This is a genomic window from Albidovulum sp. (assembly GCF_008933605.1).
GTDB lineage: Bacteria > Pseudomonadota > Alphaproteobacteria > Rhodobacterales > Rhodobacteraceae > Albidovulum.
Genome location: NZ_WBUS01000007.1, coordinates 1 through 50,740, shown reverse-complemented (window position 1 = coordinate 50,740; position 50,740 = coordinate 1). Strand labels below are relative to the sequence as shown.

Sequence of the window (50,740 nt, the reverse complement as noted above, 5' to 3'; positions counted from 1 at the left end):
GGCGTCACTTGAGAAAATGGCCCGAGAGATAGTCTTCAGCGATCCGGCAGGCGCCCGTCGCATAGGCTGCGCCGAGCTGCCGCGCCTCGACGGCATGTTCGTAATGGAAGCCGACCCAGCCGACGAGCAGCATGCGCCTGAGCATGATCAGCGTCGGAAGTATGTCGCGGTCGGTGCGCGACAGTGGCCGGTTACCGGTGTAGCCGCCTAGCCAGGCCTCCATCCAGTCGGCGACGCGGGCGTCGTCCTCCATGAAGCTGACGGCCGTGGCGAAATCGTTCAGGTACCAGGAGTATCCGCAGTCGTCGAAGTCGATGACCGAAAGCCGATCGCCGTCGATCAGAAGGTTCGCAAGACGCAGGTCGTTGTGACACAGACCGAACCTGTTGGGCGCGCGCCCGTAGTCCGCCAGCCGTCGGCGGATTTCTGCGGTGGCACGGGAAAGGATGTCCTGCTCCTCGGCGCCGGCGCCGGGCGCATCCTGCCAGCGCCCCCAGAGTGCCTTTTCCAGCACGGCGGTGTCGTCATAGGTGAAGCGTCGGAAGACGGCCGGCCGCCGCCAGCCCATGCCGAAAAGATGCATTCTCGCCGCAAGATCGCCAAGCCGACCGAAACCTCGGATCAGGTCGGCGTCGGCCGACGGGGCGGCGCCGGGCAGCCAGTCAAACAGAGTGACATGGCGGGCGGGGCCGTTTTCGACCGCCACGGTGCGCACCCGGCCGCCGTCGCGCGCCTCGATGGGGGTGGGCGCGTCAACGACGCGCGCGCGGCGCAGCGCATCGATCCACATGAGTTCGGACTCGATCTCCTCGCGCGAATGGTAGTTGGGGCGGTGAACCCGCAGCGCCGCGGATCGTCCCGTGGCCGGGTCGTCGACACGGTAGGTCCAGTTTTCCGAGACGTTGACAAGGCTGAAGACCAGATCAGGGGAAAAGTCATAATCTGCCAAAACGGATTTCACGGCCCTGTCGAGCGATTCGGCGATGGCGTCTCCTCCTATCATCCGGTCCCCCTTCGCCGGCCATGCTCCGCCGGACGCGCCATCGGCGAACGACCAAGTCCCATCTGGCCCAATGGTCCAACTAATAGACATTAGTTCCAGCGAAACGTCCCGTTGTCAATATCCCGGAGCGGTTTTTTCGAGCGGACGCAACCATACTCTTGCCTTGCGCCCGGAAGCTCATATGGTAGATTGGTCTGCGAATTAGACATTTGGGGCCGGACCCATGTCTGCCAGCAACGGGGAGCGAAGCGATGTCTGCGGAACCGCGGTCAACCGGAGAGGACCGGGACTACAGGGCCCCCGAGGGCTTTCTGGCCAAGGCGCCGATCAGCAATGCCGTCCGCGTCGGCGATGTCATCTATATTTCCGGCCAGATCGGCATCGACGAGACCGGCGCCGTGGTGCCCGGCGGGATCGGCGGCCAAACCCGCAAATGTCTCGAGAACATCCGCGAGATCCTCGCCAGCTATGGCGCGACCCTGGCCGACGTCGCCCAGACGCGGATATTCCTGACCGATTTCGCCGGCTATGCCGACTACAACCGCGTCTATCAGGAATTCTTCTCGGCACCATTCCCGACCCGCTCGACCGTCGGCACCCCCGCCCTCGCGCTCGGCGCCCAGATCGAGATCGAGGCGGTCGCGTTCCTGCGCAGACAGGGGCGCTGAACCGGCGCTGAACGCCACACGGTCAGGCCACAAGGACGCGGCCGCGACGCAACAGGAGAATCCGATGAACCACACGCTTCCCAACTGGCACGGCAGCGACCTGAGCGAGGCCGAAATCCTTGACCAGCTTCCGCCCCTCGAATGGGACTACGACACTGCGGTGGAGAACCGCGAAAGATACCTTTCTCCGGTCCTCAAGACGTTCCAGGCCACGACAAGGCCGATCCTGCTGCGCAGCGGCCTTGGGCAGTATCTTTGGGATGCCGCGGGCAACCGGTTCATCGACACCGTGGCGATGAACCAGGCGATCAGCGCCGGCTACCGCAGCCCCTACGTCATGACGGCGGTGAAGCAGCAGCTGGACAGCATGCAGCATTGTTCTACGATGTGGATGCACCCCGGGCCCGCGTCGCTCGCCAAGTCGCTGGTCGACAAGATGCCTGCGGGCGACTGGGTGGTCCATTTCCTGTCGAGCGGCACCGAGGCCGTCGACCTCGCGGTGACAATGGCGCGCAACTACACCGGGCGGCATACGGTTGTCGGCCTGCGCTCTGCCTACCACGGTGGCGTCGGAGCCGTAGCCAATGCCCTGACCTCGATCAGCCGCTTCCACCACAAGGTCACGGGGGCGTCGGGCATCCTGCACGCGACCAACCCCGACCAGTATCGCGGCATCCACGGCGCCGGGGTGGAGCCATACGTCGCAGAGTTCCGCGCTCTCATGGGGGCATCGACCAACGGCGAGCTGGCCGCCTATATCTTCGAGCCGATCCAGGGCTACGGCGGCGTGATCCCGCTGCCGACCGAATACATCAAGCAGACGATGGAGATCGCCCGGTCGATGGGCGGCGTGGTGATCTGCGACGAGATCCAGACCGCGATCGGCCGCACCGGCAAGCATTTCTACGGCTTCATGGAACACGGCATCGTCCCCGACATGGTGGTGATGGCGAAGGGGCTCGGCAACGGCTTCCCGATCTCGGCCGTCGTGGTGCGCCGCGACATCGCCGAGGCGATGACCTCGCGATCTTTCATGAGCACCTACGGCTCCAACCCGACCTGCTGCGCGGCGGCGCGGGGCGTGATGGCGGCACTCGGCCCTGGCGGCTTGCAGGAAAACGCGCGCATCGTCGGCGAAGAGGCGTTGAAGATGTTCCGCGAGTTGCAGACACGGCACGAAGTGATCGGCGACATCCGGGGATCGGGCATGATGATAGGCGTCGAACTGGTGAAGGATCGCGATACCAAGGCGCCTGCCTCTGAACTCGTGGCGAAGATCGCCGACCAGATCGCCGATTCGGTGATCGTCACCAAGGCCGGCGCCAATGCCAACGTGTTCCGGCTGGTGCCGCCGCTCTGCCTGACGGTCGAGGATGCGGCCGAGGTGATCGACCGGCTGGATGCCCTTTTGAGCAAGCTTGCCTGACGTGCCCGACCGGAGGCCCGCGCCGTGAATACCGGAACTTTCTTGACCAAGGCCGCGCGCTTCAATCCGTCGAAAATTGCCCTGGTCGATAGCGGAATGACGCTTCGATACGACGAGATGAACGCCCGCTCCGCCGCCTTCGCGGCAGGCCTGCGCCGGCGCGGCTATGCGGCAGGCGACCGGGTCGTCCTGTTCATGCCGAACCGGGCAGACTATATCGTGGCGCTCTTCGCCCTCTTCAAGGGCGGCCTTGTGGCGGTGCCGGCGAATGCCAAGCTTCATACGTCCGAACTTGGCTTCATCGCCGGCCATTGCGGCGCGCGCGGCGTTGTCTGTTCGCGGAAATCCCGGGCGGTGGTGGAGGAGGCGCTGGCCGGCATGTCCGGCATCGACCTGATCGACACCGACTCCGAGGGCGCGGACTCCTTCCAGGCAATCGTCGACGACGGCTTGGATCATCGCGCCGAGGACGCCGAGGTGGCGCCAGACGACCTTGCCTGGATCTTCTACACATCGGGAACGACGGGGCGGCCGAAGGGGGCCATGCTGACCCACCGCAACCTCTGCGCCATGACTATGAACGCGCTTGCCGATGTCTGCGACTTCCAGCCCGAGGACGTGGTGCTGCATGTGGCACCCCTGTCTCACGGCTCGGGCCTCTATGCCCTGCCCTCGATCGCGCGCGGGGCTACCAATCTGATCTATGCGGGCGGCTCGTTCGATGCCGCCGACGTGCTGGCGACGATCGCGCGCGAAAGGGTGACGATCCTTGCCTTCGTCGCGCCAACCATGATCCACATGCTTCTGGAGACCAACCCCGCCTTGAAGGTGCCGACGCTGCGGCGCGTTCCCTACGGCGGCGCCCCGATCGACCCCGGCCTCGCCGAAGCCGCAATGGCCCGTTTCGGTCCGATCTTCGCCCAGCTTTATGGCCAGGGCGAATCGCCCATGACGATCAGCGCGCTCCGGCCTCGGGACCACCACGGAAGGGTGCTCTTTTCGGCCGGCACGGTACGAACCGATGTCGAGGTGCGTCTTGTCGACGAGTCCGGCCAGCCCGTGGTCGACGGCGCGGAAGGCGAGATCTGCGTGCGGGGTGATGTGGTGATGCGCGGCTACTGGAACGACGCCGCGGCCGACGCGAAGGCGCTCAAGGATGGCTGGCTTCACACCGGCGATGTCGGCCGGTTCGAGGACGGCTATCTCTACCTTTTGTCGCGGATGAATGACGTGATCATTTCAGGCGGAAGCAACATCTACCCGCGCGAGATTGAGGATGTGCTGATGCTGCATCCCGCCGTGCGAGAGGTCTGCGTCTTTGGCGAACCCGACGGGAAATGGGGGGAATCGGTTACCGCCGCCGTCGTCGCCTCGGGGCCGGTGGCGGCCGAGGACTTGCAGGAGTTCTGCCGCCAGCACATCGCAAGCTTCAAGAAGCCGAAACGCATCGCCTTCGTAGAGTTTCTGCCGAAGAACGCGTATGGCAAGATCGTCCGCCGCGAGGTGAAGGCCAGTCTCTCCGGCGGCTGATGTGGGCGGCTCGGCAGCCGGCCGGACTTCTCACTCCGCCGCCGCCACGACGCATGCGCTGCCGCCGTCGCGGATCGCGGTGGCGAGTGTGTCGGGGGGCTGCTCGTCGGTGATCAGCGTCAGCGCAGCGGACCAGCCGCGCAGATGCACCAGCGCGCGTTTCCCGAACTTGGAATGATCGGCCAGGACCACCCCAAGGTTGGCATGGGCGAGCATGGCGGCATAGACCTCGCCCGCGCGCAGCATCGCCTCGCTGACCCCGGACGGATCGAGCCCCGAGGCGCCGATGATGGCGACCTCGGCGCGATAGCGTTCAAGCGCCCGGATCGTCTCTGGGCCGAAGACCATCCGTTCCTGCGGCTCGAACGTGCCAGGAAGCAGCATGACCTCGATCAGCGGACTGGACGCGAGCTCCACCGCGATCGGATAGGCGGGGGTGATGACGGTGATGCGATGACGGGTTTCGCGCAACACCCGCGCGAAGGTGAACATGGTCGCCCCGCCGCCAAGTACCAGCGTCTCGGCGCTTTCGTACCGCGCGACGGCGGCGCGGGCGATCGCCCTGCGTTCGGGGACGAAAAGTCGCAGCCGTTCGTTCAGCGCGGGTTCGAACCGATTGCCGGTACTCACGGCGCCGCCGAAGGTGCGGCTCAGCCGCCCGATCTGGTCCAGCTCCGAAAGGTCGCGGCGAATTGTTTCGGTGGAGACATCGAGCTCCTCGGCGAGCTGGTTCACCCTGAGCGAGGGGTTGGCTTCCAGAGCGGCGAGGATTCTGCCCTGCCGCAGTTCCTTGCGCGATTGCGTCCTTGCCACGGGAAAGCACCAGAATTGCCACGCCTTGGCCGAAAGAAGCAGGTGGGGGCGGGGCGGTCAACAGCAATTTTGCCCGACTAGCAACATTTCTATGTTGTCTAATGCCGAATAAAGTGACAGACTTCAGTCAAACGGAGGTGCGCTCGTGTACAACTACGGATTCTTCAGTTTCGACTCGAAGGACGAGCTGCTTGCCAAGGCGATTGAATACTGGAACCCCGGCAAGACGAAGTTCTGGCAGGACGCAGGGATCGACCTGGTGATCGATCGCCGCGAGGGTTACTTCCTCTACGACATGTCTGGTCGCCGCCTAATCGACCTGCATCTCAATGGCGGGACTTACAATTTTGGCCACCGGAACCCCGAACTGGTGGCCACCCTGAAATCCGCGCTTGATTATTTCGACATGGGCAACCACTGGTTCCCCTCGGTCGCGCGCGCGGCCTTTGCCGAGAAGCTGGTGAAGTCGGCGCCCGGCATGAAGTACGCGATTTTCGGGGCTGGCGGGGCCGAAGCCGTGGAAATCGCCCTGAAAACTGCCCGATATGCCACAAAGCGCCGCAAGATCGCGTCGATCATCAAGGGCTATCACGGCCACTCCGGCCTGTCGGTGGCCACCGGCGACGAGCGCTTTTCCAAGATCTTCCTAGCCGACCGTCCGGAGGAATTCGTCCATGTCCCCTTCAACGACGCGGAGGCGCTCGAGCGCGCGCTGAAGAATCGCGACGTGGCGGCCTTCATCATCGAGACGATCCCCGCGACCTACGGCTTTCCGATGCCGGAGGAAGGTTATCTGAAGGCCTGTCAGGACATCTGCCGCCGCTGCGGCACGCTCTACATCGCCGACGAAGTGCAGACGGGACTGATGCGCACCGGTGCCATGTGGGGATGGCAGTCCTATGGCCTAGACCCCGACATGTTCGTGACTGCCAAGGGGCTGGGCGGCGGCATCTATCCGATCTCGGCCTGCGTGGTGACCGAGAAATGCGGCGCCTGGCAGCTAGAAGATGGCGCGGCGCATATCTCGACCTCCGGCGGCTCCGAACTGGGGTGCATCATCGGCCATCAGGTCATCGAGATGCTTCAGCGTCCCGAGGTGATCGCCAACGTGCAGTATGTGGCCGAGTTCTTCCAGCGCAGCCTGGCCGAGATGATGGCCGCCCACAGCGACATCTTCGTCGGCGTCCGCCAGCGCGGCGTCATCCTCGGGCTCGAATTCGATCATCCGGAAGGCGCGGTCGCCGTGTCGCGTGCTCTTTACGAGAACGGGGTCTGGGCGATCTTCTCCTCGCTCGACAAGCGGGTGTTGCAGTTCAAGCCGGGCGTGCTGCTGGACGCCGCGACCTGCCAGGAGATCGTCGACCGGATGGAAGCGGCGATGCCGCGGGCGCGAGCGCTCCTGCGCAACCCGCGCCGGGCGGCCTGAGGGGGGAGGGCGGAAGATGCCGGTCCACAACGACGCGCCACGGCTCCAGGTCCCCGACCGGGCGGAGACGACCGCCCGGATGAAGATCGACCGGGCGGGATGGGCGGTGCGCGCCTATGCCCGCTACGACCGCGCCGCGGTGATGCGGATCGTCCGTGCGGTGGCCGAGGCCGCGCATCAGGCGGCAGGACATTACGCCGAATGGGCGGTCCGCGAGACCGGCATGGGCGTGGTCAAACACAAGCAGCTGAAGAATGAACTCTCCGCCCATCCGCTGGTGGACTTCTACGAGGACATGGACCTTGTGAGCCCGCGGGTCGATCCCGCGCGCAAGATGGTGGAGATTCCCAAGCCGGCCGGCGTCATCTTTGCGCTGACGCCCGCCACCAACCCGATTTCGACGCTTTACTACAAGACCATGCTCGCGCTTCTCAGCCGCAACGCGGTGATCTTCAGCCCGCATCCATTGGCGAAGACCTGCTGCAACGACGCCGCGGCGCGGCTCGAGGCGGCCGCCGTGGCCGCAGGCGCGCCGGCCGGGTTGATCCAGTGCGTCGAAGAACCCTCCGTGCCTCTCGTGCAGGCCTTGATGGCCTCGCCGAAGGTGCAGGTGATCCTCGCCACAGGCGGCGGGCCGATGGTGCGCGCGGCCTATTCGTCAGGCACGCCCGCGATCGGGGTGGGACCGGGAAACGCGCCGGTCTATGTCGATCCGGGCGCCGATCAGAATGCCGCCGCCCGCCGCATCATCGAGTCGAAATCCTTCGACAATTCGGTACTTTGCACGCATGAAAGCGTGCTGATCTCGATCGAGGAGAACCGCGGCAAACTGGAGCGCGCATTGCGCGCCGCAGGGGCGCATGTGTGCACCGAAGCCGAGGTTGTCAGGCTCCGCGCCTGGCTCTTTCCCGAGGGCCACCTGAACACGGCAGCCGTCGGCAAGAGTGCGTCCTGGATCGCCGAGAAGGCGGGTTTCCGCGTCGTGCCCTCGATCCGGATTCTGGTCGCACCGATCGAACAGGTTGGGCTTGACGAGCCGCTCACGCGAGAGAAGCTCTCGCCCGTGCTCGCTTGGGCTACCGCCGAAAGCTTCGAGCGCGCAACCGGCATGGCGCAGATGATCCTCAGGATGGTCGGCGCGGGCCACTCGGCCGCGTTCCACGGCGAGGATCCGCAAAAGGCGATGGACTTTGCGGCGGCACTGTCGGTCTACCGGGTGGTTGTGAATGCACCCTGCTCGCAAGGGGCGGCCGGGTTCGCCACGCATCTGCCCCCCTCGTTCATGATCGGCACCGGCTATTTCGGGCGATCCTCGGTCGGCGAAAACATCGGGCCGCAGCATCTGGTGCACTGGACGCGGCTCGCGTGGAACTCCGACGCCTCAGTCGCCATGCCCGACATGAGCGGCGTGCGCGCGCCCTTCGACGGGTCGGCCGCCGGCACACGCGCATCTGCCGCCCCGAGGCCGCGACCCGTCGCCGTTCCCGCCGTTGCGGATGGCGGGGGCATGGACCGCGACCTTCTGCGCCAGCTCATCCTTCAGGAACTTCGTGAACTGACCCGAGGCCAGTCGTGACAGATCTTCGCGCGTTCATCTTCATCGACCAGTTGCAGCCCCAGACGCTTGCCTATACCGCGACCTGGATGCGCGGGACGCTGCCGCGCGCGCGAATGGCCGCTCAGATCATCGAGATCGCGCCGGGGCTCGACATCGAGGCGCTGACCGACACGGTCCTGAAAAGCGCCGAGGTGCGGGCCGGATCACTCGTCGTCGAGCGGCAGTTCGGCACGCTGCTGTTCCACGCCTTTTCCACCGCCGAGGTGCGGGCTGGCGCCGACGCCGCGCTTGCCGCAATGGGAAAGCGGCGCGAGCAGGCGGAGCGGCCGAAGATCATGGCCTCGAAGATCGTCACGCGCGTGGACGACCAGCACGCTTTCCTCATGAACCGCAACAAGACCGGCTCGATGGTCCTGGGCGGTGAAAGCGTCTACCTCCTGGAATGCCAGCCCGCGGCCTATGCGATCCTCGCCTGCAATGAGGCGGAAAAGGCGGCCGACATCAAGGTCATCGACATGCGCATGTTCGGCGCGAACGGGCGGCTCTACCTCGCCGGAACCGAGGCGGATGTCAGGAATGCGCGCGATGCGGCCGAGCGCGTGCTGCGCGAGGCGGGAGCGGCCGGATGAGCGAGTTGAGATCACTCATCCGCCAGATCCTGGCCGAGGAGATCGCGGCACTGCGATCGGAAAGCCCCGGCAGGCCGAAGGTGGAGCGGGTGCGCGCGGGCACCGAGGCGGAGTTGACCGACTTCGCCCTGTCGGTGCTGGCCCGCGCGCAGGATGCGGGGTTTGCCGCCGCGCTGCGCGAGGGGCGCATCCGATTTGCACCGGAATATCCGGTGCAGGCCATACCCGCGCCCGCCTATGCACCGCCGATGCCGCAACCCGCCGCCGCAGCACCCGCCCAGCCGATCACGCTTGTGACGACCATGCCCGCCCCGGTTCCCGAACTGCGCAAGGGCCTGATCACCGAACGCGACATCGCCGCCGTCGCCGAGGGCGAGGCCCGGCTGAGAATCACCAAATCCGCGCGGCTGACCCCGCTTGCGGGCGACGAGGCACGCCGCCGCGGCCTCAGGATCGAAAGGACACTGGCATGATACGGGCACGCGTCAGCGGCAGGCTCTGGTCCACGCGCCACATCGGAACGCTGCCCACCGGCGCGCTTCTCGAGGTGGAAACCGAAACCGGTGCGAGACTGATTGCCTTCGACCCGCTCGGCTGCGCCGACGGCGAGGCGGTGCTGGTCACGCAAGGTTCGGTGGCGGCCTCGTGGTTCCAGGACAGGTCGGCCCCGATCGACGCCCTCATCATCGGCTCGATCGACGAAGAATCCACCGGGAAACCGGCAGCAAAACGCAAGTAAGGGAGTCCCAGAGAAATGGCTAATCTTGCAATCGGAATGATCGAAACCAAGGGCTACGTGCCGGCGCTGTCGGCGGCCGATGCGATGGTCAAGGCGGCCAACGTCGAGATTATCGCCCGCAACGAAGTGGGCGGCGGACTGGTCTCGGTCGTGGTTCGCGGCGACGTGGGCGCGGTCAAGGCCGCGACGGAAGCGGGCGCCGAGGCAGCCGCGCAGGTGGGCGAGGTGACGGCGGTCCATGTCATCCCGCGCCCGCATCCCGACTTGGCCAAGCATTTCGAGGCGGTGAAGGGCTGAGTGCCCTGCGAGCGCAAGCGCGCCCCGAATCCGGCGACCACGGCCCGAAACCAAGGACTGAGGCATGACAGAGCTTCGCGTCTATCTTCCCATAGAGGATCTTCAGCCCCAGTTTGCGGCGTATCTTTCCTCGCCCACGCGGGCGAGGGGGTATCCGCCCTTCGCGGGACAGCATTCGCTGATCATCGAGGTGGCGCCAGCCCTGGCGATCCACCGGATCACCGACCTTGCGCTGAAGTCCGCGCCGGATATGGAGCCGGGCATCCTCTACACCGAGCGCCAGTTCGGGCTTCTCGAACTGCATTCCGACCGCATGGAGAATCTTCAGGCGGCAGGCGAAGCGATCCTCAAGGGCATCGGCTCCAAGCCCGAGGACCAGATGCGGCCCCAGATCCTCTATCACGACATCATCGAGGATCTGTCGGACCAGCACGCGATCATTCTCAACCGCTCGCGCGATGCCTCGATCCTTGTGCCCGGCCAGGCGCTTCTAATCTACGAGATGGCGCCGGCGCTCTTTGCCTGCGTCGCCGCGAACGAGGCCGAGAAGGCCGCGCCCGGCTGCGTCATCAACGACGTGCAGATGATGGGCGCGACGGGGCGGCTGTTCATCTCGGGCCGGCTCGAGGACATGCGCCTTGCGCGCGACACGATTACCGCCAGATTGGAGGCAATCCGCGGACGTTAGCACCCGCGGCACCCGGCAGTCGGCCGGGGCCGCATGACCACGTCAAAATCGGCGGACACACCGCCCTGACGCGACACATCAACAAGGGAGGAAGACATGATCACCAGACGCCAGTTCTCGCTCGGAGCCGCGGGCCTTGCCGGCCTTTCCGCCCTCGCGCTGCCGGGCCGGAGCCTTGCCGCGCGCAACGACCAGCTCAACATACTGTGCTGGGAGGGCTACAACTCCGACGACGTGCTCAATCCGTTCCGCGAACGGCACTCCGGCGCGACGGTGCGCGCCGAGAGTGGCACCTCGGACCCGGAAATGATCAATCGCCTGCGCGCGGGCGGGCTTGGCCAGTGGGATCTGATCAACGTTAACCAGGCCTGGGCCCGCGGCGTGATGTTCAAGGAGCAACTGATCAAGCCGCTGAACAAGGAGCGCTTCCTGCCCTATTTCGAGAAGATGTCGCCGGAATTCGCCAACCCGCCCTATGCGATGGCGTTCTCTCCGGACGGCACCGACCTTATGGGGATGCCGCAGCGCTATGGTGCGTTCAACTTCGTCGTCAACACCGACAAGATCAGCCTGGACATGGCCGAGGACCAGGGCTGGAACCTGTTCCTCGACGAGGGGCTAAAGGGCCGATACGGCGTGCTGACCTATGACAACTGGAACGTGATGCACCTGTGCATGACTGCCGGATTCGACCCGTTCCAGCCGGTGAGCGAGGAAAACGTCGGCAAGTATACCGAGGTCGCGAAGCAGATCATGGGCAACGCCCGCCTGATGACCGACGACCTGGTGGCGATGAACACCGCGTTGATCAACGGCGAGGTCGACTGCTACTTCACCGGCGGCGTCTTCAGCTGTTCCGGCGCGCGCTATGACGGGATGACCAACATCCGCGGCATCACGCCGCGGTCGGGCCCGGTCGACGGCAAGGGCGGCATCGTCTGGGTGGAGATCACCTCGGCGGTAAACAACCCCGATCCCTCGTCGCTGGCCGAGGACTTCCTCGAATACGTGCAGGAGCCCGAGATTGCCAAGCTGGTCGCCTCCGGCGGCGGCACGCTGAACCCGATCACCCAGATGGGCAACCCGGAGGTGATGGCGCTCTTCGACGAGGACCAGCTTGACGCGATGCAGGTCGACACGCTGGCCGAGGAGCTGGCGCGCTGCATCGAGTTCGAGGAGGTGCCGTCCTACGACCAGCTCCTGGCGATCTACGTCGAAGCCCGCCGCGGCTGAGTTGGCGGCTGAACCGGGACCGTCCGGCGGGGGCCTCATGCCCCGCCGGGCCTTCCTTGCGGACACGGGATGAAGGGACGATGGTGGGGCAGCCTTTCCTGCGGATAGAGAACGTGACCAAGCGGTTCGGCCGGTTCACCGCGGTGGACCGGATCAGCCTTGACATCGCGGAAGGCGAGTTCCTGACCATCGTCGGCCCCTCGGGCAGCGGCAAGTCGACGCTGATCCGCCTTTTGGTCGGCATCGACGAGGTGACCGAGGGCACGATCAGCCTGAACGGCGCGCGGATCGACGAAATGCCCGCCGACAAGCGGCCGACCTGCATGGTGTTCCAGTCGCTCGCGCTTTTCCCGCACATGACGGTGGGTCAGAATATCGAGTTCCCGCTGAAGGTGCGCAAGCTCGCGCCCGAGGCGAGGAGGGCGCGGGCGCTGGAGCTTCTGGCGCTCCTGCGCCTGCCGGCGGACTACTACGGCAAGCGCATCTCGCAATGTTCGGGCGGCGAGCGGCAGCGGGTGGCGCTGGCTCGCGCGCTCGCCTTCGACCCGCAGATCATCGTCTTCGACGAACCGCTCTCTGCGCTCGACTACCGGTTGCGCAAGACGCTGGAGAAGGAGCTGAAGGACCTTCACGGGCGCACCCGCAAGACCTTCATCTACATCACCCATTCGCTCGAAGAGGCGATGGTGATGTCGGACCGCATCGCCATCATGCGCGCCGGCCGGTTCGAGCAGATCGCCACCGCCGAAGAAATCTATTCCCGCCCGGTCAGCCGCTTCGTGGCGAGCTTCATGGGCGAGGTGAACCTCTTCGCGCTCGGCTCCGGGGCCGATGGCGCACCCCGCTGGCAGGACAGCGGGATCACGGCCGCGCCCGGCGCGCTGTCGCTAGTCCCCGGCTGGAACGGCACGGCGATGGTCCGGCCGGAACTGATCCATTTCGTCGACGGAGGGAAGGGTGGCGCCGAGTTCACCCTGTCGGGCCGGCTAGCCGCCGAATACGCGCTGGGCTCGCGCGTCCAGTATGCGATCACGACCGACGCGGGCACCGAGGTGACCGTTGAGCGCCCGTTCGAGGCGCGGCTGGAGGCCCCGGTCGGCAGCCCGGTGCGGCTCGGCTGGGACCGCGGCTCGGTGCATCTCATCGCGGAAGGAGCGGGCGATGGAGCGGCTTGAGCGTCGCATGGGTCTGCTCGCGGCGCTGCCGATCGGGCTTCTGCTGATGGTCAGCTTCATCATGCCGATGGTGGTCATCGCGGGCTTCGCAATCATGCCGCAGAAGGTCTTCGAACTGGCGCACATGCCGGATTTCTCGTCCTTCGCGGTGATCTGGGAACAGGGCTACTACAAATCCCTGCTGCGCTCGCTCGGCCTTGCCTTCCTGACCACGGCGATCCTCTTCGTGGTCTGCTGGCCCTTGGCCTACGGCATGGCCAAGGTCTTCGGCCGCTTCACCCTGGTGATCACCGTGCTGGTGGTGCTCCTCCTCTTCGTGTCGGAGAACATCCGGCTCTTCGGCTGGAACCTGACGCTGATGAAGGGGGGGCTGATCGAGGGGCACCTGCGCGCCTGGACGGGGCTGAGCTTCGAGACGCCGCTTTACACCTGGCCGGCGATCGTCTTCGGCATGTGTTACGTCTACTTCCCCTTCATGCTGTTTCCGCTGGCGCAGGGGATCGCGCTGGTGCCCGACGACGCCCGGCTCGCGGCGATGGACATGGGCGCCGGCCCCTGGCGCATCCTGTTCGAGATCGAGATGCCGCTTGCCGCGCCGGGCATCGTGGTCGGCTGCCTTCTGACCTTCGTGCTCTCGGCCGGCGCGGTGGCCGAGGCCAAGCTCCTTGGCGGCCGTTCGGTCGTGGTGCTGACCGACGACGTGGAAAGCGCCTTCACCTACGCGCAGAACTGGCCGCTCGGTTCGGCGCTGTCGCTGATGCTGATCGTCATCGTCGCGCTGATCGCGCTGGTGCCGATCAGCCGGATCGACCTCGACGCGATCATGGGGCGGCGCAAATGACCGCCGTCTCCCGCCCCACCCGCGCTGCGCTCTATCTCTACGGCGCCCTGATCCTCGTCGTGCTCTACCTGCCGCTCGTCGCGGTGGGCTTCGCGTCGGTCTCGAAAGCGCGCTACCTGAGCTTCCCGGTCAAGCGCTATACCGGCGGCTGGATGGCGGAGGCGGTCACCAGTCCTACGGTGCACCAGATCGTGCTGACCTCGCTCAAGATCGCGGTCACGGTGACGGTGATTTCGGTCATCCTCGGCTTCTTCGGCGCGCTCGCCTTCGCCCGGTTCCAGTGGCGTTTCCGCGGCCTCTTCCAGAAGGCGATCCTTCTGCCGATCTTCTTCCCGCAGACGGTGCTGGGCCTTGCGCTCCTGATCTGGTTCTCGGCGATCGGCGTCACGCCGAGCTGGAAGACCGCCGTGGTGGCGCATCTGGTCTGGATCTCGCCGATCACCACGCTGATCATCGCCATCCGCGCCTATGGCTTCGATCCCGCGCTGGAGGAAGCGGCGCGCGACATGGGCGCCTCGACGCTGACGGTGATGCGCGAGGTGACGCTGCCCTTGCTGATGCCGGGGATCGTCTCGGCAGGGCTCTTCGCCTTCCTGCTGTCCTGGGGCAACTTCCCGCTGTCGCTCTTCACCTCGGGCGTGGATGCGACGCTGCCCAAGTGGCTCTATTCGCGGATGGTATCGGGCTTCACTCCGCAGATTCCGGCACTCGGGGTGATGTCGGTGGCGGGCTCGACCGTGCTGGTGCTGGCCGGCCTGATCCTGGTGCGCTGGCTGCGCCGGCGGACCTGAAATAAAGAAACGTCTAGGGAGGACAACATGCCGAAATCGCTCAAGGGCCGCAGCGTCATCGTCACCGGCGGATCGAAGGGGATCGGGCGCGGCATCGCCCGGGTCTTCGCCCGCGAGGGAGTGAGGCTGACCATCGCCGCCCGAAACCGGGCCGAGATCGACGCGGCGGTGGCGGAGATGGCCGCCGCCGGAGCGACCGCGCGCGGCGCGGTCTGCGATGTGACCGACATGGAAAGCGTGCAGCGCATGGTGGACGAGGCGGCCGCAGCGCAGGGCGGGCTCGACGTGCTTTGCGCCAATGCCGGCATCTTCCCGCAGGTGAAGATGGTCGAGATGAGCGCGGCCGACTGGGATCACGTCATGGCCACCAACCTGAGGTCCACCTTCTTCTCCGTGAAGGCGGCGATCCCGCATTTCGAGAAGCGCGGAAAGGGCCGCGTCGTCGTCACCTCCTCGATCACCGGGCCGGTGACGGGCTATCCCGGCTGGGCGCATTATGGCGCCTCGAAGGCCGGGCAGCTCGGCTTCATCAAGACCGCGGCGATGGAACTGGCGCGCTACAACACCACGATCAACGCGGTGATGCCGGGCAACATCGTGACCGAGGGGTTGCAGGGCCTGGGCGAGGACTATCTGAAGACGATGGCTGCCTCGATCCCGCTGAAGCGGCTCGGCGATGTCGAGGACATCGGCAATGCCGCTCTCTTCTTCGCCTCAGACGAGGCGGGCTACATCACCGGGCAGCAGATCGTGGTGGACGGCGGGCAGATCCTGCCGGAATCGCTCGAAGCGCTGGCATCGATCTGAGCGGGCGGGGGCAGGCGATGGCTGACGGGACGACGATGCCGCTGAAAGAACTGCTCGAGCACCTCGAGCAGCTGGCGAACGCCTCGCTGCCGCTCTGGCCGGTGCCGGCGGGGGCGAGGGCGCGGCTGATCAACGTGTCGGAGAATGCCACCTACCTGGTCGAGGCGGAAGGGTTCCGCTCGATCCTGCGCATCCACCGGCCAGCTTATCATACCCGGCGCGGTATCGGGCAGGAACTTGCATGGTCGCAGGCGCTGGCCGCCGATGGTATGGTGCAGACCCCGCCGCCGATCTCGGGTGTGAACGGCGAACTGGTGCAGGAGGGCCATGCCCCCGGCCTACCCGAGCCGCGCTTCATGGTGATGTTTGCCTTCGCCCACGGCCGCCAGCCCGACGAGAACGAGGACCTCACCGCGCCCTTCGAGCGGCTCGGCGCGATCGCCGCGCGGACGCACCTGCATTCGCAGACCTGGGCGAAGCCCGACCCCCTGGAACGTCTGGTCTGGGACGCCGACGCCGTTTTCGGCCCGAAGGCCAACTGGGGCAACTGGCGCGATGCGCCCAACGTCACGCCCGAGATCCGCGATGTGCTGGAAGCTTGCGAGGCGCTGGTCTGCCGCAGGCTCGCCGCCTTCGGCAAGGGGCCCGAGCGATACGGGCTTGTCCATGCCGACATGCGGCTGGCGAACCTGCTGATCGAGGGCGATGCGACGACTCTGATCGACTTCGACGATTGTGGCCTCGGCTGGTTCCTCTACGACTTCGCCACCGGCATCAGCTTCATGGAGGATCACCCCCAGGTGCCGGCGCTGAGGCGCGCGTGGGTGAAGGGCTATCGCTCCGTCCGCCCGCTCTCGGACGAGGAAGAGTCCGAGATCGACACCTTCGTGATGCTGCGGCGCATGGCGTTGTTGGCCTGGATCGGCAGCCACATCGAGGCGCCCGAGCCGCAGGCGATGGGCCCCCATTTCGCGCGGAACACGGCGAAACTGGCGAGAGACTACCTCGCGCGGTTTCGCTGACGGTCGGATGCCGTGGTCAGGCCGCGACGTTCGGCGGATTGCGCGCGCAGATCATCCCGCGGAAGCAGGCGTTCCCGCTCGCGCCGCGCCCTTGCGGCCAGAACGGGCGGCGCCCCGCTTCGGCGGGGCCTTCTGCGGCATCAGGTTTTCGAGGCTTTCGCGCGTCGTGACGATGTGGCGGCGCATCGCCTCGGCCGCGCGATCGGGGTCACCGTCACTGATCGCGGCGAAAATCTCCTCGTGGTGTTCGTTGGCGCTGTCCTCCAGCCGCTTGAATACCTTGCCGATCGGCAGGAACATGGCCGTGCGCGCATCCTCGACGGCCTGCTGGATGAGGCGGTTGCCCGACGCTTCGGCCACGACAAGATGGAACTCGGAATCGAGCGCACGAAACCGCGCGATGTTGGCCAACGTCGCCCGAAGCTCCGGCGTCTCGCACAACTGCCCCATCGCCTTCAGCGCCGACGCCATGCGCCGCAACTGGTCCTTGCTGCGACGCGTCGCGGCAAGCCGCGCGGCCATGCATTCGTTGGCGATGCGGTATTCGTAGATCGCGTCCAGCATCTCGCGCTGCGCTTCCATGTAGGATTCGATCTCGTGCGGGCGCAGGCCGCTTTGTGCCTTCACCACTAGCCCGCCGGTGGCGCCGCGCTTCACCTGGATCAGACCTTCGCCCTCGAGCACACGCATGGCTTCCCGGATCGTCGTCCGCGACACCAGCATCTGCGCGGCAAGGTCACGCTCCGGCGGAAGCTTGTCACCGGGAACGAAGCGGCCAAGGAAGATAGCCCGCTTGACCTGTTCGACGACCAGTTCATAGGTCGCCACCGGGCGGATGCTGTTGATCGCCCCGAGCACGAGGCCGTCAGCGCGTGTCATGTCGTCGTCCGTTGGGTTCGGCGCATCATCCCCAGCCGGTTTCCGGGCCATCGTTACCTCACTTGTGGGCGCGTCGATTCGGGACTCTCCACGACGAGACGCCTTGTTTCTGTCCCGGCTCCACCCGGCCGCTCCGTGGCGCGGTGGCACGCCGGCCCCGTTCGCGATCGGTCCGCCGGCGCCTTGTGCCAGGTCGCCATTGGCGCAAGTATATGAATGGTCTGATAATAGAACAATGGAATTTTCGATCCTCTCGCTGCAGGGGCATCCGAGGCCCGCCCGGCGCGCCGGCAAGGCGGAATTTATCGGTTGACTTGCGTTATGAAGGTCTGATTACTAGACCAAAGAACAGCCGGAAAACGGCGGCACTTCCTGACATGGGAGAAGATCGTGCCTCAGGGTAGCGTAGCACAAGGGGGGGGTCCCCCAATGGAAAGGCATGGCGGTCCGCTGGTCGTTTCGGGCGTGTGCAAGAGCTTCGGCGGGCTCGAGGTTCTTCACGACGTGTCGCTCGATTGCCGGCCGGGCGAGATCGTCGGCCTGATCGGGCCGAACGGCGCGGGCAAGTCGACGCTGATCAACGCGATCACCTCGCTGATGCCGGTTTCGTCGGGCGAGGTGCGGCTGGGAGGCGTGCGCGTCTCCAACACCTCGCCGCAGTTCTGCGCCGCTTCCGGGCTCGGCCGCACGTTCCAGAACATCCGTCTCTTCACCCGCCTGACCGTGCGCCAGAACGTCGAGGTCGCCTTCACCTCGGGGCAGCGCGACCGCCCTGACCTGAGCCGCCGCGTCGACGTGGCCGCACTTCTGGACCAGTTCGACCTGACCCGCTTTGCCGACTGGAAAGCGGGAGCACTGCCCTACGGCAGCCAGCGGCGGCTGGAGATCGTGCGGGCCCTCGCGCTGGCGCCCGACTTCCTGCTTCTAGACGAGCCCGCGGCCGGGATGAACGCCGGCGAGACCACGGCCCTGATCGCGGCCGTCCGTCGCGCCTCGGACGACTTCCGCTGCGGCGTCATCGTGATCGACCACGACCTGCGCTTCATCATGACGCTCTGCAGCCGCATCTTCGTGCTCGATGCCGGAAGGATCATCGCCTCCGGCACACCCGACGAGGTGACGAGGAACCCCAGGGTCATCGAGGTCTACATTGGCCATTCCCGGAAAGGGAAGACCGCATCAACGGAGGAGAGGAAAGATGAACAGCACGCATAAACGCACGCTCGCGGCGCTTCTGGCGGGTGTTGCCCTGACGCTACCCGCCGCGGCCCAGGAGGATGGTCTGGTCATCGGCCATGCCGCCGCCGTCACCGGGTTGCTTGCGCCCTATGACGGACCCGACGGGGTTGCCTGCCGCGTCGCGCAGATTAACGATGCGGGCGGCATCCTCGGCAAGCCGGTGACGCTGCTCACCCGCGATACCAAAAGCGATCCGGTGACCGCCGCGAACATCGCTCAGGAGCTGATCGACGCCGGCGCCGACGTGCTCTTCGGGCCGCCGACCGACGACGGGCTGATCCCGATGGCCGGGCTCGCGCTGGGACAGGGGATGGCGGTGCTCTCGGTCGGCTCGACCCAGCCTGCGTTCCCGCAGGCCTCGCCGGAGAACGGCTACCTGGTGCCTTACGGCGACAACGCCTCGGGCGCGGCGGCGGCCGAACTCGCCTATGCCGCCGGCCACCGCAAGGCGGCGCTGATGATCGCGCATGACGTGGGCGCCTATTCGCTGGTGACGCCGGAATACTTCGCCCAGGCCTTCGAGAAGCTCGGCGGCAAGATCGTCGGCCGTGTCGCCTATCACCACGGGCTTGCCGACTACACGCCGCAGGTGACCGAGATCAGCAACATGGCCGAGAAGCCCGACGTGATCTTCGGTGCCATCCTGGTGCCCGATGCCGGGGTCTTCCTGCGCACGCTGGCCAGTGCCGACGTCAACATCCCGGTCTACGGCACCGACGGGTTCGACGACCCGAGCCTCATCCCGGTGTCGGGCGAGGGCGGCAAGTTGGCGACCTTCATCACCCACGGCTTCCCCTCCGAAGGAAGCGCGCTGAAGGCGTTCTACGAGGACTGCGCGGCGCGCGGCTTCAACGTCCAGAACATCTTCTTCGGCCTCGGCGGCGAGGCGGTCGACGTGGTCAAGACCGCGGTCGAGGCGGCCGGCTCCTTCGAGCCCGCGGCGATCAACGCGGCGATCCGGGAAATCCAGGGGATGAAGGGCATCGCCTCGGGCTCCATCACCTACAAGGACCAGAACGGCACGCCGCTGAAGGAGATGGTTGCGCTCCAGATCAAGGACGGCGCCTTCGTCGAGGTGGCGCGGCCGACGCCGGCCTGGGTGCCCGCCCCGTGATGTTCAAGGCCGAGAACGTATCGGTTTCGTATGGCCCGATCCGGGCCGTGCGGGACGTGAGCCTCACGGTCGGGGAGGGTGAGATCGTCACCCTCCTCGGTCCGAACGGGGCGGGCAAGTCCAGCCTGATCTCGGCCATCATCGGCCTCGTGCCGAAGACCGGCGGGCGGATCGCCTTCCGGGACGAGGATGTGACCGTCCTTGGCACCGAGGCCCTTGTGTGCCGCGGCATGACCGTGACGCCCGAGGGCCGCCGGGTCTTCGCCGAGCTGACCGTGGCGGAAAACCTTCGCCTCGGCGCGGCGACCCGCGGCGATCCTGACGGGATCGCCGAGGATACTGAGAAGTTCCTCGAGATGTTCCCGATCCTGCGCAGGCGCTTCCATTCGGCGGCGAAATACCTGTCGGGCGGCGAACAGCAGATGTTGGCGATTTCGCGCTCGCTGATGTCGCGGCCCAGGTTCCTGATGCTGGACGAGCCCTCGCTGGGCCTTGCCCCCCGCATCGTCGATCAGATCTTCGAATTCCTCATCCAGCTCCGCACCTGGGGCGTGACCATGCTCGTGGTCGAGCAGAACGCCGGCGAGGTGCTGGAATTCGCCGACCGTGCCTATGTGCTCGCCAGCGGCGCGATGCAGTTCTCGGGCACGGCCGAGGATCTGCGTCAAAGCGGTGGCGTGATGGAAATGTATCTCGGGCTGGAAGGGCACTAAGCATGGAGTATCTGCTTCAGCAATCCATGAACGCGCTCAGCCTCGGCGGCGAATACGCGCTTCTGGCGCTGGGTCTCGCAATCGTCTTCTCGGTCATGGGGCTGGTGAACTTCGCGCATGGCGACATGATCACCTTCGGCGGCTATGCGATGTTCCTCGTCGCCGCCGGGATGGGCATCGCCAATCCGGCGCTTCTTCTGCCGGTGGGGGTTCTTTCTGTGGTGCTTTTCGCCATGTTCCTTGAAAAGGTGGCGTTCAAGCCGGTCCGCGGGGCACCTCCGACAACGGGAATGCTCACGGCCTTCGGCGTTTCGATCCTGATCCAGAACGTGGCGCTGATCTTCGTCGGCACCCGGGCGAAATCGGTGCCGACGATGGATTTCCTTATCTCGAACGTGACCATCGGCTCGGTCCGCATCCCTGTCGTGCAGATCCTTGAAACCGCGGTCACGGTGATCGCCATCGCGCTTCTCGTCGTCTTCCTGCGGCGCACGACGATCGGCATGGCAATGCGCGCGGCCGCCAGGGACGTGAGCACAGTGCGTCTGATGGGCGTGCGCGCCGACCGCGTCATCGCGACCGCCTTCGCCATCTCGGGCTTCCTTGCGGGGCTCGCGACCGTCTTCGTGCTGGCACGGCGCGGAGCGGTGGACCCGTTCATGGGCTTCACGCCGGTGCTGAAGGCCTTCGTCGCGGCGGTGATCGGCGGCTTCGGCAGTCTGCCCGGCGCGGTGATCGGCGGGCTCGTCCTCGGCGTGGCCGAAGTGATGATGCAGGTGGTGCTGCCCGAAAGCATGGCGGGGTTCCGCGACGCCTTCATCTTCACAGCAGTCGGCGTCCTCCTGCTGGTCCGCCCGCAGGGCATCCTCGGCGAACGCCCCGACTTCGGAGAGAAATCATGATGATCGAAAGACGCGCGCTAGTCGGTGCGGTGGTGCTGGGGCTGTGCATCGCGGTCGCGGGGCTTCTGGTCTGGGGCTTCGCCGCCCCCTACCACCAGCGGCTGTTCTTCACCTTCCTCGTGAATCTGATCGCCGTGGTGGGCCTCCAGGTGTTCATGGGCAATTCCGACATCACCCATTTCGGCCACGTCGGCTTCATGGGAATATCGGCCTATGTCACCGCGATCCTCGCCACCCCCGTCGCCGTGAAGCGTTCGGCGCTCGCGACCGCACCCTTCGGTGTGAACACGTTCGAGCTTTCCCCCCTCGTCGCCGTACTCTTCGCGATCCTGATCACGCTGGCCGTGGCCTTTCTCGTCGGGCTGATGATGGTGCGGCAGGCGGGTATCGCCGCCACGATCGCGACGGTCGCCTTCCTCGTCATCGTGCATGTCGTGGTGATGAACTGGGTCGACCTGACCCGCGGGCCCCGCGCCTTCTACGGTATCCCGCCCAAGGCGACCATCGGCTGGGCGGTGGCGACCGCGTTCGGCGCGATCGTCCTGGCTCGCGCGTTCCGCGACTCGAGATGGGGGCTGCAACTGCGCGCTTCTTCCGAGGACGTGGCGGCGGCGAGCGCGGTGGGCGTGCCGATCCGCAAGCTGCGCTTTGCGGCCTGGATGCTCAGCGCCTTCATCATGGCGGTGGCAGGGGCGCTCTTCACACTCTTCGTCGGCACGATCAGCCCGAAGAGCTTCTATTTCGACCTGACCTTCCTCACCATTGCCATGCTGATCCTGGGCGGGATGCACAGCGTCACCGGCGCGGTGGTGGGCTGCGTCATCGTCACCGCCGGGGTGGAGACGATGCGGTTCCTGGAAAGCGGCCCCGTATTTGCCGGGGCGAAGCTGCCCGAGATGTTCGGCCTGACCGGCTTCTTCCTCGGCCTTGTCATCGTGCTGTCGATGGCCTTTCGGCCCTCGGGCCTGCTCGGCTCGGATGAAATCGACGACATCTGGCACCGTCGTCGCCTGCGCAAGGCCGGCGTCGAGGTGTCGTGATGGCACAAGGCCCCAGGGCCGCTTCCGGGGCGCCTCTCGTCGAACACCCGGTGATGGGCGCGAAGGTTCGCGCCGGCAGCTATGCCGATCATGCCGCCTCGAGCTATGACCTGGCCCGGGTGGCCCTGCGCGAAGGGCGGGGTGCGGATGCAGCCGACCTCGCGCGCTATACCGTGCAGGAGGCGCTGGAAGCCTACGAGCTTTTCACCGCCTGGTGCCGTGAAATTCCCGACTTCCTCGCCGCGCGCGGGGTTGCGGCCGCCGTGATCGCGGCTGATGCGGCGAGGCTGGCGTCGCTTCGGGCCGGGCCGGACGGGTCGGCCTTCGACGGCGACGCGGGCTGGGCGCGCTACCGCGGGCTGATCGAGGATTACGCCGCCGGCGCCGAGGCGGCGAGGGGCGATCCCGCGCTTCTGGAACAGGCGCGTGCGGTGTGGCGCGACACCCATGACCGGCTCTGCGACGGGGTCTATTTCTGGGTGGACGCGGCCGCCCGGCACCTCGGCGAGGAGATCACCGGCGAGCTTTGGGACGTGCTGATGCAGCCGATGTATGACTACTACATCCGCTACGACACCGACCTTCACCCCTGGGCACGCAGCTTCGACCTGCTCATGCACTACGCGCTGGAGGGGCTGCGCGGCCATCTGAGCGGGCCGGGCCGCACGGGCTCGGTCGAGGTGATCGAGGAGACGGACTGCTGGGCGCTGCGCTTCGACCCCTGCGGGTCCGGCGGCCGGACGCTGCGCGACGACCCCGACAGCGGCACCGGCCCGCGGATCGGGCCGCCCTGGAACCTCGGGGTGACGACGAAGCCGCACGACTGGTCGTGGAACAAGGCCGGCATCTGCCTCTACTGCGTCCATTGCTGCCAGCTCAACGAACGGATGCCGATGCGCCGCTTCGGCTATCCCACCCGTGTGGTCGAGCCGCCGGTCTGGCCCGACGCGCGCGGAGGTGGGAAATGCACCTGGTACATCTACAAGGATCCCGCGCTGGTGCCGGAGGAGGTCTATCGCCGGGTGGGTGCGGTGAAGCCACGGCACCTCGGCGGCAGGGCCCAGCGCGGCAAGACTTAGGAGGGACGGGACGGATGGCGATGGCGGATGCAGCGGCGAGGGGCGCACTGGCAGACCGGGCCGTCAAGGCGATGTTGGCAGGCGAGATCGACCTGGTGCAGATGGAGATACCCGACCTCAATGGGGCGCTCCGCGGAAAGTTTGCCGCCGCGAAGAAGGTCGCCGGCGGCGGCAGGAGCGCGATCTGCACCGTGCTCTACCAGATGACGCCGGTCGACGACGTCTGGGAATCGCGCCACAGTTCCTATGACAACGGCTTTCCCGACGTGCTGGGCGTGCCCGATCTTTCCACGGCCATCGCGCTGCCGTGGCGGCAGGGCATGGGAGCGGTCCTCTACGACGTGGTCTACCCCGACGGATCGCCCTTTCCGCTGGCGCCGCGCAATGTGCTGCGCCGCGTGGCCGACCGATTCGCCGCAACCGGATACGCCCCGATGTTCGGCGTCGAATACGAGGCCTTCGTCTTGCACGCCAACCGCGAGATGATGCAGGCGGGCCGCCACCATGATCTGACCTCGATCGGCCGGATGGCCAATGCCTACCGGCTGACGCAGGCCGACGAGGCGCGCGAGCTTGGCGCCGAGTTCATCCGCCGGATGCGCGGCATCGGCATCACCGTCGAGGTGTTTCACACCGAACTTGGACTTGGAGCGGTCGAATTCGCGATGGCGCCTGCCGGGGCGATAGAGGCGGCCGACAACGCCATACGCGCCAAGACCTATTTCCGCGAGCTTTGCGCCGAAAGGGGCCTGACCGCGAGCTTCATGGCGAAATGGCGCGTGGGTGATTCCGGCTGCGGCGCCCACATCCACCAGAGCATCTGGAAGAACGGCGTGAATGTCTTTTACGACGCAGGGACTGGCAAACTGTCCGAGGTCGGGCACCGCTACCTTGCTGGGATGCTGGCGGGGCTCTCGGACTGCGGCGTAATCTTCCGCCCCTATGTCAACTCCTTCCGCCGCTTCAATGTATCGGCCTGGAGCCCGGAGAACGTGTCCTGGGGCTATGACAACCGCAGCGCCGCGCTGCGCGTGATCGCCTATCCCGAGCCGAAAGCCTACCGGATCGAGCACCGCGTGCCCGGCGCCGACGCCAATCCCTACCTGTCGATCGCCGCGATGCTCGCGGGCGGCCACCACGGCATCGCCAACGGTCTGGTGCCGTCGGCTGCGGTTGCCGGCAATGCGCTGAAGGCCCCGGATGCGCAAAGGCTCGCCGGCACGCTGGGCGAGGCGACGGAGGTGTTCGAGCGGTCAGCCTTCGCCCGCGACTATTTCGGAGACGACTTCGTCGAACATTTTGCCGCCTCGCGCCGGGTCGAGCTTCAGTACTGGAACGACTGGCTCGCCAGCCAGGTGACCAGCCACGAGCTGATCCGGCATTTCGAGACGAGCTGACCCGCGCGCTGAAAGGAGAAGGCGACATGACCGTCTGTATCGTGGGCTGGGCGCACACGCCCTTCGGCAAGCTTCAGGGCGAGACGGTGGAAAGCCTGATCACGACCGTCGCCCGGCAAGCGATGGATCACGCCGGCATGGGTCCCGAGGATGTCGACGAAATCGTTCTTGGCCATTTCAACGCTGGGTTTTCGGCCCAGGACTTCACGGCAAGCCTCGTGCTTCAGGCCGACGACCGGTTGCGCTTCACGCCGACGACACGTGTGGAAAACGCCTGCGCCACCGGTTCGGCCGCCGTACGGCAAGGCATCCGCGCCATCGAGGCGAAGGCCGCGCGGGTCGTTCTGGTCGTGGGCGTCGAGAAGATGACCGACACCGCCGGACCTGACGTCGGGCGGAACCTGCTCCGTGCCTCCTACCTGGCGGAGGAGGGCGAGACACCGGGCGGCTTCGCCGGTGTCTTCGGCCGCATCGCGGACGCCTATTTCCAGCGCCACGGCGACCAGGCTGACGCGCTGGCACGGATCGCGGCCAAGAACCATCGCAACGGCGTCGGCAACCCGCTGGCACAGATCCGCAAGAATCTCGGCTACGACTTCTGCCGCGCCGAAAGCGAGAAGAACCCCATCGTTGCCGGCCCGCTGAAACGCACCGATTGCTCGCTGGTCTCCGACGGTGCCGCGGCCATGGTGCTCGCCGAGACCGCGACCGCGCTGGGGATGCGCCGGGCGGTGGCTTTCCGCGCCAACGAACAGGTGCAGGACTTCCTGCCGATGTCGAAGCGCGACGTGCTGCGGTTCGAGGGCTGCGCCGAGGCCTGGGCGCGGGCGCTGGTAGCGGCGCGACTGCGGCTGGACGATCTGTCCTTCGTGGAAACGCACGACTGCTTCACCATCGCCGAACTGATCGAATACGAGGCGATGGGGCTCGCCCGCCCGGGAGAGGGCGCGAGGATAGCGCTGGAAGGCCAGACCGAGATGGGCGGCCGGCTGCCGGTCAACCCTTCGGGCGGGCTGAAAGCCAAGGGCCACCCGGTCGGAGCCACCGGCGTTTCCATGCATGTGCTTTCGGCCATGCAGCTTGCGGGCGAGGCCGGAGCCATTGGGGTGCCGAACGCGACGCTCGCCGGCATCTTCAACATGGGCGGAGTGGCCGTGGCCAACTACGTCTCGGTCCTCGAGCGGCTGAAGTGACGGCGAGACGGGCGGCGGCGGGCCGATGCGCCGCAGCCCGGATCAAAGCACTTTCATGTGTGGACGGCTCCGGTTGCGCAAGGGTTGATTTGATCTGAGAATGATCTTTTGCGGGATGCGGTCATGTGTCCGGCCTTTGTGCGCGGTGCTTCTGACCGCTGGCCCTCATGAAGTCCGCATGTCAGGTCCCAATCAGACCATCGAGCTTTGACGCCCTGACAGCACCTCGGGGTGTCTCGGCAGCGGTCCCGTTGGCGTTGTCAGAAGAACCTGGCTTGAGGCGGGGCAGGCGGGCGGCTAGCCTCCAGCCATGGCCCAGCGTTCTCCATTCCGCTACTTCAAGACGTCGCCCGAGATCATCCGCCTGGCGGTGATGATGTACATCCGCTTTCCGCTCTCGCTGCGGAATGTCGAGGACCTGCTGCACGAGCGCGGCATCGACATCAGCCACGAGGCAGTGCGGTTCTGGTGGCATCGGTTCGGGACGATGTTCGCCAGGGAGATCCGCAAGCGGCGCGTCCAGGGCATGCGCTCGAGCCGATGGCGTTGGCATCTCGACGAGGTTTTCGTGAAGATCAACGGCGACCTTCATTACCTGTGGCGAGCGGTCGATCATGAAGGTGAGGTGCTCGAGAGCTTCGTCACCAAGAAGCGTGACAAGAAAGCAGCGCTGAAATTCCTTAAGAAATCGCTGAAGCGACACGGCGGCGCCGGTGAATTCGTGACTGACCGGCTGCGCACTTATGGCGCCGCGCTCGGCGAACTCGGCATTCGCGACCGCCAGCAAACCGGCCGGTGGATGAACAACCGAGCGGAGAACTCGCACCAGCCATTTCGAAGACGGGAGCGGGCGATGCTTCGGTTCCGGCGGATGCGAACGCTCCAGAAGTTCGCCTCCGTCCACGCCTCCGTCACCAACCTCTTCAACACAGAACGCAGCCTCTCCAGCAGATCCGACTTCAAGGCCAAACGAGCCGTCGCTCTCGCCGAGTGGCGCGCTCTCTGCGCCGCATAAGGGACAGCCATCCTGTCCTTGTGGAGACTGGTTCGCATTCGTCTGCCAGCACCCGAGCAGGCGCTCGTGAAGAAGTCTCCGAGACCTGCGATGAAGATCGGCTTCCGGACCGAGCCGGATCCGGACAATGCCAGTGAAGCCTTGCTGATCCTCGGGATCGCCTGCGAGGACCCCCGAGACTACGGGTCGAACAATAAATACCAGCGCCTCCTGCTCGAGCCGTGGGCGGTGCAGGCTGCCCTGAGCCGACGACGCGGTGGCGCGAAGCTGACCGACAAGGAGATCGGCGAGATCCGCCGTTGCACGCGGGCCTCCGATAATCTGCGGTGGCCGAGAGGTACGCGCGAATGACCGACGGGCGGGAAGAAGACATCGGCTACAAACGGCCGCCGCGCTCGACGCGATTCGGGAAAGGACAGAGCGGGAACCCCCGTGGTCGGCCCAGAGGGCGAAAGACGAGCATCCCCTACGACGCCGTCCTGGGCCAGATGGTGACGATCAGGGAGGGCGGGCGTGACCGCCGCGTCACCGCGGCGGAGGCGTTCCTGCTGCAACTCGCCAAGAAAGGGCTGGAGGGCGATGGCGCCGCCGTGCGCCAGGCTCTGGCGTCGATCGAGGAAGCTCGGGCGAAGCGTCTTATAGGCGATGACGTTGAGCCACTGACATTCGTCACGGTTTATGTCTCGCCGGGAAGCGTGACTGGCGCCCTCGAATCCCTGCGCATGGCCTGCAAGCTCGACCGGTATCGCCCGACGGCGCGCATGGCCCTCGAGCCCTGGATCGTCGAAGCCGCGCTCGCACGGCTTGGTGGACGGCGCCTCTCCCGCGAACAGCAGCGCACGGTCGTCCAGGCGACCCGCACGCCCCGCAAGGTCAACTGGCCAGAATGGTGGACGGAGCTTCCGGAGTAGCGGGTGACATGGAGAAACACACCTGGCCGAATGGCGCGTGGCGGTGGCGGTGGGGACGAGTCCTAGGCCTGGCGGAGGCGGACTCGAAGCGGGTTGGCGTAGTTTCCTTTGCGGTCCCAGAGCCGTCGAGCACGCCCGGCTATCGCGGCCAGGAACGGGTTCCGAAGATCGGTGTCGCCAGCGAGGATGATCAAATGTGCTTGGGCGCGCGACGCGGCGACGTTGATCAGCCGGCGCCCAGTCTCGCTGTTCAGGAATGGGCTCCCTGCATCCACAGGATCAAAGATCACGATCTTCCGCTCGCTACCCTGAGCTCGGTGAACCGTGCTGACGCGAACTTCCTTCTGCCCTTGCCGTCCCAGCATCGACTTGATGAGAGCACGCTGAGCGCGAAACGGCGTGAGGACCAGGATGTCATCCGCCTCGACGTATAACCCCAGCAGTTCGTGGACCAAAGCGGCAATGATCTCGGCGGATGCGAAACGGATCTTGCCATTGTATTTCTTTGACCAGTTTGCATCGCCAGCACGATCATCTATGAGCACACGCGGGATCTCTCGACCATCGAGGAACCAGGGAGAGCGAGTTCGCTTCCATTCCGGGTCACGCGCTGCTTTCCGGCATACGACGAGCTCGTCGCCATAGAAAGTGTGCGAGACAATATCGCAGGCGCCCTGGCACGTTCTTGATTGCTCGTTGAGGAACACGCTGGGTGCATTCTTTAAGACGTCAAATGCTGTCCTGCCGAGAATTGATTGAGTTGAGGTTTCGTCGCTTTGGACGATAGGAGCCAGCTGTTGCGGATCACCTGCGAACGTGGCGCATTTCGCGATGCTGGCGACCATCAGCGCCGCGGGCAACATGATCTGGCTGGCTTCGTCAGCGATTGCAAAATGCCAAACCCCGCCGCCCGGCTGCGCGATACTATCGAAGTGACGGAACAGGGAATTGGTAGTGATCGCGACAACGCGTGAAGATGCCGAAATGAAGGCGACGTCCGTCTTCAGCTTGGCTCGTGCCGCTTCCAGTTTCTCTTTCCAGGCGACGTACCGTTCGATGTCGTTCTTCGACGGCTCCTCGAGTTCCAGCATGCTGATTTCCAGAGATGCCTCGTAGATGCCCTGTGCCAGCAAATGGTCACGCCCATGGAACTTCTGCGCGTCGAAACGGGAGCCGATCCGCTTCATGGAGCGACGGAGGTCATCGCGCCCAATACGGCTGAGCCAATCGTCCGCTGAAATGAGTGCCGAGTCGACCGCCGTGTTTGTTGGGCCGCTGACGAGGATCTTCGCATTCCTGAACCGGATAAGCAGGTACGCGATCATGCCGCCAATCGTGAAGGTCTTGCCCGTGCCAGGCGGCCCATGAAGCAACCCCACGCGGTTTAGCGGCAGTGATACCGCCTGCGCCTGCCGGGCGCGGAGCATGTCAAATTCGGGAGGAAGTGCCTTTGCTTTTGCGGCAGGCTCTTTTTCGGTCCGACGAAGAGTCGCAGTAGCTGTCTTCCTTGATGGTTCTCGTTGCCATAATTCAATGAGTGGCGTGATGAAGTCCGGGGGATAAAGAGTGACGCGTTCATTTGCTTCGGGCGGCGGGCCTTGGACAAAGCGGAGGGTAAACTCGCCTTTGTCTGGATCGACGACCACGACCTCCCCCCGACCGCTCGTCTCGCCGTACCACACAGCGCGTGACCCCTCGAGGCTCTCATCAAGTGCCACGCTGGAGCGTCCATCGCGCATCGGCTCGACGGCCAGAATGACGAGATTTGCTTGTCGCCGTGACGACAAGACCTTGAAGGGCAGACCACGCTGCGCCGCTGTTCGCTCGTTTTCAAGAGCAGACAGAATCGTGTCCGCAGTGATCGTCATCAGATTCCCAACTTGGAGGCCAAGGATCAGTAGGGGCCCCTTCCTGCAAGCAGGATAGTTCGGGATCGCAAATCGCCGCAATCATAAGAAAATCCTTGTTGATCTCGGCCGGCGCTATTCCCGGTCCTGCGCGTCTTCGTCGGCCCCGATCAGGATGTAGACTCCTGGCCGTTCGATCTCGGGGAAAGCTTCGCGAACCCGTCGAAGCGGATTGCGCGGGAAGGCGATCGCCTGGATCGTCGACATCGAGATCTGCGCCACCCGAATACCGTTCGGATCGCCGTCGAGAAGGAAGATATTGATCGAGCGCGGTTTCATCAAAGCCGTTGAAAAGCGAATACGATCACAGGGCTGCCGCTCCTTCTTGCAGGTAGGTCACCTCAAAAGCCTTCACTTGCCGGAATCGTTGATGCCTGTTGGCCGGGCTAAACCCGTTGTTCAGGTCTGCCCTCTGGAACACGTCGAGGCCCCGGTCGAGCAGGATCTTCCAGCCAGTGTCTGTCACAAGGTGCCGGGCGTGGATCGTGCTCGTCCCGTCAAAGGCCCAGCTAAACTCCACGCCCAAAGGTGCGATCCCGTTCCGGATCTGCTCAAGATAGCCCGTCTGGCGCTCGATGTCGTCCGGGTCAGGGGCGGTGATGAGCTGGAACTGGACGTCCTCCCCGTCCGGCTTGCGCAGCGCCACGACCTCGAGAAGTTCCATTAGGTTGCGCATCTGGTGATAGACTCGGATGTAGGGGTCCGTGAGCGTGATCACAGCCGCCTTGTCGAGCCATGGGCCGAGAAGCGCGTCGAAGCTGACTCCCTCTTGGTTCTCCACGAATGTGACGTGACCGGGCGCGGGTCCGCGCGGGACGTCGGGCGTAGTCGAGGCGGGCGGGTCGCGGCTCTCCGGGGCGCCCCGTATCGGCGCGGAAGCGGGCGCGCCCCGATCCAGGTGGGGCGGGTCCAGCTCGATCACTGCCTCGCCCACCTCCTCGACATTCCGGCGGTGATACCAGCGCGGGTGCTCCCGCTCCTCGAGGGTCTGCACCTTCGTCACTCGGCCCGACCTGTCGGCGAAGCTGAACTCGACCTCCGGGTAGGTGCTGTCGATCCGCATCAACTGGTCCTTGACGCGTTTTCGCCCCTCTATCGCGAGGGTTAGCAGCTCCCGGATTTCCTCCGGGGTCGCACCCCCGTCCGGGAAGAGGAGCTTCACCAGGCCGGAGAAGGTCTTCTGCACCCCGTCCCGGTCTCGAGTCGAGATGGAAGCGTCTAGCGTAAACAGATTCCGGTAGTCCGAGGACCGGCGCTGTCAGAATGAATCTGGTTGAGACGGGCAGGACGGCCTCGTAGCCTCCGGCCATGACGAAACGCGACCCTTTCAAGTATTTCCACAGCAGCCCGGAGATCATCCGCCTTGCAGTGATGCTCTATGTCCGGTTCCCGCTGTCGCTTCGGAACGTCGAGGACCTGCTTCACGAGCGCGGGATCGAGATCAGCCACGAGTCGGTGCGGTTCTGGTGGCAGCGTTTCGGCCCGATGTTCGCCGCCGAGATACGCAAGAAACGGGCGGAGCGGCTTCGTTCCGGGCCGCAGTGGCAATGGCACCTCGACGAGATGTTCGTGAAGATCAACGGTGAGCGACACTACTTGTGGCGGGCCATCGACCAGGAAGGCGAGGTCCTCGAAAGCTTCGTGACGAAAACGCGGGACAAGAAAGCTGCATTGAAATTCCTCAAGAAAACAATGAAGCGCTATGGTCGGCCGCACATCTTGGTACCGGACAAGCTCCGGTCCTACGGTGCCGCGCTCCGGGAGGTCGGCGCGGCGGACCGGCAGGAAACGGGCCGCTGGCTCAACAATCGGGCTGAGAATTCGCACCTGCCATTCCGACGACGAGAAAGGGCGATGCAGCGCTTCCGGCGCATGCAAAGTCTGCAGATCTTCGCTGCCGTCCACGCCTCAGTCTTCAACCATCTCAACTCGGAGCGTAGCTTCTACTCGAGGGCAAATTTCAAGAAGAACCGCGCCGCCGCTCTCGCCGAGTGGCGTCAACTCGGCGCCGCATAAGGGGCAAGCTCACTGTCCATTCGGAGACTGGTTCGAATCCGTCTGACAGCTCCGCCACCCGAAAGCGCCCGAAATCCAACCGTTTCTGCCAGGCGCGACGGCGCGGCCGGAGGGTTAGTGCAAACCTAACTCCAACCTGCTACCGCTTTCGGGGAGCGACGCGGAGGAACCGATGCGGCACGAAAGCAAGTTTGCGGGCTGGATCAGGTCAGGCGGCAACAGTGTCTTCGTCTTGCCGCTTGGTCCGGTTCAGGAACCGGAAGTCAAGTTCTCGGTGGTCCCAGACCGACTGCAGGACAGCATCATCGACGATGCGCTGGCCGCTGGCGTTGCCCGGCTGAATGGCTTTCTCTCCGAAGGTGTCAGCATTGACGTCACGTCGGTCGACCTGACCACGATCAGGGATCAACTTCGCAGCTCGGTTGCGGGTCGCCTGAACGAAACGGGTGTGCCGGTGAATCCCAACGATCCGGTCGTCAACGCGATCCTCGCGCGATATGCCGAGGCGCTGAACGGCCACTTTCAAAGAGATGCGCTGCAACTCGAAACCTACATCTGGCGCAGTCAGGACGACGCCCGTGTTCGCGCGGCACATGCCGAGAACGATGATCGGGTCTTCGCGTGGGCGAATCCTCCTGCGGGCGGCCATCCCGGCGAGGCCTGGAACTGCCGATGCACGGCCGAACCGATCATTGATCCCGACAGCATTCCCGAGAATGCGGTCTGCGACATCCTGACAGGGGATCGCCTTGCTGCGGTTTTTCCGGACGCGCCCTCCGACAGGCTTGCCGCGATCGCGCGCGAGCTTGACCTTCGGATCGCATCCGGAAGCTTGGACAGTCGGGAACGTCTGATCCACTTCTTTGCGCAGATGCGCATGGAAGCGGGCAGCAATGCTCGCCTCGAAGAGAGCCTCAACTACAATCCTAGGGGATTGAGGAACACTTTCAGCTATTTCAGAGACAACCCCGACGACGCCGAGCGCTACGGTCGCACTGATGAACATCCCGCTGATCACGTTTCAATTGCGAACCTAGCTTACGCCAATCGTAACGGCAACGGAGACCCAGCAAGCGGAGACGGCTGGACATTTCGCGGTCGGGGCCTGTTTCAACTGACGGGCCGCGCAAACTATCGGGCGTTCACGGTGTGGCATGAAGAGGTCTTTCGCGAGGGCATCGATTTTGAAGCCGAGCCTGATCGAGCAGCGGAACCGGTGTACGCCGTCAGATCGGCTGTCTTCTTTTGGCTGGATCATGGCTTGCCTAGCCTCGCAGACGGAGGGCTGGCCGATGCGGCCACGGATGCAATCACACGACGAATTAATCTTCATACTAGGACATATGAAGAACGCCGGGAAATAATGCGAGCTATCCGAGAAGGCGGGCAGTTCGACGGTATTTGTCGATTCTCGGTCGCTCGCCCGCGATTTGAGGACGTGGAATGAGTGGGCGACTGGCTCTTTCGCCGCTTCTGCTTTTGTTGGCCCAAACCGCTCTGGCGCAAGAGTTGAACAATTTTCAGGCTTTATACGATGAAAGCAGCGTTAGGACCCGAACTCTCACTATCCAACTTGAAACGGCGGATAACGACATTCGCTTTTCGGTGGCGCTGCTTGACAACGAAACTGGCTTTGAAGCCCGGCATGAATTCGAAGCTCCTGTTCCCGAAATGCCGGTGCCATTCCAATTCGAGCAGCGCAACATTTGCGGTGCCTCGGTTATTCTTCTGACCGTCGATTACCCTTGGCGCCACGATTGGCCACAAGTCGTGCGGATCTTGGATACCTACGCCTTTCGCGGTTCTGACTTTGCATTCATCGACGTCGCCGCTGGTGCCCTAACCGACATAGCGTTGCTCGACCGTTCCCAAGTTGAGGCCGAAGACATGGCGATGCAGCCGCCCATCCTCGTCGAATGCATCTCAGACAGCGGCGGAATCCCCTTTAGATTTGAAATGAAAACAAGGGATTAGGACGTCGTTCAGGTGGAGAAGGTTGGGCGTCAGACCCGTTCCCTCCGCCACTTGCAGACCCGAGATAAGGTCCATGAACAGCCTATCCCTTGTTTTTCAGAGGGGTCTGGCGAGGTCATCCAAGTCTCGGAGACTGGCGTTCTGGTCTAACTCCGGCACCGGGCGACCGGTGCTCGAGGCGGGAACGGCCCACTGTGCGCCCATTGCTCCCACAGCGCGAGAAGGCACAAGTGACCCGCCGCCGACGGCTTCGGCCGAATGGGCGTCGGGGGACCAGAGGCAGGGGATCAGATCGCCCTCGCTTCAATGCCGAGGTGATTGCCGGCGCCTGTGGGAAGCACGATGGTCAGGTCCGATCGCTCGCTCGAGAACGACCACATTATCTGTGGCAGCTCCGCCCGCCGCGGCCATTACCTTGATATATGTCAAGTTACGCAGCACAAATCCGTGCGTTACTTTGTGCCACAAGGGTGATCGTTGCGCCGTAACGCGCGGAAGTCGCAGGGATTACCTGCACCGCTGCTGTCTCCGCCCCCCAAGGGGGTGCGGTGACTGCGAGAGAACTGTTCAAGTGTCAACAATCCAGGCGGTGGCGTCGTGGAAGAGGAAGGCCTTGCGCTCTTCAAACATGACGCCGTGCCCGACAATCACGGGGAGGGACAGCAATGACTGACCAGACGGACACCGCCATCCGGAAAGATGGCGAACTACCGCAGCAAGTGCCTTTCATGCAGCAGGTGCTGGACAATCCGTTCCTGCTGCTGTTCCTCGGGATCACCATCCCGACGGTGCTCTACATAGTCTGGGGGGTGATGGAAATAGCCTCCATCCCCGTCGCCAACTGAGCAGGTGCGGCCATGGCAATACACCCGCCCTCAAACCGGCTCTGGTGGAAGGAACCGATCCACGGCATCGAACTGGCCTGGATCGTGATCGCCTTCCTCTGGGGGCTGTTCATGTTCTTCTTCATGATCGCCTGGCACTTCATCGGGCAACAGAACCTGTCCAACGAGACCTACAAGGTCAAACCCGAAGCCTACGCCGAGCGGGTCGAGGCCTTTGCGGCCGAGTTCCAGGCCACCGGCGATGATGGCGCGCCCCTCGAGGAGGACGGCGTGCCGGTGGTCCGGCCCCCCGTCGGCGGCGACGCCTACATCCTGGCGCGGCTGTGGGAGTTCTGGCCGATCCTCGAACTGAAGAAAGGCGAAAGCTACCGCATCCACCTTTCGTCGGCCGACTGGCAGCACGGCTTCTCGTTGCAGCCCACCAACATCAACATCTCGGTCCATCCGGGATACGAGCACATCATCACCCTGACTCCCACGGAAAGCGGCACGTTCGGAATCGTCTGCAACGAATTCTGCGGGATCGGCCATCACACGATGACCGGGCGCATCCGGGTCGTGGACTAAGGGGGAACAGCAATGACCAGCATTGACCAAGGCGCGCTGACAGGGACAGGCGCCCGAACCTCGTGGCGGACCTGCCGATTCTCGGGGCTGAAGATCGAGGCCAACGCCGAGGCGCTGATCAAGGTGAACGCGGTGGCGGCCGTGATCTTCCTGGCGCTTGGCGGGCTGATGGGGCTGATGGTGGCCCTGACCCGCTGGCCGGCGATGCAGCTTCTGCCTGCCGAGTGGTTCTATCTGGTCCTGACAGGGCACGGCGCGAACGTGCTCCTGTTCTGGATCATCTTCTTCGAGATCGCCGTGCTCTACTTCGCCTCCGCCGTGATCCTCGGGTCGCGGCTGGCGGCGCCGAAGGTGGCCTGGTTCGCCTTCGTCCTCATGGTGGTTGGCGCGGTGATGGCGAACTACGCGGTGCTTCGCGGCGATTCGACGGTGATGTTCACCTCCTACCCGCCGATGCAGGCCTCGCAGTGGTTTTACCTCTCGCTGATCATCTTCGCGGTCGGCGCGCTGATCGCCACGTTCATCTTCTTCGGCACGCTGGTCGTCGCCAAGAACGAGCAGACCTATGACGGATCGGTGCCGCTGGTGACCTTCGGGGCGATCACCGCGGGCATCATCGCGGTCTTCACCCTGGCCTCGGGCGCGATCATCCTGATCCCGACCTGGTTCTGGTCCCTCGGGCTGATCACCAACATCGACACGCTGATGTACAAGGTCGTCTGGTGGGGCATGGGCCATTCCAGCCAGCAGATCAACGTCTCGGCCCATGTCTCGATCTGGTATGCGATCGGGGCCATGGTGGTGGGCGCCAAGCCCCTCTCCGAGAAGGTCAGCCGCACCGCCTTCTTCATGTACATCCTGTTCCTGCAGTTGGCCTCGGCGCACCACATCCTGGCGGAGCCGGGCATGTCGTCGAGCTGGAAGATCGTCAACACCTCCTACATGATGTACCTCGCGGTCATGGGGTCGATGATCCACGGCCTGACGGTTCCCGGCGCGATCGAGGCGGCCCAACGGCGCAACGGCTTCACCCGCGGCGCCTTCGAGTGGCTGACCAAGGCGCCCTGGGGCAACCCGGCCTTCGCGGGCATGTTCCTGAGCCTCGTGATGTTCGGCTTCATCGGCGGCATCTCGGGCGTCGTGCTCGGGACCGAGCAGCTGAACGTGCTGATGCACAACACCATCTATGTGCCGGGCCACTTCCACGGCACGGTGGTGGCGGGGACGACGCTGGCCTTCATGGCGATGACCTATCTCGTGGTGCCGCTGATCTTCCAGCGCGACATCCTCTGGCCGGGTCTGGCGAAATTGCAGCCCTTCGTCTTCGGCATCGGTGCGGGCGGCATCTCGCTCTTCATGATGGGCGCGGGCACGCTGGGCGTTGCGCGGCGGCACTGGGACATGTCGCTGACCGACGCGGCGCACGCCTACGAGTTTCCGGCAGCCGCCTACCTGATGATGGGGCTGAACGGCATCTCGGCGATCATGGCCGCGCTCGGCGGGGTGATGTTCATCGTGATCGTGGTCGGCTCGATCCTGGCCGGGCCGCGGCTTGACCGGCCGGGCGCGAAGCTCACCTTCCCGCTGCATGACAAGAGCCGCGAATCCGTGTCCGAATACGGCAGCCACGGGACGCTGAAGCTGCCGGGGACGCTGATCCTGGTCGGTATCTTCTTCGCCTGCTTCGTGCTCTACTACTTCGTGAACTGGAAGTACCTGTCGGAACTGTGGCTGTTCAACTGACCTGACAGGAAGGAGCCAGGACATGCAAACCGCCCTGACGATGACCGTCTCGATCCTGAAACTGCGGATCGGTTCTTTCATCGCGCTGGCCGCGCTGGTCGGGATCCTCACCGGCGGCGGTCGGCTGGGCTGGATCGAGGCGGCTGTCTTCACCCTCGCCGTGCTGGGCGCCTCCGGCGCGGCGGGGGCCTTCAACCAGTACTTCGAACGCGACACCGACCGGCTGATGGCGCGCACCTTCGGCCGGCCCTTCGCCAGCGGCACGCTGAAGGCAGGGCCGATCTGGCCCGTCACCTTCACCCTCCTGCTCATGGCCTCGATCCTGATGGGCTGGTCGGTGGGCGGCTCGCTCGCCGCCGTGCTGATCTTTCTCGGCGCCTTCACCTACGGCGTGGTCTACACGCTCTGGCTGAAGAAGCGCACCGTCTGGAACGTCGTGATCGGTGGCGCGGCCGGCAGTTTCGCACTCCTCGCCGGCGCGGCCGCGGCGGCCGATCCCTTCGGACCCGCACTCGGACCCGTGCCGATCTTGCTGGCCGCCGTCCTCTTTCTCTGGACCCCGCCGCATTTCTGGGCGCTCGCCGCGCTCAGGGCCGAGGACTACCGCCGCGCCAATGTCCCGATGCTGCCCGTGGTGTCCGGGCACGAGACATGGGGCAAGGTGATCTTCGTCCATGTCGTGGCCCTCGTCGCGCTGTCGCTCGGGCCGCTCTTCTTCGGTCTCGGCCCGGTCTACGGGATCTGCGCCGCCATCGCGGGTATCTGGTTCCTGGTCACGAGCTGGCAACTGATGCGGGAGCCGTCGAAGCAGCGGTCGCGCGCGACCTTCCTCGCTTCGCTCGGGCATTTCGCCCTGCTGTCACTGGGGGTCGTGCTCGACCGGGGTCTGGCATGGGCACTCTGAAGTCGGCACTTCTGGCCTGCCTCCTTGCCTTTCCCGCCTGGGCCGAGACTGCCGATCTGGACGTCGAGACCGCCTATGAGGCGAGCCAGGCGGCGATCGGGCGCCAGACGTCGGACCATGGGCTGGTCGATCACACCGGCCAGCCGCTTGAGCTGGCGCAATTGCGTGGCAAGCCGCTTCTGGTCTCGCTGGTCTTCACCAGTTGTTCAACCGTCTGCCCCCTGACCACGAGCTATCTGCGCGACCAGGTGGAGAAGGCGCGGAACGCGCTGGGAGAGGACAGTTTCAACATCCTCACCTTCGGGTTCGACGCAAGCGGCGACCGTCCGGCGCAGCTTGCCGCCTTTGCCGGCACCCACAACCTGACCGACATCGACGGCTGGCATATCGCCAGCGCCGACGCCGAGACCACGGCGGCCTTCATCGAGGAGCTTGGCTTCTCCTACCGCGCGGTCGCCGGCAGCTTCGACCACGTGACGCAGACGACGATCCTCGATGCCGGCGGTGTCGTCTACCGCCAGGTCTATGGCGAGGCTTTCCCGCCGCAGGTACTGATCGAGCCATTGAAGGACCTGGTGCTCGGGCGGCAGACCCGCTCGGTCGCGCCGCAGGACCTCTGGAACCGGATCAACTTCCTCTGCACCGTCTACAACCCGCTGACCGGCGCCTACCGGTTCGACTACGGCATCTTCTTCGGCATCTTCTTCGGCGGCGTGTCGCTCATCCTGACCGGCATCGTCGTTCTGCGGCTCTGGCTGGAACGGCGGCGCGCGCTCAGGGCGTTGCCGAGACGGGACCGGGCCGCGTCATGACCGCACTCCGCGCCTGGGTCCGCAACGGTTTCGACCGTGCCGAACGCGTCCTCGACCGCGCCTTCGGGCCGGACTGGAATCCGCTCGCGCAGCTTGGCCCGATTGGCTGGTTCCTGTTCTGGACCGTCGCCGTCTCCGGCATCTACCTCTTCATCTTCTTCGACACCGGCGTGACCCAGGCCTATGCCTCGATCGAATGGCTGACGAAGGACCACTGGTGGCATGCCGGCATCGCCCGCAGCCTGCACCGCTATGCCTCCGACCTGATGGTCGTGGTGATGTTCCTGCACCTCGCCCGCGAATGGGCGATGGACCGTTACCGCGGCAAGCGCTGGTTCTCGTGGCTGACGGGCGTCTTCGTCATATGGTTCGTCTACCTCTCGGGCATCACCGGCTACTGGCTCGTCTGGGACAGGCTGGCGCAATACGTCGCCATGATCACGACCGAGCTGCTCGACACGCTCGGCATCTTCGCCGAGCCGATCGCGCGCAACTTCCTGTCGCCGCAGAGCCTTTCCAGCCGCTTCTTCACGCTGATGGTGTTCCTGCACATCGCCATCCCGTTACTGCTGCTCCTGCTGATGTGGATCCACATCCAGCGCATCACCGAGGCGCGCACCAAGCCGCCGCGCGGGCTTGCGGCGATCACGCTGGGGTCGCTGGTCGCAGGGTCGCTGATCCTGCCCGCCACCTCGCAGGGGCCGGCCGACCTCGCCAGCCTGCCGCAAAGCCTCGGCATCGACTGGTTCCTGCTCTCGCTCTATCCGGTGATCGAATCCGTCCCGGCGGGCGCGATCTGGGCCGGTGTCCTTGTGTTTACCCTCCTGCTGGCGGGCCTGCCCTGGCTGCCGCGCCGCCGCGAGGGCGCGGCGGCTGAGGTGTTCCTTGACCACTGCAACGGCTGCTCGCGCTGCGTCGCCGACTGCCCCTATGCCGCCATCACGCTGGTCCCGCGCAGCGACGGCCTGCCCTTCACCCACGAGGTGGAGGTCAATGCCGACCGCTGCGTGTCCTGCGGCATCTGCATGGGGTCCTGCCCGTCCTCCACGCCCTTCCGCCGCTCGGGCCCGCTGATCACCGGCATCGACCTGCCCGACCGTCCGCTTGCAGAGGTCCGGGCCGAGGTGATCGAGGCCGCCGCGGCGCTGGAGGGAATGCCGGGGCGGGTGATGACGCTCGCCTGCGCGCATGGCGCGGCGGCGGAGGCCGCACCGGGCCGTGTCGTCCTGCCCTGTGTCGCGATGGCCCCGCCCTCGCTGATCGACTTCATCATCAGCCGCGACCTGGCCGACGGCGTGGCCGTCGCCGGCTGCGCCGAGCGCGACTGCTTCAACCGCTTCGGCGTCGCCTGGACCCGCGCCCGCTTCGAGCGCAGCCGCGACCCCTACCTGCGCCAGCGTGTGCCGCGCGAACGGGTGCTGACGGTCTGGGCCGGCCCCACGGAAACCGTGCGCCTGCAGAAGGAACTCGGTTCCTTCACATCTCGGCTGGGCGCCATGCCGGCCTTTGCCGGGGCACGGTCCCTCGACGCCGAGGAAACCGCCCCGGCCGAGACGGAGGCGGCGAAGTGACCGCGCGAACGGATTGGCGCGGCCGCGGCCGCCATCTCGCCCTGGGCGGCGCGCTGTCGCTGGTCGTGGTACTGGCGGCGGCCGCGCTCTCGGCCTGGCCCGCATGGCAGAGCCTGCCGCCCGACACCGCACTGCTGCGGCTGAGCTTCACCCACAGCGGCGTCCGCAACTGCCGCGACCGCACCGAGGAGGAACTGGCGAAACTGCCGCCCAACATGCGCAACAGCCAGATCTGCGACCGTCGCCGCGCGCCGGTGCGGGTCGAGATGGACGTCGACGGGCAAACCGTCATCGCCGCCGACCTGCCGCCCAGCGGGCTGGCCGGCAGCGGCCCCTCGCGCATCTACCGACGGGTTGAACTACCGGCGGGCAGCTACCATCTCACCCTCAGGATGCGCGACGATCCCTCGGTTGCGGGCTTCACCCAGGAAGCCGCTTTCGACATTGACCTGTCCCCGGCCGAAAGCCTTGCCGTCGATTTCGACGCGACGACCGGCCGGTTCTTCCTGCACTGACCGCCACGGAGGACCCAAATGGCCCCCATCGCATGGAAGCCGGAGTTCAGCGTCGGCGATCCCGCCGTCGACCACGAACACCGCGAGCTTGTCGAGCTGGTGAACGCCGCCGCGGGCGCCATTCTCGACGGCCGTCCGGATGCGGACGTGGACCGCTGTCTCGGCGATCTCTACCGGGCGATCTCGGCGCATTTCGCCCATGAGGAACGCCAGATGACCCGCGCCGGCTATGATCAGCTGACGCCCCACAAGGGCGACCACGAGCGGCTCCTCGACGCGCTGCGCGACATCATGGACGGGACGGCGGCGGGCGAGGCGCCGACGGCGGAGCGGTTGACCGCGGTGCTGGAGGCCTGGTTCACCGACCACTTCCGCACCCATGATGCGCGGCTGCATCGCCGGCTCGGTCCGCACGATCACTGACCCCGGCCGCCGTATCAGGGCTCTTGCGAGAGCTCCGCGATCAGCGGCAGGATCTCGTCCTCCACGACACGCCGATCGAGCGGGCCGACGAGCGCATGCGCAACGCGCCCCTCGGCAGTGATCACGAAGGTTGCGGGCAATCCGTAGGCGCCCCAGGCTCGTGCCACGGTGCCGTCTGCATCGACCCCGATCCGGTCGAACGGATCGCCGACGGCGGTCAGAAACCGCTGCGCCGCCGGCAGACGGTCATCGGAGTTGATGCCGTAAACGACGACACCCGGCGTTGCCGCCAGGTCCCGCAGGAGCGGCATTTCCTCGCGGCAGGGCACGCACCACGAGGCCCAGAAGTTCACGACGGCGACCTTGCCTCGCAGGTCTCTGGCGGCCAGGCCCGGATCGCCTGTCGTCAGCGGAGGCAGCGAAAACTCCGGTATCGGGTTGCCAGTGGGCGGTTGTGGCGCCACTGCCTGTCTGTCGTCGAACTTGCCGAAGCCGACGAACCAGCCAACGACCAGCACCAGGACCAGCACCAGCGGCCCGGCCATCAACACAAGGCCGCCGAGCAGCGGCTGCGTCCGTTTGCGACGTGTCCACACGGCAGGCCTCCCCATCCCTTTCCGGCGAAGGGACGCGGAACGATATCAAATCCGTTTTGCGCTTAGAACGGGCAATCGCACGTCTGGCCGTCGTCAGTCGCCAAGTTCCATCTCGGCCAGAAGATGCGCCCACTGGGCGCCGTGCATGTCGCGGTCCTCGCGGCTGCCCTGGACGACGGGGCGAGGAAAGGAAATCTTGATCACGTTCAGCTCGGCGATGTCGAACCGCTTGAGAAGCTGCTCCGGCTGGCCATAGACCCGCGCGATGGCGGCGGTGGGCAGGCGCGAAAGCCGGGCGAATGCCACCGCGCTGCCGCAGAAGATGTCGACCGTCACCCAGAAGGGGCCGGCATTCTTCGACCGGACCTTCAGCGCGATGTCAGCGACGCGCATGGCCAACCTCCGTCACTGTCAGACGGAAAGCGTCCATCGGCGCATCGAGCCGCATCACGTGGTTCAGTGCGAATTCATAGAGCGCGCCACGGTCGGTCGTAGCCGGGGAATAGGGAAAGGCGAAGGTCGGCAGTTCCTCGTCGGGCGTCAGCGGATGGTGCAGAACGAAGGGATTGATCAGCTTGCCGATCTCGCTGGCCAGGGCCTGCGACGCGGCCGTGACGATGCCGAGGACGCCGATCTCGACCGGCTGTCCCCGCCGTGTCTCCATCGCCCCGAGCGCGCCGTCCTGGCCGATCAGGCGGAACTCCAGCGAATAGGCCAGTGGTTCGAGTCCCATGCGGCGGGAAATTTCGGCGGCGAGGAAGGCCTGCAGGCCGGCGACCCAGTCGCGGGCCTTCGCGACATAGCGCGGGTCGCGCAGGATGGCGAGGATCGTGGTCTGGTATCCCGCCGCCCGTGCGCCTTCCAGCTTTACGGTGTAGGGGCCCGGAACCCAGCGCGAACCCTCGACCCGCACCCGCCGGCCGTCGAGCGCCGCGTAGCGCGCGGCGGTCACATCGAGGTGGCCGCCCGGCTCGTACAGTCGAAACGGATCGGAATTTTCATAGAGCATGTGGGCCGAGACGGAGAAGGGCGTGCAGGCCGCCGCCTCGGCCATGGGCTCGACGGTGAAGCCCGCCGCGTCGAACTCCACCATGATGGTGCCGGTCATCGGGTGGGTCGAGCACAGCGCGCCGCATTCGGCGATCTTGGCGCCATGCCAGGCGGCGCCGGCGTGGTCACCCCGCGCGAGCGGTAGGGCCGCGATCAGCGCGGTGTCGGTGGTGCGGCCGCAGATCACGATCTCGGCCCCGGTGGCCAGCGCCGCCTGGACCTGCTCGGCCCCCGCCAGGGCGACGATGTTGGTCATGGCGGAGAGGCCGGCCTCGGTGATCTCGGGGGCAGGGGTCAGAGGCGCGATGCGGCCCTCGCGCAGGGCGGTGATCACCCGCTCGGCCGGTTGACCGGAGTAGAGCCGGGCGACGCGGGCCGACTGACCGAGTTCCGCCGCCAGTTCGGCGGTGATGTCGAACATCCAGTCCACCGTCGCGTCGGCGCCGCAGGTGCCGGCGGTGCCGATCACCAGCGGGACCCCGGCCTCGGCCCGCGCCAGCATCAGCTCCCGCCATTCGGCCCTGGTCGCCGCGCGCGAGTATTTCGACTGCCCCGCGCCCAGAGAGTAGGGCCCGCTGTCGGTGGACCCCCCGTCGATGGCGATGATGTCGGGGCGCATCGCCACCCCGCGCGCCAGCGCCTTGCGGTCGAAGCCAAGGCCCAGAACCCCGGAAGGCACCAGCACACGGGTCGGCATCGTCGTCTCCTCAGTCGGCGTCCAGCGGCATGTCGCTGGGCGGGATCGGCGGCCGTTTCACCAGCCGGCGCAGGAACATCGGCGCGAGGAAGCCGCCGGCCGCGAAGAGCCAGAGCCCGAGCGCGATCGGTGTCGAGAAGAGGTAGGTCCAGTCGCCGTCCGAAATCACCATCGCGCGGCGCAGCGCGTCCTCCATCGCACTCCCCAGAAGGATGCCGAGGATCACCGGTACGGTCGGCACCTCGAGCTTGCGCAGGACGTAGCCGAGCACCCCGAAGGCGATCATCACGAGCATGTCGAAGTAGCTGCCCGACAGCGAGAAGATGCCGACGAAGCTGACCATCGTGACCATCGGCATCAGGATCCACGGCGGCACCATCAGGATCTTCACGAAGAGCTTCACCATCGGCACGTTTATCACCAGGAGCACCACGTTGGCGATGAAGAGGCTGGCGATCAGGCCCCAGACGACCTCTGGCTGTTCCTTGAAGAGGAGCGGTCCCGGCGTGATGTCGAGCGTCATCAGGAGCGCGAGCATGACCGCCGTGGTGCCCGACCCGGGAACGCCGAGGGTCAGCATCGGGATCATCGCGCCGCCTGCTGCCGCGTTGTTGCCGGCTTCGGGCGCGGCGACACCGCGCGGATCGCCCTTGCCGAAGCGGCCGGAGGAGCCGACCCAGCTTTTCTCGGCCATGTAGGCCATGAAGGAACCGAGCGAGGCGCCGGCTCCGGGCAGGATGCCGGCGATGAAGCCGAGGCCGGTGCTGCGCAGCATGGTGGCGAAGGTCGCCTTCAGGTCGGCCCAGGGAATCGTCAGCTTGCCCAGCGTCACGCCGATGGCGCTGCTGCGGCCGTGGCTTTCGATGAAGATGAAGATCTCCGAGATGGCGAAGAGGCCGACGATGGCGACGAGGAAGTCGATCCCGTCCATGAGGTGCAGGTTGCCGCCGGTGAACCGCGGCAGGCCGGTGGCGTTGTCGAGCCCGATCACCGCGAGGCCGAGGCCGAGGCAGGCCGCGAAGGCGGATTTGGCCTGGTTCGACGAGGTCATGCCGCCGAGGGTCGCGAAGGCAAGCGCGTAGAGCGCGAAGTACTCCGCCGGGCCGAAGAGATAGGCGATCGAGGCGAGCACCGGGGCGATTACGACGAGGCCCACGGTCGACAGGAACGAGCCCATGAACGACGCGACGCCCGAAATGACGAGCGCGTCGCCGGCGCGGCCCTGGCGGGCCATGGGATAGCCATCGAGCGTCGTCATCATCGCCGGTTCGTCGCCGGGAATGTTGAGGAGGATCGAGGAAATCCGCCCGCCGTACATGCAGCCGTAGTAGACCGACGTCAGCAGGACCAGCGACTGGGTCGCGTCGAGCCCCAGCGCGAAGGCCAGGGGAATGAGGATCGCCACGCCGTTCGACGGGCCGAGGCCCGGCAGCGCGCCGATGATCGTCCCGAGGAACGCGCCCGCGACGGCAAGGAACAGGGTGAACGGCGTCAGGGCGACCCCGAATCCCATCGAGAGGTTGGCAAGTGTTTCCATGCGACGCGCTCCCTCAGCCCATCAGCGCCCGGGGAAGGGCGGCGAGCCCCAGGCCGAGGCCGAACTTGAAGATGACGTACAGAACCGCCGAGAGAGCGGCCCCCATGATCACGCTCTGCACCGGCTTCGGATCGATCAGGTAGCCGATGGCGGCCGAGGCGAGTGCCGTCGGAATGAGAAAGCCGAGGGGCACGACCGCATAGGCATAGGCCACGAGGACCACGAGTGCTGCGCCCATCGCAACCCAGGCGGCGCGGGCCGGCCAGTGCGGTTCCGGGTCAGGCCGGGCGAGAATGGAGAGGCCGCAAAGAAGCGAGGCCCCGGAGATCAGGATCGGGAAGACGCGGGGCCCGAGCGGATCGCTGAGAAAGCTGGTCTGGATCTGGAGGGCGCCCGCGAAGAACGCGAGCGCCCCGATCACCACGACCAGACCGAAGATCCGGTCGCTGGCCATCACTGGATGACCCCGATGTCCTTCGACAGCTGCGTCGTGTCGGCGACGACGCCGTCGATCCAGCCCTGGAAGTCGCCGCCGACCTTGGTGAAGGGGGCGAGGCCGTTGTCGGCCATGATCTGCTTCCACTCGGCGCTGTCGGCCACGGTCTGCAGCTTCTCGGCCCAGCCATTGAAAGCCTCGTCCGAGATGCCCTTGGGCACGTAGAGGCCGCGCCAGTTGACCACCTCGACGTCGAAGCCCTGCGACTTGGCGGTCGGGATCTCCTCGAAACCGGGCACCGGCTCGGCCGTCAGCACCGCCAGCGCGCGCACGTCGCCCGACTTGATGAAGCCCGAGATTTCCGACATGTCGCCGGTCATCGCCTGGGTGAAACCGCCGATGGTCTGGGTGATCGCCTCGGCGCCGCCGTCAAGGCCGATGTACTTGACCGATGCGAAGTCGGTGAAACCCGCGGCCTTAAGCACCATCAGCGGCTTGAGGTGGTCGAAGCCGCCCGCCGCCGAACCGCCGGCGAAGGTCACCGAGGCCGGATCGGCCTTGATCGCCTCGACGAGGTCGCCGAGCGTCTGGAACGGGCTGTCCTTGGCCACGACGATCACGCCGGGATCACCGCCGATGGCGCCCACGAAACGGACCTGGTCGGCCGTCATGCCGGCATAGGCATTCTGCGCCAGTCGCGTGGTGGTCGCGGACGAGGCGGCGACGATGAGGTCGGCATCCTCATTACGCTTGGTCACGACATGGGTATAGGCGACACCGCCGCCGGCCCCGGCCATGTTGGTCACCTGCACCGGCTGGTCGACCAGCTTGAGGTCATAAAGCAGCTTGCCGATCTGGCGGCAGGTGAAATCCCAGCCGCCCCCGGCGTCCGCCGGCGCGATGCATTCGGTCGCATAGGCATTGCCGCCCAGCGTCATGGCCAGCACGGCGCCGCCCAGGGCGGTGCGGATCGAAGTCTTGTTCATCCAGGTTCTCCCTCTTGCTTGCGAAGGCAGGTCATTTTCGCTTGGCCTGCCCCTTGCGGCAGTGACGATTATGCGGAAAGCTGACACGAACCTGACACCACAACAGTCGATTGGGTCGGAACTCCCGAAGGCATGCGGTACCTTCTCGTCGAAGACGCTGTGGAACTGGCAGAGTCTGTCAAGGACCTTCTGCGCCTTGGCGGCCATGCGGTCGACTGGTCTGCAAGCCTTGCCGAGGCCCGCGATTGTCTCGGCGGGGCGAGCTACGACCTGATCCTGCTGGACATTGCCCTGCCGGATGGCGACGGGCGGCGGTTTCTCTCCGAGCTGCGCCGGCAGGGCAATGCGACGCCGGTCATCATGATGACCGCCCGCAGCGCCGTGTCGGACCGGATAGATGCGCTCGACGGCGGGGCCGACGACTATCTGACCAAGCCCTTCGACCCGGCCGAGCTGGAGGCGCGCGCGCGTGCCGTCCTGCGCCGCAGGGGGGGTGCCGCAAGCTCGACCCGCCAGCTCGCCGACCTCAGCTTCGACCCCTTGACCGCGACGCTGACGGTCGCCGGCGACCCGCGCGAACTGCGCAACCGCGAGATGCGCCTCTTCGAGGTGCTGATCGGCGCACCCAACTGCATCTTCTCGAAGGACCAACTCTGCGACCGGCTGTTTTCCTTTGCCGAAAGCGTGACGGAAAACGCGATCGAGGTCTACGTCGCGCGCCTGCGCCGCAAGCTCGAAGGCTCCTGCGTGCGCATAGAGACGGTGCGCGGCCTCGGCTACCGCCTCACGCTGCCATGACCGATCCGGCGCGCGGCCCCGGATCCCTGCCGCGCCGCCTTGCGGCGGTCGGCCTTGGCGGATCGCTGCAGCGCAAGCTCATCTGGCAGTTCCTCGCGGCCGCGGCCCTCGCCGCGGTGACGCTGTTCCTGGCGATCCGCGTCACCGCCGATCGCGCCGCCGAGGCCGCGCAGGATTCGGTCCTTGCCGCCGCGACCCTCGCCCTGTCGGAGGGGCTTCTTGCCGAGGACGACGAGCTTGACCTCGACCTGCCGCCCACGGTCCTCTCGATGCTGTCGGCGATGGGCGAGGATCAGGTCTTCTACCGGGTCGTCCTGCAGGGACGGACGGTGACCGGCTATGAGAACCTCGCGCTCCCCGCGGCGATCCCGACGGGCGGGGAGCCGGTCTTCTACAAGACCTCGCTGAACGGGACGCCCGTGCGGGCCGCCAGCCTGACCCGCACCATCCTTTTCGACGGGGCGCAGACGGACGTGCAGTTCGCGCTGGCCCAGACCCGTCATGGCCAGGCCGCGATCGCCGATGCCATCGCCCGCAGGGCGGGATTTCTCGGCATCGGGTTCTTTGTCCTTGCCGTGCCGATGAGCCTATTGGCGGCCCGCGCCATCCTCGGCCCCATCGGTCAGGTCGCCGATGGCGTGTCAAGACGCGGGCCCCAGGACCTGCGCCCGGTGGCCGAGCGCGTCCCCCCCGAACTCGCGCCCTTCATCGCGGCCCTGAACGGGTTCATCCGGCGCCTCAGGCTCGCCCATTCCAGGACCGAAACCTTCATCGCCGAAGCCGCCCATCACATCCGCACACCCCTGTCGGCGATCCGCGCCGAAGCGGAAGTCGCCCTGCATGAGGCCGGGGACGACAATATCCGCACCCGCCTGCGCCGGGTGATCCGCTCGGCCGAGGAATGTTCGCGGTCGGCCAGCCAGTTGATGGATCATGCTCTCGTCATGTCGCGCAGCGACCGCGAGGTGCGCGGCCCGGTCGAACTTGGCGCCCTGCTCGACGGACTGATCGCCAGCATGCGGCCGACCGCCGACCTTCGCGAACTGTCCCTGCGGTGGCGCCGGCCCGATGAGCCGGTGGTGGTTCTCGGTGACAGGCTCCTGCTGGAGACCGCGCTGCGCAACATCCTCGACAATGCGATCAAATATTCCAATCCGGACGATGCGATCGACCTCCTGCTCGAGGTGTCCGGGCGAGAGGCGAGCGTGAGCGTGCTGGATCGCGGCCGGGGCATCGCCAAGGCCGACCTCGCCAGCCTCGCCCCCCGGTTCCAGAGGGGCGAGAATGTCCGCGACATCGTCGGCTCGGGCCTCGGGCTGACGATGGTGACCGAGGTCAGCGACTCGCATGACGGCCGGTTCCGGCTGGAACCGCGCGAAGGAGGTGGCACTTGCGCCCATTTCAGCCTTCCTCTCGCCTGATGGCAGGCCCGATCACGGTCCTGGTCAGGGCGCTGATCCTCGGTGTCGCGCTGATGCTGGCCGGACCTGCGGCTGCGCTCGATGTCGAGGAGGAGTTCGTGCTGGGGCAGGGGGTCGCCGCATCTCCGCTCCGCATCCTCTCGACCACCGATGTCTCGGCGGCACGGCCGTTCCTGGAAGCCTTCCACGGCGCGAACCCCGATGTGCCGATCCGCTACACCGTCGCGTCGACGATCTCGGCCTACGACGCGATTGCGCGCGAGAAGCTGTCCTTCGACCTCGTGATCTCCTCGGCAATGGACTTGCAGATGAAGCTGGCCAACGACGGCCATGCCCGGCCGATCCCGGACTCGGCCGAACTCGACGCGGTGCCCCGCACGGCGCGTTGGCGGGACCTGATCGTCGGCATCTCGGTCGAGCCGGTTGTCATCGTGGCGCGTTCCGATGCCTTCGCGGCGGATGAAGTCCCCCATACCCGGCGCGAACTCATCGACCGCCTGCGCGAGGATCCCGAGCGATTCCGCGGCAGGGTCGGCACCTACGATCCGGCCACCTCGGGGGCGGGTTATCTCTTCGCCAGCCAGGACGCGGCCTTCGGCAGCACCTTCTGGCGGCTGGCAGAAGTCATCGGGCGCCTCGACGCCCGGCTTTACTGCTGCTCCGGCGAGATGATCAACGATCTGGCGGACGGCAAGCTCCTGGTGGCCTATAACCTGGTCGGCAGCTATTCCCGCGCCCGCGCCGCAGAGGACCCGCGCCTTCTGGTGATCGAGCCGGACGACTTCACGCTGCAACTGCTGCGCACGGCGCTGGTGCCGCAATCGGCCGCAAATCCCGACGCCGCCGTGCGGATGCTGAATTTCCTGCTGTCCGACGCGGGCATCGCGGCCATCAACGTGGTGCCGGGCCAGATATCGGTGATGAGCGCCCCGTCCGGCCGCCTCGGGGCCTCGCGCACGATCCGCCTGGACCCCGGCCTCCTCGCCAATCTCGACCGGATCCGCAAGGACGATTTCCTGCGCGAATGGACCGCGGCCATGGTGCAGCCCTGACCCGGCGGGGGTCGGGGCGGCTGCTCCGATTTGTCAAAGACCGGCGGCGGACTGCGCCTCCTCGCGCAGGGCATCGCCGAAGAGGATCATCGTCGGACCATCCGCGCCCACGCCGCGCCTCAGCAGGGCCGGAAGCTCGGCAAGCGACCGCAGCGGTTCCACCCGCCAGCCGCAGGCAGCAGCGATGGTGCCGAGGTCCGGGGTCAGGATATCGACGCCGAGGGGCGGGACGTTCTGGGCGATCATGCAGGACTTGATCTCGCCGTAGCCCTTGTTGTCGTGCAGCATGAGGACGACCGGCACCCTCGCCTCGGCGGCGCTGGCAAGCTCTCCCAGCGTGAACTGGAGGCCGCCGTCGCCCGACAGCGCCACGACCGGCCGGTCGCCCGCCAGCCGCGCCCCCACGGCGGCCGGGAGCCCGTAGCCCAGCGTTCCGAACCCGGTGGCCGAGTTGAAGTAGCTGCCCGGGGTCGCGGCGGCAAAAGCGGTGTTGCCGGCATAGACGAGCTGCGTCGAGTCGCCGACGATCAGCGCCTCGGGCAGGGTGTCGCGGATCGTCTCCAGCAGGTGGAGGTCGCCCCGGAGGGCGCGGGGCAACCGCCGCCGCCAGCGCCCCAGCGGTCAGGCTGGCGTCGCCGACGATGCCGATCGCCGGCGCCCTGCCGCGCTGGGTCTGCGCGGCGTCGATGTCGGCGCGGATCAGCATGCCGGGAAGGGCGAAGCCGCCGTCCTCGAAGAAGTCGTAGTCCGTCGGGCCCAGCT

General features: G+C 66.0%; 54 protein-coding genes and 1 pseudogene. 41 read left to right on the top strand and 14 right to left on the bottom strand.

From position 1 onward, the window contains the following. Positions 1–4: 4 nt before the first annotated feature. The gene (locus tag F9K34_RS02065; protein WP_291334899.1) at positions 5–949 is read right to left on the bottom strand and encodes a phosphotransferase enzyme family protein; all 945 of its coding nucleotides are present in this window, start codon (positions 947–949) and stop codon (positions 5–7) included. A 305-nt stretch (positions 950–1,254) separates the two neighbouring features. Here F9K34_RS02065 and F9K34_RS02060 point away from each other — a divergent pair, with 305 nt between their 5' ends. From F9K34_RS02060 to F9K34_RS02050, 3 genes are all read left to right on the top strand, one after another. Then, a complete protein-coding gene (locus F9K34_RS02060; RefSeq protein WP_291334897.1) occupies positions 1,255–1,671 on the top strand; it encodes a RidA family protein in 417 nt (138 codons plus the stop codon). A 64-nt stretch (positions 1,672–1,735) separates the two neighbouring features. Continuing rightward, the gene (locus F9K34_RS02055) at positions 1,736–3,097 is read left to right on the top strand and encodes an aspartate aminotransferase family protein (protein ID WP_291334895.1); all 1,362 of its coding nucleotides are present in this window, start codon (positions 1,736–1,738) and stop codon (positions 3,095–3,097) included. A gap of 24 nt (positions 3,098–3,121) precedes the next feature. Then, complete coding sequence (locus F9K34_RS02050; RefSeq protein WP_291334893.1) at positions 3,122–4,627, top strand: AMP-binding protein; 1,506 nt, start codon at positions 3,122–3,124, stop codon at positions 4,625–4,627. A 30-nt stretch (positions 4,628–4,657) separates the two neighbouring features. Here F9K34_RS02050 and F9K34_RS02045 read toward each other — a convergent pair whose 3' ends face one another. Then, the gene (locus F9K34_RS02045) at positions 4,658–5,440 is read right to left on the bottom strand and encodes a DeoR/GlpR family DNA-binding transcription regulator (protein ID WP_291334892.1); all 783 of its coding nucleotides are present in this window, start codon (positions 5,438–5,440) and stop codon (positions 4,658–4,660) included. A 145-nt stretch (positions 5,441–5,585) separates the two neighbouring features. On the opposite strand from F9K34_RS02045, the gene F9K34_RS02040 reads away from it, so the two are divergent. From F9K34_RS02040 to F9K34_RS01980, 13 genes are all read left to right on the top strand, one after another. Then, positions 5,586–6,866 (top strand): class-III pyridoxal-phosphate-dependent aminotransferase, encoded by a 1,281-nt coding sequence (locus tag F9K34_RS02040; protein ID WP_291334891.1) that lies wholly within the window; start codon positions 5,586–5,588, stop codon positions 6,864–6,866. A gap of 16 nt (positions 6,867–6,882) precedes the next feature. After that, positions 6,883–8,442, top strand: coding sequence for an aldehyde dehydrogenase family protein (locus tag F9K34_RS02035; RefSeq protein WP_291334890.1), 1,560 nt, complete (start codon positions 6,883–6,885; stop codon positions 8,440–8,442). Then, positions 8,439–9,053, top strand: coding sequence for a BMC domain-containing protein (locus F9K34_RS02030; protein WP_291334888.1), 615 nt, complete (start codon positions 8,439–8,441; stop codon positions 9,051–9,053). Before F9K34_RS02035 ends, F9K34_RS02030 begins: the two co-directional genes overlap by 4 nt. After that, positions 9,050–9,526, top strand: coding sequence for a hypothetical protein (locus tag F9K34_RS02025; protein WP_291334887.1), 477 nt, complete (start codon positions 9,050–9,052; stop codon positions 9,524–9,526). Before F9K34_RS02030 ends, F9K34_RS02025 begins: the two co-directional genes overlap by 4 nt. Further along, positions 9,523–9,792, top strand: a complete 270-nt coding sequence (locus F9K34_RS02020) for a EutN/CcmL family microcompartment protein (protein WP_291334886.1) — start codon at positions 9,523–9,525, stop codon at positions 9,790–9,792. The genes F9K34_RS02025 and F9K34_RS02020 overlap by 4 nt, the downstream gene beginning before the upstream one ends. Before the next feature lie 15 nt (positions 9,793–9,807). Next, a complete protein-coding gene (locus tag F9K34_RS02015; protein WP_291334885.1) occupies positions 9,808–10,089 on the top strand; it encodes a BMC domain-containing protein in 282 nt (93 codons plus the stop codon). A 64-nt stretch (positions 10,090–10,153) separates the two neighbouring features. After that, the gene (locus F9K34_RS02010; RefSeq protein WP_291334884.1) at positions 10,154–10,777 is read left to right on the top strand and encodes a hypothetical protein; all 624 of its coding nucleotides are present in this window, start codon (positions 10,154–10,156) and stop codon (positions 10,775–10,777) included. 96 nt (positions 10,778–10,873) lie between these two features. After that, positions 10,874–12,010 carry an ABC transporter substrate-binding protein gene (locus F9K34_RS02005; RefSeq protein ID WP_291334883.1) on the top strand — a complete coding sequence of 379 codons (1,137 nt, stop codon included), beginning with the start codon at positions 10,874–10,876 and terminating at the stop codon, positions 12,008–12,010. An 80-nt stretch (positions 12,011–12,090) separates the two neighbouring features. Further along, positions 12,091–13,185 carry an ABC transporter ATP-binding protein gene (locus tag F9K34_RS02000; protein WP_291334882.1) on the top strand — a complete coding sequence of 365 codons (1,095 nt, stop codon included), beginning with the start codon at positions 12,091–12,093 and terminating at the stop codon, positions 13,183–13,185. Next, positions 13,172–14,026, top strand: a complete 855-nt coding sequence (locus tag F9K34_RS01995; protein WP_291334881.1) for an ABC transporter permease — start codon at positions 13,172–13,174, stop codon at positions 14,024–14,026. The genes F9K34_RS02000 and F9K34_RS01995 overlap by 14 nt, the downstream gene beginning before the upstream one ends. Continuing rightward, positions 14,023–14,817: an ABC transporter permease gene (locus F9K34_RS01990; RefSeq protein ID WP_291334880.1), complete on the top strand. Its 795-nt coding sequence runs from the start codon at positions 14,023–14,025 to the stop codon at positions 14,815–14,817. The genes F9K34_RS01995 and F9K34_RS01990 overlap by 4 nt, the downstream gene beginning before the upstream one ends. A 27-nt stretch (positions 14,818–14,844) precedes the next feature. Beyond that, a complete protein-coding gene (gene fabG, locus F9K34_RS01985; protein WP_291334879.1) occupies positions 14,845–15,624 on the top strand; it encodes a 3-oxoacyl-ACP reductase FabG in 780 nt (259 codons plus the stop codon). A 17-nt stretch (positions 15,625–15,641) separates the two neighbouring features. Next, a complete protein-coding gene (locus F9K34_RS01980) occupies positions 15,642–16,646 on the top strand; it encodes a phosphotransferase enzyme family protein (RefSeq protein ID WP_291334878.1) in 1,005 nt (334 codons plus the stop codon). Between the two features lie 51 nt (positions 16,647–16,697). On the opposite strand, the gene F9K34_RS01975 is transcribed toward F9K34_RS01980, so the two are convergent. Further along, the gene (locus tag F9K34_RS01975; protein ID WP_291334876.1) at positions 16,698–17,525 is read right to left on the bottom strand and encodes a FadR/GntR family transcriptional regulator; all 828 of its coding nucleotides are present in this window, start codon (positions 17,523–17,525) and stop codon (positions 16,698–16,700) included. Between the two features lie 429 nt (positions 17,526–17,954). Here F9K34_RS01975 and F9K34_RS01970 point away from each other — a divergent pair, with 429 nt between their 5' ends. The 11 genes from F9K34_RS01970 to F9K34_RS01920 all read left to right on the top strand — a co-directional run bounded on the left by F9K34_RS01970 (position 17,955) and on the right by F9K34_RS01920 (position 28,128). After that, a complete protein-coding gene (locus F9K34_RS01970; protein ID WP_291334875.1) occupies positions 17,955–18,740 on the top strand; it encodes an ABC transporter ATP-binding protein in 786 nt (261 codons plus the stop codon). Beyond that, on the top strand, positions 18,724–19,878 hold the full coding sequence (locus F9K34_RS01965; RefSeq protein WP_291334874.1) for an ABC transporter substrate-binding protein: 1,155 nt from the start codon (positions 18,724–18,726) through the stop codon (positions 19,876–19,878). The genes F9K34_RS01970 and F9K34_RS01965 overlap by 17 nt, the downstream gene beginning before the upstream one ends. After that, positions 19,878–20,591 carry an ABC transporter ATP-binding protein gene (locus tag F9K34_RS01960; RefSeq protein ID WP_291334873.1) on the top strand — a complete coding sequence of 238 codons (714 nt, stop codon included), beginning with the start codon at positions 19,878–19,880 and terminating at the stop codon, positions 20,589–20,591. The genes F9K34_RS01965 and F9K34_RS01960 overlap by 1 nt, the downstream gene beginning before the upstream one ends. Before the next feature lie 2 nt (positions 20,592–20,593). Continuing rightward, positions 20,594–21,493, top strand: coding sequence for a branched-chain amino acid ABC transporter permease (locus tag F9K34_RS01955; RefSeq protein WP_291334872.1), 900 nt, complete (start codon positions 20,594–20,596; stop codon positions 21,491–21,493). Then, positions 21,490–22,533, top strand: coding sequence for a branched-chain amino acid ABC transporter permease (locus F9K34_RS01950; RefSeq protein ID WP_291334871.1), 1,044 nt, complete (start codon positions 21,490–21,492; stop codon positions 22,531–22,533). Before F9K34_RS01955 ends, F9K34_RS01950 begins: the two co-directional genes overlap by 4 nt. Then, positions 22,533–23,612: a hypothetical protein gene (locus tag F9K34_RS01945; protein WP_291334870.1), complete on the top strand. Its 1,080-nt coding sequence runs from the start codon at positions 22,533–22,535 to the stop codon at positions 23,610–23,612. The genes F9K34_RS01950 and F9K34_RS01945 overlap by 1 nt, the downstream gene beginning before the upstream one ends. Before the next feature lie 14 nt (positions 23,613–23,626). Beyond that, positions 23,627–25,009 carry a glutamine synthetase family protein gene (locus F9K34_RS01940; RefSeq protein ID WP_291334869.1) on the top strand — a complete coding sequence of 461 codons (1,383 nt, stop codon included), beginning with the start codon at positions 23,627–23,629 and terminating at the stop codon, positions 25,007–25,009. Between the two features lie 26 nt (positions 25,010–25,035). Next, complete coding sequence (locus F9K34_RS01935; protein ID WP_291334868.1) at positions 25,036–26,202, top strand: acetyl-CoA acetyltransferase; 1,167 nt, start codon at positions 25,036–25,038, stop codon at positions 26,200–26,202. Between the two features lie 310 nt (positions 26,203–26,512). Then, positions 26,513–27,217, top strand: coding sequence for an IS6 family transposase (locus F9K34_RS01930; RefSeq protein WP_291334866.1), 705 nt, complete (start codon positions 26,513–26,515; stop codon positions 27,215–27,217). A 90-nt stretch (positions 27,218–27,307) separates the two neighbouring features. Beyond that, entirely contained in the window at positions 27,308–27,568 is a 261-nt protein-coding gene (locus tag F9K34_RS01925) for a hypothetical protein (protein WP_291334864.1), read from the top strand. Continuing rightward, positions 27,565–28,128: a DUF5681 domain-containing protein gene (locus F9K34_RS01920; RefSeq protein WP_291334863.1), complete on the top strand. Its 564-nt coding sequence runs from the start codon at positions 27,565–27,567 to the stop codon at positions 28,126–28,128. The genes F9K34_RS01925 and F9K34_RS01920 overlap by 4 nt, the downstream gene beginning before the upstream one ends. A 62-nt stretch (positions 28,129–28,190) precedes the next feature. Here the strand turns inward: F9K34_RS01920 and F9K34_RS01915 are convergent, their stop codons facing one another. The 4 genes and pseudogenes from F9K34_RS01915 to F9K34_RS01900 all read right to left on the bottom strand — a co-directional run. Further along, on the bottom strand, positions 28,191–29,996 hold the full coding sequence (locus tag F9K34_RS01915) for a DEAD/DEAH box helicase (protein ID WP_291334862.1): 1,806 nt from the start codon (positions 29,994–29,996) through the stop codon (positions 28,191–28,193). Positions 29,997–30,110: 114 nt separating this feature from the next. After that, complete coding sequence (locus F9K34_RS01910) at positions 30,111–30,314, bottom strand: hypothetical protein (RefSeq protein WP_291334860.1); 204 nt, start codon at positions 30,312–30,314, stop codon at positions 30,111–30,113. A 25-nt stretch (positions 30,315–30,339) separates the two neighbouring features. Then, complete coding sequence (locus F9K34_RS01905) at positions 30,340–31,098, bottom strand: MIT C-terminal domain-containing protein (protein ID WP_291334901.1); 759 nt, start codon at positions 31,096–31,098, stop codon at positions 30,340–30,342. Then, positions 31,075–31,275, bottom strand: a pseudogene (locus F9K34_RS01900) (BREX system Lon protease-like protein BrxL); the annotation flags it as partial. The gene F9K34_RS01905 and the pseudogene F9K34_RS01900, both read right to left, overlap by 24 nt. 68 nt (positions 31,276–31,343) lie before the next feature. Between F9K34_RS01900 and F9K34_RS01895 the strand changes: the two are divergent. The 11 genes from F9K34_RS01895 (at position 31,344) to F9K34_RS01845 (ending at position 41,405) form a co-directional block, all read left to right on the top strand. After that, complete coding sequence (locus F9K34_RS01895) at positions 31,344–32,051, top strand: IS6 family transposase (protein ID WP_291334859.1); 708 nt, start codon at positions 31,344–31,346, stop codon at positions 32,049–32,051. Positions 32,052–32,223: 172 nt separating this feature from the next. Next, a complete protein-coding gene (locus tag F9K34_RS01890; RefSeq protein WP_291334858.1) occupies positions 32,224–33,498 on the top strand; it encodes a phage minor head protein in 1,275 nt (424 codons plus the stop codon). Next, entirely contained in the window at positions 33,495–34,025 is a 531-nt protein-coding gene (locus F9K34_RS01885) for a hypothetical protein (protein WP_291334857.1), read from the top strand. Before F9K34_RS01890 ends, F9K34_RS01885 begins: the two co-directional genes overlap by 4 nt. Before the next feature lie 665 nt (positions 34,026–34,690). Then, positions 34,691–34,870, top strand: coding sequence for a hypothetical protein (locus tag F9K34_RS01880; RefSeq protein ID WP_291334856.1), 180 nt, complete (start codon positions 34,691–34,693; stop codon positions 34,868–34,870). A gap of 12 nt (positions 34,871–34,882) precedes the next feature. Further along, positions 34,883–35,437, top strand: coding sequence for a hypothetical protein (locus tag F9K34_RS01875; RefSeq protein WP_291334855.1), 555 nt, complete (start codon positions 34,883–34,885; stop codon positions 35,435–35,437). A gap of 12 nt (positions 35,438–35,449) precedes the next feature. Next, positions 35,450–37,180, top strand: coding sequence for a cbb3-type cytochrome c oxidase subunit I (locus F9K34_RS01870; RefSeq protein ID WP_291334854.1), 1,731 nt, complete (start codon positions 35,450–35,452; stop codon positions 37,178–37,180). A 22-nt stretch (positions 37,181–37,202) separates the two neighbouring features. Next, on the top strand, positions 37,203–38,084 hold the full coding sequence (cyoE, locus tag F9K34_RS01865) for a heme o synthase (RefSeq protein WP_291334853.1): 882 nt from the start codon (positions 37,203–37,205) through the stop codon (positions 38,082–38,084). After that, positions 38,072–38,896, top strand: coding sequence for an SCO family protein (locus tag F9K34_RS01860; RefSeq protein WP_291334851.1), 825 nt, complete (start codon positions 38,072–38,074; stop codon positions 38,894–38,896). The genes cyoE and F9K34_RS01860 overlap by 13 nt, the downstream gene beginning before the upstream one ends. Continuing rightward, entirely contained in the window at positions 38,893–40,467 is a 1,575-nt protein-coding gene (locus F9K34_RS01855) for a cytochrome b N-terminal domain-containing protein (RefSeq protein WP_291334850.1), read from the top strand. Before F9K34_RS01860 ends, F9K34_RS01855 begins: the two co-directional genes overlap by 4 nt. Then, positions 40,464–40,982 carry a hypothetical protein gene (locus F9K34_RS01850; protein ID WP_291334849.1) on the top strand — a complete coding sequence of 173 codons (519 nt, stop codon included), beginning with the start codon at positions 40,464–40,466 and terminating at the stop codon, positions 40,980–40,982. Before F9K34_RS01855 ends, F9K34_RS01850 begins: the two co-directional genes overlap by 4 nt. A gap of 18 nt (positions 40,983–41,000) precedes the next feature. Then, positions 41,001–41,405, top strand: coding sequence for a bacteriohemerythrin (locus F9K34_RS01845; RefSeq protein ID WP_291334848.1), 405 nt, complete (start codon positions 41,001–41,003; stop codon positions 41,403–41,405). 14 nt (positions 41,406–41,419) lie between these two features. On the opposite strand, the gene F9K34_RS01840 is transcribed toward F9K34_RS01845, so the two are convergent. The 6 genes from F9K34_RS01840 to F9K34_RS01815 form a co-directional block, all read right to left on the bottom strand. After that, on the bottom strand, positions 41,420–42,001 hold the full coding sequence (locus F9K34_RS01840) for a redoxin family protein (protein WP_291334847.1): 582 nt from the start codon (positions 41,999–42,001) through the stop codon (positions 41,420–41,422). Positions 42,002–42,094: 93 nt separating this feature from the next. Beyond that, positions 42,095–42,394, bottom strand: coding sequence for a DUF4387 family protein (locus F9K34_RS01835; protein ID WP_291334846.1), 300 nt, complete (start codon positions 42,392–42,394; stop codon positions 42,095–42,097). Continuing rightward, positions 42,381–43,748, bottom strand: a complete 1,368-nt coding sequence (locus F9K34_RS01830; RefSeq protein ID WP_291334844.1) for an acyclic terpene utilization AtuA family protein — start codon at positions 43,746–43,748, stop codon at positions 42,381–42,383. Before F9K34_RS01830 ends, F9K34_RS01835 begins: the two co-directional genes overlap by 14 nt. Positions 43,749–43,758: 10 nt before the next feature. After that, entirely contained in the window at positions 43,759–45,285 is a 1,527-nt protein-coding gene (locus F9K34_RS01825) for a tripartite tricarboxylate transporter permease (protein ID WP_291334843.1), read from the bottom strand. A 13-nt stretch (positions 45,286–45,298) separates the two neighbouring features. Beyond that, positions 45,299–45,739: a tripartite tricarboxylate transporter TctB family protein gene (locus F9K34_RS01820; protein WP_291334842.1), complete on the bottom strand. Its 441-nt coding sequence runs from the start codon at positions 45,737–45,739 to the stop codon at positions 45,299–45,301. Next, positions 45,739–46,707: a Bug family tripartite tricarboxylate transporter substrate binding protein gene (locus F9K34_RS01815; protein WP_291334841.1), complete on the bottom strand. Its 969-nt coding sequence runs from the start codon at positions 46,705–46,707 to the stop codon at positions 45,739–45,741. Before F9K34_RS01815 ends, F9K34_RS01820 begins: the two co-directional genes overlap by 1 nt. 132 nt (positions 46,708–46,839) lie before the next feature. Here F9K34_RS01815 and F9K34_RS01810 point away from each other — a divergent pair, with 132 nt between their 5' ends. From F9K34_RS01810 to F9K34_RS01800, 3 genes are read left to right on the top strand one after another with little or no spacing between them, the layout of a single operon-like run. Further along, positions 46,840–47,505, top strand: a complete 666-nt coding sequence (locus tag F9K34_RS01810) for a response regulator transcription factor (RefSeq protein ID WP_291334839.1) — start codon at positions 46,840–46,842, stop codon at positions 47,503–47,505. Then, on the top strand, positions 47,502–48,926 hold the full coding sequence (locus tag F9K34_RS01805; protein WP_291334837.1) for a sensor histidine kinase: 1,425 nt from the start codon (positions 47,502–47,504) through the stop codon (positions 48,924–48,926). Before F9K34_RS01810 ends, F9K34_RS01805 begins: the two co-directional genes overlap by 4 nt. Beyond that, positions 48,926–49,978 (top strand): ABC transporter substrate-binding protein, encoded by a 1,053-nt coding sequence (locus F9K34_RS01800; protein WP_291334836.1) that lies wholly within the window; start codon positions 48,926–48,928, stop codon positions 49,976–49,978. The genes F9K34_RS01805 and F9K34_RS01800 overlap by 1 nt, the downstream gene beginning before the upstream one ends. A gap of 33 nt (positions 49,979–50,011) precedes the next feature. Here F9K34_RS01800 and F9K34_RS01795 read toward each other — a convergent pair whose 3' ends face one another. Then, positions 50,012–50,575 carry a thiamine pyrophosphate-dependent enzyme gene (locus F9K34_RS01795; RefSeq protein ID WP_291334835.1) on the bottom strand — a complete coding sequence of 188 codons (564 nt, stop codon included), beginning with the start codon at positions 50,573–50,575 and terminating at the stop codon, positions 50,012–50,014. Between the last annotated feature and the right edge of the window lie 165 nt (positions 50,576–50,740).

What these genes read in the sequence shown, in the direction of transcription:
- F9K34_RS01995 (WP_291334881.1), top strand. Translation starts at nt 13,172, where the DNA reads ATGGAGCGGCTTGAGCGTCGCATGGGTCTGCTCGCGGCGCTGCCGATC.
- F9K34_RS02020 (WP_291334886.1), top strand. Translation starts at nt 9,523, where the DNA reads ATGATACGGGCACGCGTCAGCGGCAGGCTCTGGTCCACGCGCCACATC.
- F9K34_RS01815 (WP_291334841.1), bottom strand. Translation starts at nt 46,707, where the DNA reads ATGAACAAGACTTCGATCCGCACCGCCCTGGGCGGCGCCGTGCTGGCC.
- F9K34_RS01820 (WP_291334842.1), bottom strand. Translation starts at nt 45,739, where the DNA reads ATGGCCAGCGACCGGATCTTCGGTCTGGTCGTGGTGATCGGGGCGCTC.
- F9K34_RS01810 (WP_291334839.1), top strand. Translation starts at nt 46,840, where the DNA reads ATGCGGTACCTTCTCGTCGAAGACGCTGTGGAACTGGCAGAGTCTGTC.
- F9K34_RS02025 (WP_291334887.1), top strand. Translation starts at nt 9,050, where the DNA reads ATGAGCGAGTTGAGATCACTCATCCGCCAGATCCTGGCCGAGGAGATC.
- F9K34_RS01945 (WP_291334870.1), top strand. Translation starts at nt 22,533, where the DNA reads ATGGCACAAGGCCCCAGGGCCGCTTCCGGGGCGCCTCTCGTCGAACAC.
- F9K34_RS01920 (WP_291334863.1), top strand. Translation starts at nt 27,565, where the DNA reads ATGACCGACGGGCGGGAAGAAGACATCGGCTACAAACGGCCGCCGCGC.
- F9K34_RS01830 (WP_291334844.1), bottom strand. Translation starts at nt 43,748, where the DNA reads ATGCCGACCCGTGTGCTGGTGCCTTCCGGGGTTCTGGGCCTTGGCTTC.
- F9K34_RS01965 (WP_291334874.1), top strand. Translation starts at nt 18,724, where the DNA reads ATGAACAGCACGCATAAACGCACGCTCGCGGCGCTTCTGGCGGGTGTT.
- F9K34_RS01875 (WP_291334855.1), top strand. Translation starts at nt 34,883, where the DNA reads ATGGCAATACACCCGCCCTCAAACCGGCTCTGGTGGAAGGAACCGATC.
- F9K34_RS02035 (WP_291334890.1), top strand. Translation starts at nt 6,883, where the DNA reads ATGCCGGTCCACAACGACGCGCCACGGCTCCAGGTCCCCGACCGGGCG.
- F9K34_RS01890 (WP_291334858.1), top strand. Translation starts at nt 32,224, where the DNA reads ATGCGGCACGAAAGCAAGTTTGCGGGCTGGATCAGGTCAGGCGGCAAC.
- F9K34_RS01940 (WP_291334869.1), top strand. Translation starts at nt 23,627, where the DNA reads ATGGCGATGGCGGATGCAGCGGCGAGGGGCGCACTGGCAGACCGGGCC.
- F9K34_RS01990 (WP_291334880.1), top strand. Translation starts at nt 14,023, where the DNA reads ATGACCGCCGTCTCCCGCCCCACCCGCGCTGCGCTCTATCTCTACGGC.
- F9K34_RS01855 (WP_291334850.1), top strand. Translation starts at nt 38,893, where the DNA reads ATGACCGCACTCCGCGCCTGGGTCCGCAACGGTTTCGACCGTGCCGAA.
- F9K34_RS01975 (WP_291334876.1), bottom strand. Translation starts at nt 17,525, where the DNA reads ATGACACGCGCTGACGGCCTCGTGCTCGGGGCGATCAACAGCATCCGC.
- F9K34_RS02010 (WP_291334884.1), top strand. Translation starts at nt 10,154, where the DNA reads ATGACAGAGCTTCGCGTCTATCTTCCCATAGAGGATCTTCAGCCCCAG.
- F9K34_RS01905 (WP_291334901.1), bottom strand. Translation starts at nt 31,098, where the DNA reads ATGCGGATCGACAGCACCTACCCGGAGGTCGAGTTCAGCTTCGCCGAC.
- cyoE (WP_291334853.1), top strand. Translation starts at nt 37,203, where the DNA reads ATGCAAACCGCCCTGACGATGACCGTCTCGATCCTGAAACTGCGGATC.
- F9K34_RS01885 (WP_291334857.1), top strand. Translation starts at nt 33,495, where the DNA reads ATGAGTGGGCGACTGGCTCTTTCGCCGCTTCTGCTTTTGTTGGCCCAA.
- F9K34_RS01845 (WP_291334848.1), top strand. Translation starts at nt 41,001, where the DNA reads ATGGCCCCCATCGCATGGAAGCCGGAGTTCAGCGTCGGCGATCCCGCC.
- F9K34_RS01925 (WP_291334864.1), top strand. Translation starts at nt 27,308, where the DNA reads ATGAAGATCGGCTTCCGGACCGAGCCGGATCCGGACAATGCCAGTGAA.
- F9K34_RS02060 (WP_291334897.1), top strand. Translation starts at nt 1,255, where the DNA reads ATGTCTGCGGAACCGCGGTCAACCGGAGAGGACCGGGACTACAGGGCC.
- F9K34_RS01800 (WP_291334836.1), top strand. Translation starts at nt 48,926, where the DNA reads ATGGCAGGCCCGATCACGGTCCTGGTCAGGGCGCTGATCCTCGGTGTC.
- F9K34_RS01895 (WP_291334859.1), top strand. Translation starts at nt 31,344, where the DNA reads ATGACGAAACGCGACCCTTTCAAGTATTTCCACAGCAGCCCGGAGATC.
- F9K34_RS02000 (WP_291334882.1), top strand. Translation starts at nt 12,091, where the DNA reads ATGGTGGGGCAGCCTTTCCTGCGGATAGAGAACGTGACCAAGCGGTTC.
- F9K34_RS02055 (WP_291334895.1), top strand. Translation starts at nt 1,736, where the DNA reads ATGAACCACACGCTTCCCAACTGGCACGGCAGCGACCTGAGCGAGGCC.
- F9K34_RS02005 (WP_291334883.1), top strand. Translation starts at nt 10,874, where the DNA reads ATGATCACCAGACGCCAGTTCTCGCTCGGAGCCGCGGGCCTTGCCGGC.
- F9K34_RS01910 (WP_291334860.1), bottom strand. Translation starts at nt 30,314, where the DNA reads ATGAAACCGCGCTCGATCAATATCTTCCTTCTCGACGGCGATCCGAAC.
- F9K34_RS01835 (WP_291334846.1), bottom strand. Translation starts at nt 42,394, where the DNA reads ATGCGCGTCGCTGACATCGCGCTGAAGGTCCGGTCGAAGAATGCCGGC.
- F9K34_RS01960 (WP_291334873.1), top strand. Translation starts at nt 19,878, where the DNA reads ATGTTCAAGGCCGAGAACGTATCGGTTTCGTATGGCCCGATCCGGGCC.
- F9K34_RS01935 (WP_291334868.1), top strand. Translation starts at nt 25,036, where the DNA reads ATGACCGTCTGTATCGTGGGCTGGGCGCACACGCCCTTCGGCAAGCTT.
- fabG (WP_291334879.1), top strand. Translation starts at nt 14,845, where the DNA reads ATGCCGAAATCGCTCAAGGGCCGCAGCGTCATCGTCACCGGCGGATCG.
- F9K34_RS01880 (WP_291334856.1), top strand. Translation starts at nt 34,691, where the DNA reads ATGACTGACCAGACGGACACCGCCATCCGGAAAGATGGCGAACTACCG.
- F9K34_RS01915 (WP_291334862.1), bottom strand. Translation starts at nt 29,996, where the DNA reads ATGACGATCACTGCGGACACGATTCTGTCTGCTCTTGAAAACGAGCGA.
- F9K34_RS01950 (WP_291334871.1), top strand. Translation starts at nt 21,490, where the DNA reads ATGATGATCGAAAGACGCGCGCTAGTCGGTGCGGTGGTGCTGGGGCTG.
- F9K34_RS02015 (WP_291334885.1), top strand. Translation starts at nt 9,808, where the DNA reads ATGGCTAATCTTGCAATCGGAATGATCGAAACCAAGGGCTACGTGCCG.
- F9K34_RS01930 (WP_291334866.1), top strand. Translation starts at nt 26,513, where the DNA reads ATGGCCCAGCGTTCTCCATTCCGCTACTTCAAGACGTCGCCCGAGATC.
- F9K34_RS01860 (WP_291334851.1), top strand. Translation starts at nt 38,072, where the DNA reads ATGGGCACTCTGAAGTCGGCACTTCTGGCCTGCCTCCTTGCCTTTCCC.
- F9K34_RS01805 (WP_291334837.1), top strand. Translation starts at nt 47,502, where the DNA reads ATGACCGATCCGGCGCGCGGCCCCGGATCCCTGCCGCGCCGCCTTGCG.
- F9K34_RS01980 (WP_291334878.1), top strand. Translation starts at nt 15,642, where the DNA reads ATGGCTGACGGGACGACGATGCCGCTGAAAGAACTGCTCGAGCACCTC.
- F9K34_RS01955 (WP_291334872.1), top strand. Translation starts at nt 20,594, where the DNA reads ATGGAGTATCTGCTTCAGCAATCCATGAACGCGCTCAGCCTCGGCGGC.
- F9K34_RS01970 (WP_291334875.1), top strand. Translation starts at nt 17,955, where the DNA reads ATGGAAAGGCATGGCGGTCCGCTGGTCGTTTCGGGCGTGTGCAAGAGC.
- F9K34_RS01825 (WP_291334843.1), bottom strand. Translation starts at nt 45,285, where the DNA reads ATGGAAACACTTGCCAACCTCTCGATGGGATTCGGGGTCGCCCTGACG.
- F9K34_RS01870 (WP_291334854.1), top strand. Translation starts at nt 35,450, where the DNA reads ATGACCAGCATTGACCAAGGCGCGCTGACAGGGACAGGCGCCCGAACC.